A 55637-nucleotide genomic window follows, 5' to 3' on the forward strand; every position below is an offset into this window, starting at 1 on the left:
TCCAGCAGCTCTCCGTCGTCGGCTCGACGGGCTCGACGCGGTCCGAGTTCGAGGCGCTGATCAGGTTCCTCGGCGCCGCCGGCATTCGTCCCCACATCGACTCGGTGCTGCCCTTCGATGAGGTGCGCTCGGGATTCCAGCGGCTCATCGACGGCGACGTGCGCGGAAAGCTCGTCGTGTCGGCTCCCGACGCTCCGCGCTGATTGCACCGGCGGCGGCGCATCCATCGGTACCGTCTAGTCGATGGCGCTAGAGGTCACCGAAGTCGAATTGATGCTGAAGCGGAAGAACCGCCTCGCCGAAGAGCGCAAGGCGGTCGATTTCCGCGCCATCGAGTCCGACAAGCGGGCAGAAGCAGAGGCGATGCGGGAACGCGGGCGCGAAGCATCCGCTCGCTCGCCGCAGATCGCCAGAATGCGTGCGACGGATGCTCGCCGCCTCGACTCCGAGGCGGACCGGTGCGCCGCCGAGGCGGCCCGCGCCGACGAACGAGCCAAGCGTTTCGCGCTCGACGAGGAGCTCATCGCGGTGAGGCTCTCCCACGCCGCGCCGTCCGCTGCGCTCGCCGACGACAACTCCGACTGGCAGATCATTTAGCCGATCGTTCACCGACGGGCTCTTGCGCGGCCGCAAGCTGAAAGCCCGCCATGCGGTCGCCTGGCATCAACCCACAAAACTGTGATTACCGGCCAAGTTGAGCACTTTGTGAGCCGAGGAGTGGAACTCTTGGTTCAGAGGCCCCGCTCGTGGTCGGACGAGCGGGGCCGCTTCATGCCCCGATCGCGGCCCGACTCGAAGGCCGTCTTCACCACGGCCCACGCCGCCATTGCGAGCGCCGCGAGCGAGATCGCGGCCGCGATGTAGACGATGCCCATGCGCGCAGCATACGCGCGTACTGGCTTCTTATGCCGTCCATAGCTGCGCGATGACCTCGCCCAAATTCTTGGCCGCAGAGTTTCGCTCATGATGGCCTTCCTCTCGCGTCCACGCACGTGGATCATTACGGTCGTCGTCGTTGTCGTCCTCGCGGGAGCCGCCGTCTGGTGGTTCGGCTTCGCACGAAAATCCGACGCCAACGCGGCGACCCCCACCTCCACGACGCTGACCGTGTCGACCCGCACGCTCGAGCAGTCGGTCTCCGGGACCGGAACGCTCGCCCCGACCGTCGACCGCGACGTGAGCTTCGCCGCCTCCGGCACGGTGACGAGCGTCAAGGTGAAGGCCGGGCAGACCGTCAAGGCCGGCGACGTGCTCGGCACCGTCACCACCACCCAGGCGCAGGCCGACCTCGCGCAGGCGAACGCCACGCTCGCCACCGATCAGGCGCGGCTCTCGGCCGCCGAGTCCGCCAGCGACGGGTCGACCGAAGCCGAGGCGGAGATCACCGCCGATCAGGCGGCGGTCACCGTGGCGCAGGCATCCGTCACCTCCGCCGACGCCGAGGTCAGCGGCACCACGCTCAAGGCGCCCGTCTCGGGCATGCTCACGGCCGTGAACGTCGCCGTCGGCGACTCCGTGACCGGGTCGAGCGCATCGACCGCGGGCGCGTCGAGCAGTTCGGGCGGCGACTCTTCAGGCAGCGGATCCACAGGCACCGGCAGCGGCGCGGCGGCATCGAGCGGCTCGGCGTCCGCCTCGGGCACGAGCTCGTCGAGCGGGAGCTCGTCGTCGAGCACCGCGTTCGAGATCACCGGGACCGACTCGTGGACGACGCAGATCAGCGTCGCGGCCGCTCAGGTCAAGAACATCAAGACCGGCGACCAGGTGACCCTCTCCACCAGCGAGAACCCGTCGTTCTTCGGGACGGTGAGCTCCATCGGCCTGCTGCCGTCCACGACCTCGGGGGCGGCCACCTACCCCGTCGACGTCGCCGTGACGGGCAGCCCCAGCGAGCTGTACGACGGCGTCTCCGTCACCGCCGACGTGATCTACAAGAAGATCGCCAACGCGGTCGCCGTGCCGAGCCTCGCCGTCTCGCAGGTCAACGGCAAGTCGACCGTCACGAAGGTCGAGAACGGCAAGCAGGTGCAGCAGACCGTGACGACCGGACTGCAGCAGGGCCAGTACATCCAGATCACCGACGGTCTCAAGTCGGGCGACCAGGTCGTCCTCAAGATCGGCGTGCGACCGGGCGGCACGGGCACCGGCCGAACCGGTACGACCGGTCGCGGCACGGGCGGATTCGGCGCAGGATTCGGCGGCGGCGCCGGCGGCACGGGCACCGGAACCGGCTTCGGGGGCGGATTCGGCACCGGCACCGGCGGGGGCTTCGGCACCCGCGGCGGATTCGGCGGCAGCACGGGCACCAGCAGCACCGGCGGGTCGGGGAACTGATGGCAGACGCATCCGTCCTGTCGTTCCTCGGTGACGTCACCGAGCACGGACCGGTCATCAGCCTCGCGGGGGCGCGGAAGACGTATAAGACCGGATCGATCGAATACGAGGCGCTGCGCGGCATCGACTTGACGATCGACGCCGGCGAATACGTCGCTGTGATCGGACCGTCGGGAAGCGGCAAGTCGACGATCATGAACATCCTCGGCTGCCTCGACACGCTCACGAGCGGCTCGTACCTGCTCGCCGGCGACAACGTCGAGGACCTCGACGAGACCGAGCTCGCGATGGTGCGCAACCAGCGGATCGGATTCGTGTTCCAGCAGTTCCACCTGCTGCCGAGCCTTTCCGCATGGCGCAACGTCGAGCTGCCGCTCGTCTACGCGGGTGTTCACCGGGACGAGCGCCGAGGGCGCGCCGTCGCAGCACTCGAACGCGTCGGCCTCGGCGACCGGCTGGACAACAAACCGGGCCAGCTCTCCGGCGGCCAGCAGCAGCGCGTCGCGGTGGCCCGGGCTCTCGTCACGGAACCCACGCTGATCCTCGCGGACGAGCCGACCGGAAACCTCGACTCGCACTCCACGGAAGAGGTGCTGGGGCTGTTCGACGAGCTGCACGACACGGGCCGCACGATCGTGCTGATCACCCACGAGCACGACGTCGCCGCCCGTTCTCGCCGGATCGTCCAGGTGCGCGACGGGCTGATCACCGCTCAGGAGGTCGCCGCATGAACTGGACCGAGACGCTGCGGACCTCCTGGTCCGCGATCACGAGCCACAAGATGCGCTCGACGCTCACGGTGCTCGGCATTCTGATCGGCATCGCGGCGGTGATCCTCACCGTCGGCCTCGGCCTCGGCACCCAGAAGGACGTCTCGAGCCAGATCTCGTCACTCGGGTCGAACCTGCTGATCGTCTCGCCGGGCTCGTCGACGTCATCGACGGGCGTGCGCAGCGGATTCGGCACCGGCTCGACGCTCACGGAAGCCGACGCGACAGCACTCTCGTCGCGCGTCAACGCGCCCGACATCAAGGCCGTCGACGCCGAGAAGTCCACCTCGGAGGAGCTGACGGCGGGGTCCACCAACTGGACGACGACCGTCGTCGGCGCGACGCCGTCGTATCTCGGCGTCCGTGCGCGGACCGTGCAGACCGGCACGTTCCTCACCGCGCAGGACGAGACGGATGAAGCATCCGTCGTCGTGCTCGGGTCGGAGACGGCGCAGGAGCTGTTCGGCTTCACCGATGTCGTCGGGCAGAGCGTGACGATCGACTCTCAGTCGTTCCAGGTCGTCGGGGTGCTCGCCCCGTCCGGCTCGAACTCGACCAGCGACCTCGACGACACGGCCCTCGTGCCGCTGTCGACGATGGAGGCGAACCTCGTCGGCGGCTCGTCGGCGAACTCGGTCTCGACCGTGTATCTGCAGGCGACGTCGGCCAGCGCGCTGCCCGCCGCGTATCAGGAGGCGAAGTCGGTGCTGCTCACGCGGCACGACATCACGTCGACGTCCGACGCGGACTTCACGATCTCGAGCCAGGACGCCCTCGTGTCCACCGCGACCTCGGTGTCGAAGACGCTCACGATCCTGCTCACGGGCATCGCGGCGCTGTCGTTGCTGGTCGGCGGCATCGGCGTGATGAACATCATGCTCGTCTCCGTCACCGAGCGGACGCGCGAGATCGGCCTGCGCAAGGCGCTCGGCGCGCCGCCCGGAGCGATCCGGAACCAGTTCCTCGTCGAGGCGGCCACGCTCGGGCTCACGGGCGGCATCGTCGGCGCGGCGCTCGGCGTCGTCGCGGCGCTCACGCTGCCGGGAGTGATCGGCTCGTCGATCGAGATCTCCGGCACGGCGATCGGGCTCTCGCTGGTCGTCGCCATCGGCATCGGACTCATCTTCGGGGTCTACCCCGCGACACGCGCGGCACGCCTCGCACCCATCGACGCACTGCGCACCGAGTAGGCGCAGCGGAACCATGAGGAATCACACCATGTCCAGGAAACTCTCCTTCATCACTGCGGCCGGTGCGCTGGCCGTCGGCGCAGCGCTCGTGCTGAGCGGATGCTCGTCCCACGCATCCGCCAGCGCCTCCGGCACCACCAAGAGCAGCGCCCCGGCGCAGGGTCAGAGCGGCGGAGCCGGGGGCGCCCAGGGCGGCGCCGGCAACGGCACGATCGGCCAGATCGCGGCGATCAGCGGCAGCACGCTGCAGGTGCAGTCGAGCTCGGATCAGACCGCTGTCAACTACACCTCCTCCACTGCGCTCACCCAGACGGTGAGCGTCGCGCTGTCCGCCGTGAAGGTCGGCGAGTGCGTCACGGCGACGACGGCGTCGGCCGCCGGCTCGACCTCGAGCCCGTCGCCGTCGTCGTCGAGCGGCGCGGTCACGAGCGTCTCGATCACCCAGCCGAGCAACGGCAGTTGCACGGGGGGCTTCGGCGGCCGCGGCGGTGCGAGCGGCACGCGCCCGACGAACCGGCCGAGCTTCAACCCGAGCGACCGACCCTCCAACCGGCCCTCGGGCAGCCGGGGAGGTTTTGGCGGCGGCAACTTCGTCCTGCCGACCAGCGGCAAGGTGACGGCCGTCAGCGGCTCGACGATCACCGTCGACGCGCTCGACTTCCAGACGCAGAAGACCTCCGCCAAGACCGTGACCGTCGGCTCGTCGACGAAGTACACCGAGTCCGAATCGGCGACGTCGTCGGCCCTCACCGTCGGCAAGTGCGTCGTGGCACGCGGCTCGTCCGACGACTCCGGAAACGTCACCGCCACGTCGATCGCGATCTCGGCGCCTGTGAACGGCAGCTGCACCACCGGCTTCGGCGGCCGGGGCGGTTTCGGCGGCCGCAACGGCGGCGGCACGACCGGCGGGCAGAGCGGGACCAGCAATGGCTGATGTGAAGCGCAAGCGCGCCAGGCACCGCAACCGGGTGATCGTGGGCACGGCGATCGGCGTCGCCATCTGCGTGGCCGGCGGCGGTGTCGCGTGGGCGGCTCTGCGCCCGCAGGGTCCGAGCTACCGCACGGCGTCCGCCGTCAAGGCGAGCGTCACCGAGACGGCCGACCTCGCGGGCACCGTCGCGTCGGCGACGCGCGTCGACCAGGCGTTCCAGGTCTCGGGCACCGTCGCGTCGGTCGGCGTCAAGGTCGGCGACACGGTGACGGCCGGTCAGACCCTCGCGACGATCAGCACGACGAGTCTCGACGACGCGGTCACGAAGGCGCAGCAGTCGGTCACCACCGCGGAGCAGACGCTCGACGACGACCTCGACTCCGAGACGGCGAGCACGAGCAGCACGAGCGGCAGCAGCACGAGCGCGTCGACTGCGAGCGATGTGACGACGGATTCCGGCGCCAGCACCGGCTCCGACGGCCTCGCCTACGGCACCTTCGCCGCCGCCACGGTGGCCGAGACGGCCTCGGCAGCCGGCTCGACCACCGCAAGCACCATCGACTCCGACATCGCCGCGGTGAAGACCGCGCAGCAGAATCTCGTCGACCTCATCACGGACAGCAGCACGGGGATCAACGCGGTCACCTCGGACGTCCAGTCCGATCTGACCGCCGCACAGTCGACGCTCACGGGCCTCAGCGCGAGCGACGGTGCGTGTGCGACCTTCGCCGGGCTGCCCGCGACGACCGCGCAGGCGACGGCCCAGAGCGATCTGAGCGCGTGCCAGACCGCCGTCGCGGCGGCGCTCACCGGGGCGACGACGAGCAGCACCTCGTCCGTCGCCACGACGCTCAGCGACCTGGCGAGCGCACTCTCGACGCTCTCGTCGCTGCAGTCCCAGCTGAGCACTGACGAGAGCGCCCTCGACAATGCGGTCACGACGCTGCAGGGGGATGTCGCGAAACTGCCGGCCACCAGCCCCACCGCGACGCCCACTCCGACAGCGACGCCGACGGCGACCCCGCATCCGACGTCGACACCGCATCCATCGACGACCCCGCATCCGACGTCGAGCGGCACGCCGAAGCCCGGCAGCGGTTCGGGATCCGGCTCGGGCTCGACCGCGCCCGGCAGGTCCGGCAGCGGCACGCGCACGGGAAGCGGGACCGGCACCGGCACGACCGGCGGCAGCGGCTTCAGTGGGGGCACCCGCAGCACGGGCGGGACCGGTGGCTCGGGCGGAGCGGAATCCGGCACGGGAACCGGGACCGGCAGCGGGTCGAGCCGCACCGGCTCGGGCACCTCGGGACGCACCGGGTCGACCGCGTCCGGCTCCGGAACGGGCACCGCCGGAACGGGAACGGCGAGCGGACCCGCGAGCGCCGAGCAGATCGTCGCGGATCAGGCATCCGTCACCGCTGCGCAGGCGCAGCTCGCCGTCGCGCAGCAGAACACGAGCCTCGCAACGCTGACGACGCCCATCTCGGGCACCGTCGCGGCGGTCTCGATCACCGCGGGCGGATCGGTCGGCGCCAAATCCTCGAGCGATGTCATCTCGGTGATCGGCACCGACGGCTGGGTCGTCAACACCTCCGCCTCGGCCACGTCCGTCGGGCCGCTGAAGGTGGGCGAGAGCGCGACCGTCAACGTCTCGGGCGTGTCGGGTACGCAGAGCGGGAAGGTCACCTCGATCGGCTTCCTCAACACCGCGACGGGCTCGTCGACCCCCAGCTATGCCGTGGCCGTGGCGCTGAGCGGTGACGGATCGGGGCTGCTGAACGGCGCCTCCGCCCGCCTCGCGGTGAATGTCGACAAGGCGACGGGAGTGCTCACCGTGCCGAGCTCCGCAGTCCATCTCGGCACCGGCAGCACCTACACCGTCGACGTGCTGACCGACGGACGCGAGCAGGCGACCGAGGTCAAGGTCGGAGCGATCGGCACCTCGCGCACACAGATCACGAGCGGGCTCGCGGCCGGCGACAAGGTCGTGCTCGCGGATCTCTCATCGACGGTCTCGAGCGACAGCACCTCGACGACGACCGGCACCGGGCGCTTCGCCCGGGTGGGCGCCACGGGCGGCACCGGTCTCGGCGGCAGCCTCGGCGGCGGCACGACCAGCGGCTTCGGCGGCGGAACGGGCGGCTTCCGGGGAACCGGCGGCTTTAGCGGCTAGGTCACCCGGCCGTGACTACGAGGCGTCCCAGCCCTGCTGGGGCGCCTCGCACGTCTCGCGGAAGACGAACTGCGACGGCCGCTTCCGTTCGTGACTCGTCCAGTCGATCGTGGGACGGCGCGAGATCTCGGGCAGGTAACCGAGGCGGTACACGGCCATGAGCTCGAGCTCGTCGGGCACGCGCAGCAGCGACACGATGCGGTCCCACTGCCCGGGCACCTCCATGGGGAACGAGATGAACTGGATGCCCATGCCGAGTTCGACCGTCGTGAGCCACACGTTCTCCATCGCGGCACCCATGCTGAACACGGAGTAGAACGAGGACAGCTCGCCCTGCCGGTACTCGCCGCGATCGAGCATCACGCCGATGAGCAGCGGCGACCCGGCGACGAGCTTGCGATTCTGCTCGCCGAGGGTCTTGGGCACGTGCAGCAGGTTCATCAGCCTCTGCCCGTTGGGCGTGAACGCCTGCGAGGTGAACGGCCTGAGCGGCGCGGGCATCCGATCGAAGAGCATGCCGTCGCGCTTCTCCTCCATCTCGGCCTGCGAGAAGCGGAAGTACGGCTTGTATCGCTCGAAGAACGTGCCGTTCGACATCGCGGTCGTCATGCTCGTCCCGCTGATCTCGGCGATCTGCTCGATCGTCGCGCGGTCCTCGATCACCACGAAGCGCCACGGCTGGCTGTTCAGCTGGCTGGGCGCGCGGCTCGCGGCCTCGATGAGCAGCCGCTGGTGCTCATCACTGACGCGGTCGGGCAGGAACGGGCCGTTCGTCGTCTTGCGCCGACGCATCACATCAAGGAAGTCCATGGTCTCCTCCACACATCCGAGCGGCTCAGCTGAGCAGCGCGATGGCTGCCAGCACGTAGAAGGGCGCGGGCACGAGCCCGGCGATCGGATGCCTCGCCCCGCGCGTGCCGAGGAACGGGATCGACGCGAACGGCACGACCGCGGGCAGCAGCAGCCACCCGACGAGCGGATGCCGCCACCACGCCGCGACGATCGCCGCGGCGGCGAGCACGAAGGTGCTCACGTACAGCGCGTGATGGAGCCAGTGGAATCCGCTCGAATCCACGCGCCTGGTCGCGACGAGAATCCCGAGCGCGATGCTCGCCGCGTAGCTGACCGACGCAACGGCGAGCGCGACGGCGACGATCACCATGCCCGCATGCTCAAGGCAGCAGCACGATCTTCCCGCCGGGGTGGCCGGTCTCGATGAGGCGATGCGCCTCGGCGGCTTCGGCGAGCGGGAAGCTCGGCCCCAGCTCGACGGCGAAGCGCCCGTCAGCGATGAGCTGCGCGGTGATGGGGATCGACTCGTCGCGCACCGCGATGACCTCCGGTGTCATCGAGCCGGGCAGGCCCCCGCTGAAGACGGTGACGCCGTACTCGGCGGCCCAGTCTGGAACAACGAGCTCGACGACCCGCGCCGGGTCGACGACGAGCGCCAGTGACACCTCGATCGCCTCCTGCGTGCCGGCAGGGTCGAGCACTTTGTCGACGCCCTGCGGTGCGGCCTGGCGCACGCGGTCGAGCAGACCGTCGCCGTACGTCACCGGCACGGCACCGAGGGCGCGCAGCTTCGCGTGGTTCTTCTCGCTCGCCGTCGCGACGACCGTGGCGCCCCACAGCGTCGCGAACTGCACCGCCGCCTCCCCGACCGCACCCGCGCCCGCGTGGACGAGCAGCGTCTCGCCGTCGCCGAGCGCCAGGGATTTCAAGGACTGGTACGCCGTCGACGCCGGCACGCCGAGCGCGGCCCCCTGCTCGAAGGTCACGCCCGCGGGCTTGCGAGTCCAGCGGTTCGCCGGACCGGTGACGTAGTCGGCGTAGGTGCCGGGCTGGCCCCAGCCGATGACCTCGTCGCCGACGGCGAACGGAGCGCCCTCGCCGACGCCCACGACCTCGCCCGCCGCGTCGCTCCCGAGGCGGATCGGCGAGGCGATGTCACCGCGGGTGCCCTTGCGGATCTTCACGTCGACGGGGTTCACGCCCGCGGCGCGCACGCGCACGACGACCTCACCGGGCCCCGGGTCACCGACCGGCACATCGACGAGCTCGAGGGCCTCCGGACCCCCCGCCCGACTGACCAGGATTGCCTTAGCGACGGCGGGATAGCTCATGACCTCATCATTTCCCGCGCAGAGCCCCGCGAACAAGCCCGGTGCGCCGCGACGTGTCGAGGCGGCGAAGACCGCATGCGCGCCATGTGCAACCCCTGAACGAGTTACAGCCTGCGCCGGATTCATCGTATGGTCGAAGCGATGCGCTTTCTCAGTCGGTTCGGTGCGTTGATCGGGTTCATCGCGGCGGCGGCAGTGGCGGGAATCCTCGCAACGGCGACGATCGCTCCGCTCGCCGTCGTCGCCTCCGACACCGTCAACGGCACCGTCTCGACGTACTTCGCGCTGCCCGATTATCTGAAGATCGGCACGCCGCAGCAGATGAGCACGATGTACGCGCAAGACGGCCACGGCAACAACGTGGCGATCGCGAGCTTCTACTCGGAAGACCGCGTCGACGTCGCATCCGACAAGATCGCGCAGGACGTCAAGGACGCCGCGATCGACACCGAGGACCCCCGCTTCTATTCCGAAGGCGGCGTCGACCCGATCGGCACGGTGCGCGCGATGCTCGCGACCGCGGTCGGCCACGGCGGCAACGTGCAGGGCGGTTCCACGATCACGCAGCAGTACGTGAAGAACATCCTGGTGCAGCAGTGCGAGAACCTGTCGACGACCGCGAAGATCGACGCCTGCTACAAGCAGGTCGCCGGTGACACGCCGAAGCGCAAGGTGCAGGAGATCCGCTACGCCTCAGCGGTCGATCGCACCTATTCGAAGACGGAGGTGCTCACGGGCTACCTCAACATCGTCGGACTCGGCGGAACGGTGTACGGCGTGCAGGCCGGCGCGCGCTACTACTTCGATACGGATGCCGCGCACTTGACGATCCCCCAGGCGGCGACCCTCGTCGCCATCCTCAACAATCCGTCGAATCTGCGCATCGACCAGCCGAACGACACGGCGAACGGCGCGAAGAACCATTACGCGATGACCCTCGACCGGCGCAACTATGTGCTCGGCAAGATGAAGACGCACCACTCCATCTCCGAGACGCAGTACGAGCAGGCGATCAAGACGCCGATCACACCGCACATCACGCCGCAGGTCTCGGGCTGCTCGACCGCGTCCCACGACGCCGCCTACTACTGCTCGTACGTGCAGGACGAACTGCTGCAGGATCCCGCCTTCGGGAAGACCGCAGCTGAGCGCGCGACGAAGCTGGCGACCGGGGGTCTTCGGATCTACACGCCGTTGCGGCTCGACCTGCAGACCGCCGCGCAGTCGGCGCTCAGTTCCTACGTCCCCGCCAGCACGGCAGGCGCGGACATCGGCGGCTCCGACGTCACGGTGCAGCCGGGTACGGGGCACATCGAGACGATGGTGCAGAACACCAGATACAGCAACACGGCCGGCGCCGGCCAGACGAGCGTCAACTACAACGCCGACGAGAACTACGGCGGCGGCATCGGCTTCCAGACCGGGTCGACCTTCAAGGCGTTCAGCCTGGTCGAGTGGCTGCGCACGGGCCACACGCTCAATCAGTACGTCTCGACGACCGAGCACAGCTTCAACTTCTCCGAGTTCCACAACAGCTGCGAGAACATCGGCGACAAGGTCTGGAACGTCGGAAACTCGGTCGGCGACTTCCCGCCGCCGGAGATGACGGTGCAGGCTGCGACCGCCCAGTCGATCAACACGGCGTTCGCTCAGATGGGCAAGCAGCTCGACCTGTGCGCCATCGCCGGAGACGCGAAGGCGATGGGCATCCACGTCGGCCAGACGGGCGGCACCTTCTCCGAGTTCCCATCGATGATCCTCGGCGTGAACGACATCGCGCCCCTCACGATGGCGACCGCCTATGCGGGCTTCGCGGACAGCGGCAAGGTGTGCACCCCGGTCGCCATCACCGAGATCACGGATGTCTCGGGGCACAACATCCCGTTCACCGGCTCGACCTGCCACCAGGCGATCGCAGCCAACCTCGCCAACACCGTCGAATACGCGCTGCGCTCGGTGCTGCAGCCGGGCGGCACGGGGGCGACCGCCAACCCGAACGACGGCGTGCCGATGTTCGCGAAGACCGGCACGACCGACAGCGACGTCGAGAACTGGCTGGTCGGCGGAACGACGAACTACACCACCGCGATCTGGGAGGGCAACGAGAAGGGCCAGGTCGGCCTCCTGAACTTCCCGTTGCTGCAGGGCACAACCGGGTACACGGCGAAGTTCAGCATCGCCCACGCGCTGTTCTCCGCACTCAACCCGGCCCTGGGCGGTGCCGCACTACCGGGGCCCGACCAGACCATGGTCGGCAAGGTGCAGGCCCCCGCGCCGACGCATCCGGCCCCGCGCAAGACGACCATCAAGACCACGACCACGCACCCCGCCGGACCCACGGCACCCGCGCCGGCGCCTGCGCCTGCGCAGCCGAAGCAGCCGCCGGCGCCCAAGCCGCCTACGAAGCAGGGCGGCGGCAACGGGGGCGGCGGCCACCACTGATCGCCGGCCACGCCGCGGTGACCAGTGCAGCAGCGCCCGACTCGGCAGCGCCGGGCTACGCCACCGTGCCCGCATAGTCGAGCTCGCCGCGTGTCACGCGACGCACCGATGGCCAGATCTCGGCGATGAGCTCGATGCCGCGACGCAGAGCCACCGGATCTGCGGCGATCGGAATGCGCGCGTACCGCTCGAATGCCCCGTCGACGCCGAAGCGCGGTCCGGCGGCGATCAGCAGGCCGCGAGCGCGGGCCGCGAGCGCGAGCTGAGAGCTGACCGGCGCCCCGAGGTTCACCCACGCCGCCAGGCCTCCGTCGAGCCGCGCCGGAAAGGTCCAGTCCGGCAGCAGCTCCTCGATCGCGCTTCGTGCGACCTCGCGCCCCTCCCGCAGCTGGGCACGGCGCTCCTCGGCGACCTCATCGGATTTCGGCAGCAGGCGCGCCGCGACGAGCTGCTCGAAGATCGGCACGCCGAGGTCGGTCGCCCCGCGGCCGGCGGCGATGCGCCGCGCGAGCTGCGGCTCGGCGCGCACCCAGCCGATGCGCAGGCCGCCCCAGACCGACTTGCTCGCTGAGCCGATGTGGACGACGTCGGCGCCATGCCGCCCGGCGAGCGCCCCGAGCGGCGGGTGCCGGATGCCTCGATCGATGTCCAATTCGGCCGTCGCCTCGTCGGCGAGCACGGTCGTGCCCGCGCCCGCGGCGGCTTCGAGGAATCGCTCACGATCGCGGACGCTCATCGACCGGCCCGTCGGATTCTGGAAATCCGGGATGACATAGGCGACCGTCGGCGCCGATCGCCGGAATGTCGCCTCGAGCGTGTCGAGGTCCCAGCCGTCGTCGACCGTCACGGGCGTCGTGATGAGCCGCGCACCGACGTCACGCAGGCTGTCGAACGCGTTCGGGTATGAGGGGCTTTCGGCCCACACGCGGTCGCCGCGGGCGATAAGGGCCCGCGCGGCGAGGTGGATCGCGTTCTGGGAACCGGTCGTGATGACGATCTGCTCAGGATCGGTCGGCAGCCCGCGGCGCCCGTACCAGTCGGCGACGGCCGCGCGCAGCCCCGGCTGGCCTACGCCGTCGTAGCCGAGAGACCCGAAGTGACTGCGGTACTCATCGATGAGCCCGTCGTCGAGCACGCCGGTCAGCAGCCGCGTCGCGGGCAGCGACGCGTGGGTGAAGCTGATCGGCGCGTCGCCGGGAGCGGGTTCCTCCGAGCGGCCGTGCGGCAGCGCTGTCGTCGTGCCTGAACCCTGCAGGCTCGAGGCGTACCCGGCCTCGCGCAGCCGACGGTAGGCCGCGGCGACGGTCGTGCGACTCAGCTCGAGCGCAGCGGCGAGCTCGCGCTCGGCCGGCAGCCGGCTGCCGCTGGAGATGCGGCCGTCGAGCAGCAGCAGCGTCACGCGGTCAGCGAGCCCCTCGTAGGCGGGTGCTTCATTGCGCCAGTCGCCCAGCAGGTCGCGCAGCGCTCTCGCGCCAATTCGTGCAGATGCCATATAGCCAATTTATGCCATCTGGCCCTTGCCGTGCGCGCCAATTCTGAGATTGGCTACACAATGAACAGTCCCATTCCGGAAGGAGCCGCGATGAGCGTGTACTTTGGCTTGATCACCGCGGTGGTCTTCTCCATCATCTCGGCGATCGTCGTCGCCGCGCTCGGCTTCCGTGACGGCGACCGCGCGGGCGACGCGCGCGTGACGGTCCGCGCGGTGCACCCGGGCGGCGACGTGCCGGCGAGGTGCGCCGAGATCGAGGTCGACAATCGCCACGAGAGCCCCGTCGTGGTCTCCGCACGGTCGTGCCGGGCATCCGCTCTCATGCTGGTGTTCGCCTCGCCGAACTCGCGGCGCACGGCCATCACCCACCGTCGCGGTCTCGACGGCATCGAGCTGCTCGGGGCGGTCGAGGGGCACGGCATCCGCCGCTACGTGCTGCCCGTCGAGAACGCGCGCGGTGCGACCAGGGTGACCGTCTTCGTCGACCAGGTGGCGCGCCGCACGCGCGTCACCACGGCCACGCTTCGCCCGGCGCGCAGCGTCAGCGCATCAGCCGCATGGCCTCCGCACGCAGTCTCTCCTCGCGACGCTGCAGACGCCTGATGCGGCTGTCGTCGCGCGGGGGCAGCTGCAGGCGCTCGCTCGCGTCGACTCCCGACCGCAGCTCGCGAGCACGCTCGAGCTCGACGTCGTAGCCGGCCCCGAGCAGCAGCACGAGGTTCATCAACCACAGCCAGACGAGGAAGATGACGAGACCCGCCACCGAGCCGTATTCGCGGTGGAAGGTCTGGAAATGCGTGACGTACGCGACGAAGCCCAGCGACGCCAACGCCATGAGCACCAGGGCGGTCACGCCGCCGACGCTCAGCCACCTGAGTCGCGGCTGCTTGATGTTCGGCGTGCCCCAGTAGAGCAGCACGATGATGACGACGGCCGCTGCGGCGAGCAGAGGCCAGCGCAGCACCGCCCAGACGATGAGGCCCACCTGCCCCAGGGCCCACGGGGCGTGCGGCGCCTCGAGAAGCGGTCGCGAGAGCAGCAGCACGAACAGCACGATCGCGAGCAGTCCGACGATCGCGAGCGTGATGAGGAACTGGATCAGGCGCCGCGGCACGAAGCGCCGCCCTTCCTGAACCCCGTAGAGACGGTTGAGCGCGCCACTGAACGCCGTGACGTACCTCGACGCCGACCACAGCGCGCAGATCAGGCTCAGGATCGTGCCGACGCTCGCACCGCCCGTGCTCGCGAAGTGCTCGATTGTGCTGTCGAGCGGCTGGATCGTCTGCTTCGGCAGCACATCGCCCGCGAGCGAGATGAGGGACTGCGCGCTGCGCTGCCCCTGGCCGAGCACCCCGAACAGGCCGAAGATCGCGAGCAGCGCGGGGAACGCGGACAGGACGCTCCAGAACGTGAGGCTCGCCGCGATGTCCCAGCCGCGCTCGATCCCGAAGACGTGGATGGTTCGTTTCAGCGCATAGCGCCAGGCCGCAGGCTTCACCAGTCGGTCTCGAGTTCGATCGTCTCGCCCGGGTCGATCACCCGGAGCAGCTCGTCGAGACCGACCGCCTCGAACGCCTCGACCACCTCGGCGACGCCTTCGCTGAAGTGGCCCCACCCCTCCGTGTGCACTGGCACGATCCAATCCGCCTCAAGCAGTTCAGCCGCCTGCGCGGCACGCCGGCCGCTGAGGGTGAGGTTCGCGTCGAGGCGAGCCGTGCGCGCACGGCCGCAGAACAAGACCGCGCCGTCGATGGGACCGAAGCTGTCCGCGACCTCGTCGACGACGCGCAGCGATGCGTTGTCGCCCGAGACGTAGACGGTCGGCAGGTCCTCCCCCGTCAGCACGAAGCCGATCACGGGGCCCGACGACGCGTCGTAGCCTTCCGGGCCGTGCACCGCCGGCGTGCCGTAGATCGTGACGGTGGCCGCCCCGCCCGGCCGCTCGAGCTCGACGTGCTGCCATGGCTCGAGCGCACTCGTGTTGCCATTGATGCGCGCCGCCGCGGCGCTCGTCGTGATCACGAGCGGCACCTCCGCGAGCAGCGCGCGGCCCGCGTCGTCGAGGTTGTCGGGGTGCTGGTCGTGAGAGAGCAGCACGGCGTCGACGGGCGTGAGATCGGATGCCTCGATCGCCGGCCCCGTGAGCTTGTCGAGACTCCGCTGCCCGACCGGGTGCGGCCCCGGCGGATCGAAGGTCGGGTCGGTGAGCAGCCGCAGGCCGCCGTACTCGATCAGGGCCGTCGGACCGCCGACGAGCGTGATGCGCAGAGAATCCGTCACGCGCTCATCCTGGCGGCGCGAACTCGGAGTGCGCTACGGCTTGCGCTACTCCCGCGGGACTGCGCGCCACACCGCGGTGTGGCGCTGTCCCGCAGGAGTAGCGCACCGCCGCCGGGTCACTGGGTGCCCAGGGTGATCGTCGTCTGGTGCGTGGCGCCGTCGCGCACGTACTGCAGCGACACGCGGTCACCGGGGCTCTTCGTCGTCATGAGAGCCATCAGGGGATTGAGATCGTGCACGGGGTTCCCCTCGATGTGCGTGATCAGGTCACCGGTCCTGAGCCCTGCCGAGTCCGCCGGTCCGCCGGCTGTGACGGCCTGAACGAACAGCCCGACCGGCTCCCCCGCCTGCGACATGACGGGCGCGGCCTGGAAGCCGAGGTACGCGTAGCCGATCGGCTGGCCCGCGATGATCTGCCCCGCGACGTGGGCGGCCAGGTTGCTCGGCACGGCGAATCCGATGCCGACGCTGCCGCCGCCCGCCTGCCCGGCCGCGTTCGGCACGGTGGCGATCGCGGTGTTGACGCCGACCAGGTGGCCGTCGCAGTCCACGAGGGCGCCGCCCGAGTTGCCCGGGTTGATCGCCGCGTCGGTCTGAATGGCGCCGGCGAGCACGGTGCTCGACCCGGCGTCGCTCGGCACCGGCACGTTGCGGTCGAGGGCGCTCACGATGCCCGCGGTCACGGTGCTCGACAGCCCGAGCGGCGCGCCGAGCGCGACGACGGGCTGGCCGACGACGACCTTGTCGGAGTCCGCGAGCGAGATCACGGGCAGGTGCCGCGAGGTGCTCACCTTGAGCACCGCGAGGTCGGAGCGCGGGTCACGGCCCGTGAGCTCGGCGGGCAGCGTCGTGCCGTCCGAGAAGGTGACGCTGATCTGGCCGCCGCTCGCCGCGGACGAGATGACGTGGTTGTTGGTGACGATGTAGCCGTCGGCGCGGATGACTTCGCCGCTGCCGACCCCGCTCTCGCCGGCGGCGCTCACCGTCGAGACCGTCACGACGGAGGGCAGCACGCTCTGGGCGACCGACACGGCGTCGCAGCTCTTCGACGTCGCCGCCGCCGTGCCCGAGCCGCCGCCCGAGGTGGCGCCGGCGGCGTTGGTGCGGCCGCTGTGAAGCGAGAGGCCCGCGACCGCGCCGCCGGCTGCGCCGAGGACCAGCGCGGCGACGACCGTGAGACCGAGCAGCCAGCGCAGTCGCCTGCGGTCGGGCTGCAGCGGGCCCGACCCCGGTGCGGCGGCTGTTCCCGGTGTCTCGCTGGGCTCGCTCATGATCTCTCCCCAATCCCCCGCGTCAGTCTCTTATTCAGCTCCGCCAGCAGGAACACGGCGATGGCGAGCAGGGCGGCGAGCCCCCACTGATGCCAGCCGATTGCACCCGAGCTGAACCAATCGTGCATGAACGGCAGGTACACGAACGCCGCCTGCAAGACGATGAGCGTCGCCGCCGAGATGTAGATGACGCGGTTGCCGCGCAGCACATCGAGACTGAGGCTCGACTGATCGAGGAAGCGACAGCTGAACAGGTAGGCGAGCTGGCAGAGCGCGAGAGTCGTGACCGCGGTCGTCTGGGACTGGGCGACGGATTCGCCGTGCCCGTCCTCGAAGTAGAAGGTGAACATGGTCGCCGCGCCGATGAGCAGTGAGACGACACCGATGCGGACCGACATCCGCGCGTCGAGCAGCGGCGCGTTCTTGCCGCGCGGCGGCTGGTCCATGAGGCCCGGTTCGGCGCCCGCTCCGGCGAGGGCCAGCGACAGGGTGACCGAAGTCGCCATGTTGATCCACAGCACCTGCACCGGCTCGAGCGGCAGTGCGAGCCCTGCGAGCACGGCCACGAGGATCACGAGCGCCTGAGCGCCATTCGTCGGCAGCAGGAACAGGATCGATTTGCGGATGTTCGAGTAGATGCGCCGTCCCTCTTCGACGGCGCGCTCGATGGTCGCGAAGTTGTCGTCGGTGAGCACGAGGTCGGCGGCCTCTTTCGTCGCCTCGGTGCCCTTGAGGCCCATGGCGACGCCGACGTCGGCCTGGGTGAGCGCCGGCGCATCGTTGACGCCGTCGCCGGTCATCGCGACGACCTCTCTCTCGTACTGCAGGGCCGAGACGATGCGGATCTTGTGCTCGGGGCTCGTCCGGGCGTAGACGTCGACGTCGCCCGCGACGCTGCGAAGCTCCTCGTCGCTCATCGCCTCGAGCTCGGAACCCGTCAGCACTCGCGGCGCGGCACCCGCGATGCCCATCTCGCGCGCGATCGACAGGGCGGTGTCGGGGTGATCGCCGGTGATCATCTTGACGGCGATGCCCGCGCGGTGGCTCGTCTCGATCGCCACGATCGCCTCGGGCCGCGGTGGGTCGACGATCCCGATGACACCGATGAACTCGAAACCCGTGGCGACGTCGTCGTGCGACAGCTCGAGCTGCGCGGCATCCGCTCGCCGTCGTGCCGCCGCGAGCACGCGCAGGCCCTGCCGGCCGAGCTCGCTGATCTGCTCGTCCCAGTACGGCAGGTCGATGGGTGACGCCGAGCCGTCCGGGTTCGTCTGGGTGGTCGCGCGCGGGAGCACGCGGTCGGGCGCCCCCTTGAGGAAGACGAAGGCCTCGCCCGGTGCCTGCGGGGCGGCCCGGGCGGCGAGCACGGCCATGTACTTCGTCTCGGAGTCGAACGGCACCTCCGCGTCGCGGCGCCAGTCGCCCCCGTCGATGCCGCCCTTCAGGCCGAGCACCTTGAGCGCGCCCTCGGTCGGCGCGCCGATCAGGCGCCAGCCGGCCCCCGGCGCACCGTCGCCGCCGCTCTCGCTCACGACCCGAGCGTCGTTGCACACGGCCACCGTCTCGGCGAGCGCCCGCAGGTCGGCGTGTTCGGCAGTCGGCGCGGGCGCACCGTCGAGGGTGACCTGGCCGAGCGGCGCATATCCGGTGCCCTCGACCTCGTAGGCGCGGGCCGCGGTGCGCACCGATCGCGCCGTCATCTCGTTCTTGGTGAGCGTTCCCGTCTTGTCGGAGCAGATCACCGTCACCGAGCCGAGCGCCTCGACGGCCGGCAGGCGCCTCGTGATGGCGTGGCGCCTCGCCATCTGCTGCACACCGAGCGCGAGCGTGATCGTGACGAGGGCGGGCAGACCCTCGGGGATCGCGGCGACAGCGAAGCCGATGGCCGCTGAGACGATCTCGTCGAGGTCGAAATCGTGTACGAAGAGCCCGATCAGCGTCATGACGATCGTCATCGCGATGATCGTCCACGCGATCAGCCGGCCGAACCGGGCCAGCGCTCGCGCGAGCGGCGTCTCGACCGTCTCGACCTCGGACACGAGGGTCTGGATGTGCCCGATCTCGGTGTTCTGGCCGGTACTGACGACCACGCCCGAGCCCGTGCCGGCCGCGACAAGCGTGCCGGAGAACAGCATCGAGGTGCGGTCGCCCAGCTCGGCGGTGACCGCGACCGGGGCGGCGAACTTGTTCGACGGCTCGGCCTCACCCGTAAGCGCGGATTCGTCGACCTGAAGGTTCGCAGAATCGAGGAGCCTGAGGTCTGCAGGCACACGGTCGCCGGCACGCACGCGCACGACGTCGCCCGGGACGAGCTGTGCGGCATCCGCTTCGAGCCACTGACCATCTCGCATGAGGTGCGCCTGCGACGAGAGCATGCCGCGGATCGCATTAAGCGCCTGCTCGGCGCGCCCCTCCTGCACCAGCCCGATGACCGCGTTGATGACGGCGACGGCAAGGATGACGGCGAAGTCGACCCACTCACCGATGATCGCCTTGAGCAGTGCCGAGGCGAGCAGCACATAGATGAGCACGTCCTTGAACTGCAGCAGAACGCGCTTCCACCAGGGCGCCGGCCGCGGAGGCGTCAGCAGGTTGGGGCCGTACTCGGAGAGCCGGCGCGCCGCCTCCGCCGCGCTGAGACCCTGCTCGCTCGCACCCAGTTCTGCGAGGACGGCGTCACTGGGCGCCGCCCACGGTTCGATGGTCTGGATCGCGCGATCGACGTCCATGCGAACAGTATTGCCCGCGCCCTCGCCCCTCAGATAGAGCGTGCAACCTTCTGGTCGCGGCTGATCCGCTGTGGGATTTCTTACGGGGTGCCGGATATTGTCGACACCGATGGGGGATTTGGTCGAACGTATCTTCACCACGACCGATGTCGGTGAAGCCGAGGCACTCACACGGCGGATCTACCCGCGTACCGAGCTGCGGGAGTCCACGGGCGAATTCCACTATGAGCAGATCACCCGCGGTGCGGGCGGCGTGAACTTCACGCGCTTCAAGATCAACTCCCGAATGGACATCGCCGTCGACTTCGACGGCGTCGCGGCCTTCGGGCTGCGGCTCGCAGGCGGGTATGCGGCCGAGTCCAATCAGCGCCGCCTCGACTCCAGCCAGCCGTTCCTGTTCATCCCCGGCCCCGGATCGTCCATCTCGGAAGACCTCGACATCCTCATGGTGAACGTCGATCTCGACGTGCTCACCCGTGCGGCCGCGCAGCAGGCGGGAGCCGACTCCGCGAAGCTCGTGTTCCACTCGAACCATGCCGCGTCTCAGGCGCGACGGCAGCACTGGTTGCGCACGATCAACTACGCGTGGAACAACGTGATGAACGTGCCGGAGATCTTCCGCGACGCGGCGATCCGCGGCACGACGATCGACGTCGTGATCGCGGCCGCGCTCGCGGGCTTCGAGATCGAGACAGACCTCTCCCGGCCCGTCTCCGACTCGGCCGCCTCGACGGCCATCCGCCGCGCTGTCGCGTTCGTCGAGAGCAACGCGGACCAGCCGATCACCGTCGGCGACATCGCTGCGGCCGCCCGCCTGTCGGTGCGCGGGCTGCAGCTCGGGTTCCAGCGCTGCTTCGGCGTGACCCCGATGGCCTATCTGCGCATCGTGCGCCTCGAGGCGGCGCGCGCAGAGCTGCTGGCCGCCGACGGGTCGGACGACGGTGTCGCGACGATCGCGCGCCGCTGGGCGTTCGCCAACCCGGGTCGCTTCGCCGCGCTGTACCGGGCCAGGTTCGACGAGCGGCCCGCGGACACGCTGAGGCGCTGACCCCGGGCTGCGCATTCGGCACCCGCGCTGCGCGTAGCGGACACCAGATTTGGCCCCGGCCCCGCCGCACCGGACGCTGATCAGATGGCCAAGCTCATCTACGGGTCGTCGGCGAGCCACGAGTTCGACGAGCGCACCCTCGCGCACCTCAAGATCGCGATCACCGCGAAGCTTCGGGTACGCGAGTCCTTTCTCCTCAACTGGGTCGTGCCCAGTGATCGCGGGTCCGGTCGCATGAGCCTCTGGATCTCCCCCGACGTGCCCCTGGTCTTCGTCTTCAGCGACCCCAGGCCGCCGCAGCTCAACCGCGTGTGGCTCGACGCACTGTCTCGCTCGGCGCACGGCATCCGCGGCATGACGGTCATGGCGGAGGACGAGGCCGAGGCCTACCTGAAGGCCGCGGGCGCAGCTGCGGCGCCGTAGGCGGGAGAGAACGCACGATCGGGGAGACTGAATCCCCCAGAACGTCTCCCCGATCGTGCGTTCTCTCCCCCCGGCGCGCGCTCAGCCTGCGAGCTGCAGTGCCCCCGTGACGGCAGCGTCGGAGACGAGGTGGCTCGCGTACGCCCCGGTGGTCAGGAACGTCTGGAACACGTTGTCGTAGACGATCTCGCGCAGGATCTCTGCCGCGGCTTCGAAGCGATCGTCATCGGATGCCGGCAGCTCGGCCAGCAGATCCTCGAGCACCTCGTCGACGAGCTCGGCCGTGACCGGCGTGCCCTCGGCGGTGACGACTCCGTGCCGGATCCACTGCCACAGTTGCGAGCGGCTGATCTCGGCGGTCGCGGCGTCCTCCATCAGGTTGTCGATGGCCACGGCGCCGTTGCCGCGCAACCAGCTCTCGAGATAGCGCAGCCCGACCGAGACGTTGGTGCGCACACCGGTATCGGTGATCGTCGCCCCCGGGATGGGCAGTTCGATGAGTTCGCCGCCCTCGACGTGCACGTCCTCTCGCTGCCGGTCCACCTGGTTCGGGCGCTCCCCGAGCACACGATCGAACTCGGCCTGCGCGACGGGCACGAGGTCGGGATGGGCGACCCAGGAGCCGTCGAATCCGTCATCCGCCTCGCGCGCCTTGTCGGCGCCCACCTGCGCAAGCGCGCGTTCGTTCACCGCCGGGTCGCGCCGGCTGGGGATGAAGGCGCTCATGCCGCCGATCGCGAAGGCCCCGCGCCGGTGGCACGTGGCGACGAGCAGTTCGGTGTACGCCCGCATGAACGGCACCGTCATCGTCACCTGCGCGCGGTCGGGCAGCACGAAATCGGGCCCGCGATCGCGGAAGTTCTTGATGATGCTGAAGATGTAGTCCCAGCGGCCGGCGTTGAGACCGGCACAGTGCTCGCGCAGCTCGTACAGGATCTCCTCCATCTCGAACGCGGCCGTGATCGTCTCGATGAGCACCGTCGCACGGATCGTGCCGTGCGCGAGGCCCAGCGCGTTCTCAGTGAAGGTGAACACGTCGTCCCAGAGCCGCGCCTCGGTGCGATTCTCGATCTTCGGCAGGTAGAAGTAGGGTCCCGTGCCGCGTGCGATCAGCTCGCTCGCGTTGTGGAAGACGTACAGGCCGAAATCGACGAGACTGCCGGATGCTGGCACCCGCCGGCCGGGCCGCTCGACGTACTTGAGGTGTTTCTCGGGCAGGTGCCACCCGCGAGGGCGGAAGACGATCGTCGGGGTCGTGTCGCCCACGCGGTACTCCTTGCCCTCCGCGCTCGTGAAGTCGACGCGGCGACGGATCGCGTCGTACAGATTCGTCTGCACGGCGACCACGTTCGCCCACGTCGGCGACGAGGCGTCCTCGGCATCGGCGAGCCAGACCCGCGCCCCCGAATTGAGGGCGTTGACCGTCATCTTCCGGTCGCTCGCGGGGCCCGTGATCTCGACGCGGCGGTCCTCGAGGCCCGGCGCGCTTCCCGCAACCTGCCAGCTCGGATCCTCGCGCACGGCGCGGGTCTCGAACGGGAACTCGGGGTCGCGGCCCCGGGCGATGTCGTCGAGCCGGATCCGCCGTTCGGCGAGCCGCTCGATGCGCCGGCCGCCGAAGACGTCGTGCAGCCGGGTGATGAAGTCGAGCGCGGCCGGCGTCAGGATCTCGTCCTGGTGCGGGGCGGCCTCGCCGCAGAATTCGATGCGCGTGGTGGTCATCTCACTAGTCCTTCCGAGAGCGGTGCGTCAGTGGAATTGCGCGGATTCGGTCGAACCCACGAGCGCCAGCGTCGACGCGGTCGGGTTGAGGGCCGTCGCGACGCGGTCGAAGTACCCCGTGCCGACCTCCGCCTGGTGCTTGGTGGCGGTGTAGCCGCGTGCCTCTGAGGCGAACTCCGCCTCCTGCAGTTCCACGTAGGCGGACATCTGCCGCTCCTTGTAGCCGGCCGCAAGGTCGAACATCGAGTGGTTGAGCGCGTGGAAGCCGGCCAGGGTGATGAACTGGAACGCGTAGCCCATCGCCGACAGCTCGCGCTGGAAGCCCGCGATCTCGTCGTCGTCGAGGTGGCTCTTCCAGTTGAAGCTCGGCGAGCAGTTGTATGCGAGCTTCTGCTCGGGGTAGATGTCGTGGACCGCCTCGGCGAAGGTGCGCGCGAGCTCGAGGTCGGGCTTGGCCGACTCGACCCACAGCAGGTCGGCGTACGGCGCGTAGGCGAGACCGCGGCCGATGACGGGGCGGATGCCGTTCTCGACCTCGTAGAACCCCTCAGCCGTACGCTCGCCGGTGAGGAACTGGCGGTCCCGCTCATCGACGTCGCTCGTCAGGAGCGTCGCGGCCAGGGCATCCGTTCGCGCGATGACGATCGTCGACGTTCCGGCGACGTCCGCCGCGAGCCGCGCCGCGTTCAGCGTGCGCACGTGCTGCGAGGTCGGCACCAGGACCTTGCCGCCCATGTGGCCGCACTTCTTCTCGCTCGCGAGCTGGTCCTCCCAGTGCACGCCCGCAGCGCCCGCCTGGATCATCGACTGCATCAGCTCATAGGCGTTCAGCGGTCCGCCGAACCCGGCCTCCGCGTCCGCCACGATCGGCACGTTCCAGTCGCGGCTCGTCGTGCCGCTCTCGCTGAACTCGATCTGACCGGCACGAAGCAGCGCGTTGTTGATCCGGCGCACGACTGCCGGAACCGAGTTGGCCGGGTACAGGCTCTGGTCCGGGTAGGTCTGGCCCGCAAGGTTCGCGTCGGCCGCGACCTGCCACCCGGAGAGGTAGATCGCGTCGAGTCCGGCGCGAACCTGCTGCACGGCCTGGTTGCCGGTGAGCGCACCGAGCGCCGCCACCCAGTGCGTCGGGTCGTCATTGGCCTCGATGAGCTCCCACAGGCGCTCGGCGCCGCGGCGGGCGAGCGTGCTGTCCTCGCGGACCGGACCGCGCAGCGAGATGACGTCTTCCGCGGTGTAGTCGCGCTGCACGTTCGACCAGCGCGGGTCGGCCGCCCACTCGGCCTCGAGCTCGGCCGCGGTCTGGGTCTGGTCGCCGGGGCGGGTGTTCTCGAACATTCCGTACTCCTTCGTCGGTGGATCGGTGATGTCATCGAGCCTGACCCCCGGAAAGTGCCCGATGCGAGAATCCAATTGCAGAAATTCCGGCTTTTTTCTGCGCAGCAGAAGGGGTACGGATGCCTGGAGCCGCGCCATCATGTAACCCATGGATCCGCTCATCATCGGCCGACGCATCCGCCAACTGCGCGCAGAGCGCGGCCTGACGCTCGAGACGCTCGCCGCGGCGATCGACCGCGCTCCGAGCCAGCTCTCGGTGATCGAGAACGGCCGCCGCGAGCTGAAGCTCAGTGAGGTGCAGAAGCTCGCCGACGCCCTTGGAGTCGACCTCGACACGCTGCTCGACGCTGAGCCGCCGGCTGGTCGAGCGGCCCTTGAGATCGCGCTCGAACGTGCCCAGCGCGGCCCCCTGTTCGCGTCGCTCGGCCTCGCGCCGTTGCCCCTGCGAAAGACCCTCTCGGACGACGCGATCGCCACGATCCTCGCGCTGCACGGCGAGCTGGAACGCCTGCACACCGAGCGTGCGGCCACGCCGGAGGAGGCGCGGCGGGCGAACACCGAGCTGCGCAAAGAGCAGCGCGCGAAGAACAACTACTACCCCGAACTCGAGAGGGCGGCGCGCGAGCTGCTCACGGCCGTCGCGCACCGCGGCGGCCCGCTGTCGCAACGCACGTCAGCCGAGCTCGCCGCCCACCTCGGGTTCACGCTGCACTATGTGCACGACCTGCCCTCGTCCACGCGCAGCGTGACCGACCGCAAGAACGGGCGCATCTACTTGCCCGTGCGGCAGCCGGGCACCGACCCGCGCTCAGCGCTCCTGCAGGCGCTCGCAGCACACGTGCTCGGTCGCCCGGAGCCGCAGGACTACGGCGAACTCCTGCGGCAGCGCGTCGAGACGAACTACCTCGCGGGTGCCCTGATGGTGCCCGAGGCGAGCGCGGTGCGATTCCTCGACGAGGCGAAGCGCGCGCGCGAGCTGTCCGTCGAGGACCTGCGCGACGCCTTCGCCGTGTCGTATGAGACCGCCGCCCACCGCTTCACGAATCTCGCCACCGAGCACCTCGGCATTCCGGTGCACTTCCTCAAAGTGCACTCGTCCGGCGCGATCTCAAAGGCGTACGAGAACGACGACGTGCTCTTCCCGACCGACGCGCTCGGCTCGGTCGAGGGCCAGCAGGTGTGCCGCTTCTGGAGCGCGCGTCAGGTGTTCGAGCGGGACGACCGGCTGTCGCCGTACCAGCAGTACACCGACAAGCCGGTCGGCACCTATTGGTGCACCTCGAAGATCGAGTCGGGCTCGAACGGCGACTTCTCGGTGTCGGTCGGCACGAAGTTCGCGCACGTCAAGTGGTTCCGGGGCCGCGACACCGAGGTGCGGCTCACCTCCAAGTGCCCCGACCCGGCGTGCTGCCGGACGCCGTCCGAGCAGCTCGCCGAGGCCTGGGCGGCGGATGCCTGGCCCGCCGCGCGCCTCAACTCCTCACTGCTGGCGGCCATGCCGTCGGGCACGTTCACGGGCGTCGACCGGGTCGCCGTGTACGAATTCCTGGAGTCCCACACCCCTTCACTTGACCCGGTGTGAAGAATCGCCGTTCTTGCTCGACCTCACCGGGGCGCACGGAGCAGGCTCGTGCCTAGCGTCAAAGTATGACGACTCTTCTCGAGATCCTGGGCTTCGAAACTGCGGGCGCCGCCCCCCAGACCCCCGCCGACCCCACCGCAGGGGCGCTGCACGGCTCGGACTATCTGAGCCCTGACCGGAACCTCGGCATGGAGCTCGTGCGCGCAACCGAGGCCGCCGCCATCGCAGCCTCCGTCTGGGTGGGCCGGGGCCACAAGGAGGACGCCGACGGCGCCGCCGTCGACGCCATGCGCGCCTTCCTCGGCACGGTCGCCTTCGACGGCCGGGTCGTGATCGGCGAAGGCGAGAAGGACCACGCGCCGATGCTCTACAACGGCGAGCACGTCGGGCGCGGCGACGGCCCCGAGTGCGATATCGCCGTCGACCCGATCGATGGCACGACCCTCACTGCCACGGGTCGTCCCGGCGCGCTGAGCGTCATCGCGGTGAGCGACCGTGGCACCCTGTTCGACCCGTCGGGCGTGTTCTACATGGACAAGCTCGTGACGGGCGCCGACGGCGCCGGGGTCGTCAGCCTGGAGCAGCCGATCGCCGACAACATCCGCGAACTGGCGCGCTCCCTCCACAAGCACCCGCGCGATCTGCGGGTCGCCGTGCTCGACCGCCCGCGCCATGCCGAGCTCATCGAAGAGATCCGCTCCGCGGGCGCCGGCACCCGCCTGCTCTCGGACGGCGACGTCTACGGCGGCATCGAGGCGGCACGGCACGACTCGGCCGTCGACCTCTGCGTCGGCGTCGGCGGCACGCCGGAGGGCGTGATCACGGCGTGCGCCGTCAAGGCGCTCGGCGGCTTCATGCAGGGCCGGCTCGCGCCGCGCACCGCCGAGGAGGCACAGCGTGCGACGGATGCCGGGCGCGATGTTCGCCGCATCCTCGGGCTCGACGACCTCGCCTCGGGCGACAACACCTACTTCGTCGCGACCGGCGTGACCGGCGGGGACCTGCTGCACGGCGTCGAGCGTTCGCACCGGGTGATCCGCATCGAGTCGCTCGTGCTCCGGTCGGCGAGCGGAACGCTGCGCCGCATCCGCGCCGAGCACCTGGCCGAGAAGTGGTGACGGTCTAGTCGCGGGGGGTGTGGCGCTCGAGGAATCCGTACAGCTCCGCGTCGTCGACGCCCGGGAACGTGCCCGCCGGCAGCGGCGAGAGGATGTGCGCGTGCGCCCGAGCCGACGGCCACGCCGCTTCCTTCCACCGATCTTCGAGATCGGCGGGCGGGTTCTGGCAGCATCGCGGGTCGGGGCACATCGAGGTGCGCCGCACCGTCGTCTCGCGGCCGCGGAACCACTTCGCGTCATCGAACGGCACGCCGAAGGTGATCGAGAACCGGCCGTCGTCACCCGACCCGACCTGCGACTCGCACCAGAAGGTTCCGGCCGGGGTGTCGGTGTACTGCGCCATCGTCGTGGTGTGCTGGCTCGAGTCGAGCGCCGCTCGCGCACCGAAATGGCGGCACGCGAACTGCCCTTCGACGGCCCCGGTCGCATCGGCCGGCAGCGGGAGACCGTCGTTCTCGTACACGCGGTAGATCGCACCGTCGTAGCCGACGCGCAGGAAGTGCACACGCAGACCGAGGTGCACGGTCGCGAGATTCGTGAGTCGCTGCGCCGCCGACTCGTGCGTGACGCCGAAGGCGTCCCGGAAGTCGTCGACCGCGAGCTCGCGCCGCTTCTTGGCCGCCTGGAGATAGGGAACGGCCGCGTCGCGCGGCATCAGGCAGCATGCGGCGAAGTAGTTGATCTCGAGTCGCTGCCGCAGGAATGTCGCGTAGTCGCCGGGCGCCTCGTGCCCGAGCACGCGGTGCGCGATCGCCTGCAGCGCCATCGAGCGCAGCCCGTGGCCGCCCGGGATCGACGCCGGCGGCAGGTAGATGCGGCCGCCTGAGAGGTCGGTGATCGATCGCGTCGAACGGGGCAGGTCGTCGACGTAGAGCAGCTCGAAGCCGAGCTGCTTCGCCATCAGCGCGACCTCGCGGTGCGTCAGCGCCCCCTGACTGTGCCCGGTCTTGCGCACCCTGTCCTCAGCCTCGGCCTCGATGTCGGGCAGGTAGTTGTCGCGCTCCCGCATCCACGTGCGCAGCTCTGTGTTTGCGCGGCGTGCCTGCTCAGGGGTCGCGATCTGCTCTCGTGCGCGGCGTGCGAGCACCCGGTGCATGCCGACGAGCGCCTCGAGCACGGGGGTCGGCGTGCCGCGGGTGGGTCGCACGACCGGCAGACCGGTCGACGCGTACAGGGGTGAGGTCTGCGCCCGCGCCAGCTCGATCTCGAGCGCGCTGCGCGCGTCGGGGGCCTCGCCGCTCAGCAGCTCGCCCAGCTCGACGCCGAGGGCGTCGGCGAGAGAGCTCAGCAGGGAGAGCTTGGGCTCGCGGCGGCCGTTCTCGACGAGAGACAGCTGGCTCGGCGCCGCGTCGACCCGCTGACCGAGCTGATCGAGGGTGAGGCCGCGCGTCGTGCGGAAGTGACGGATGCGTCGCCCGATGGTGACGAGGTCACCGCTGCTGCCTGCCATGGCCTTCACGCTAGCGCAAGAATCGGACTTCTTTGCATGGCTTTTCGCGCCAATCATCCGTAATTGACGCCCAAGCTGACATCACGAGGCAAAATTCCCGCCCAGGTGAGAGGCAGAACATGACCATCATCCACGAGCGCCCACGCGCTGAGACGACCACATCGCAGGGCGACGACGCGGCCGGGGCGCTGCGCGCGTGGGTCGACCAGGTTGCCGCGCTGACGCAGCCCGATCACGTGGTCTGGTGCGACGGCACCGACCGCGAACGCCACGAGATCACGCAGACGCTGCTCGACGAGGGCAAGCTGATCCGCTTGAACGGCGAATACCGCCCGGGCAGCTACCTGGCCCGCAGCGACCCTGCCGACGTCGCGCGCGTCGAGAGCCGCACCTTCATCTGCTCGAAGCGGCGGGAGGACGCCGGTCCGACGAACAACTGGGTCGAGCCGGGCGAGATGAAGCGCGAGTTGATCGAGCACTTCGACGGCGCCATGCGCGGTCGCACGATGTACGTCGTGCCGTTCTCGATGGGCCCCGTGGGCGGACGGCTGTCGAAGCTCGGCGTCGAGCTGACCGACAGCGCCTATGTGGTGCTCAACATGCACATCATGACGCGGGTCGGGTCCGCCGCTCTCGCACAGATCGACGCGGGCGATGACTGGGTGAAGGCGCTGCACTCGGTCGGGGCCCCGCTCATCGACGAGGCCGGCGTGCGGCACGACGACGTGCTGTGGCCGAGCAGCCCCGACAAGTACATCTCGCACTTCCCGGAGGACCGGGAGATCTGGTCGTTCGGCTCGGGCTACGGCGGCAACGCGCTGCTCGGCAAGAAGTCCTTCGCACTGCGCATCGCGAGCGTGATCGCCCGCGACGAGGGCTGGCTCGCCGAGCACATGCTGCTCATCAAGCTGACGAACCCCGTAGGGCGCACCTTCCACATCGCCGCCGCGTTCCCGTCGGCGTGCGGCAAGACGAACCTCGCCATGCTGCGTTCGACGCTGCCCGGCTGGAGCGTCGAGACCCTCGGCGACGACATCGCATGGCTGCGCCAGGGCGAAGACGGGCGCCTGTGGGCGATCAACCCCGAGGCCGGATTCTTCGGCGTCGCGCCCGGAACCGCGGCGGCGACGAATCCGAACGCCATGGAGACGATCTGGGGCAACACCGTCTTCACGAACGCGGCTCTGACCGACGACGGCGACATCTGGTGGGAGGGGATGACGAAGCACGCCCCCGAGCACCTCACCGACTGGACCGGCGCCAGCTGGAAGCCCGGCCTCGGCCGGCCGGCTGCGCACCCGAATGCGCGCTTCACGGTGGCTGCCGCGCAGTGCCCCTCGATCGCCGACGACTGGGAGGCGCACGACGGCGTGCCCCTCGACGCGATCGTGTTCGGCGGCCGCCGCGCAAGCAACGTCCCGCTCGTCGTGGAGGCGCGCGACTGGGAGCACGGCGTGTTCATCGGGGCGACGGTCGCGAGCGAGCAGACCGCCGCGGCCGAGGGCGCCGTCGGCGAGCTGCGCCGCGATCCGTTCGCCATGCTGCCGTTCTGCGGCTACAACATGGCGGACTACTGGGGCCACTGGCTCGCCGTCGGCGAGCGTCTCGGCGACCGTGCGCCCGCGGTGTTCAACGTCAACTGGTTCCGCAAGGGCGAGGACGGACGCTTCCTGTGGCCGGGCTTCGGCGAGAACATCCGTGTGCTCAAGTGGATCGCGGAGCGTCTCGAGGGCGAGGGAGCCGCGAGCGAGAGCCCGCTCGGCCTCGTGCCGGCGGCCGGCGCCCTGGACCTCGACGGCACAGACGTGACGGATTCCGACCTCGACGCCCTCTTCGCCGTCGACCCCGCGGCATGGAACGCCGAGGCCGACCTCACCGAACAGTACTTCGCCACCTTCGGCGACCGCGTGCCCGCGCCGCTGCGACGCCAGCTTGCGCAGCTGCGGCGGCGCCTCGGGTAGTCGCGCCTGCCGCCCGCGGCAGTGTGCGGAGCGTGGGTTGCAGGGGACGGCGGCCGGACAACTGCTCGACGGCGGGAATCGGCAGAATTGTCGACGTGGTCGATTCTGCGAGGCGCCGACGCCTGCAGCAATGGGTGGACCCGTCGTTCGTCTATTCGCTGCTCTGTGAGGACCACACGGATCTCGTCTGGTCGGATCGCTCGGCGGCGTCGACCGACCGAGTCGATGTCATCGCTGTTCCCGACGGACCCGCTGACGTGGTGCTGTGCTCCGCCGATGGCGCGGTCAGTACGGGCGGCGTGATGCTGCCGGCCGGCGAGGATGCCTTTGCGTCGCTCGCCGCCGTGCTCCGGGGGCGACTGGATGGAGTCGACGACGCCTGTGCGGCCTCGAGGCACCTCGGCTGGTGGGGTTGGATCGGGTTCGAGCTCGGCGTCGAGATGCTCGGCGTGCGGCCGCACCCTGACGAGTCGCCGGCCGCCGCGTTCGTCTTCGCGTCCCGCGCGATCGAGTTCGACCATGACCTCCAGCAGGTGACGCTCGTGGCGCTGCCGGGGCAGAGAGACTGGCTCGATCGGATGACGCACCGCCTCGAGAGCGCTGCGGAAGAGGAGCCGCGTGCCCCGGCCCGCAGCGGCGCCGTGCTCATCGAGTCGCGATGGCGGCATGAGCACGAGGCCTACCTCGACCTCATCGCCGCGTGTCAGGCGAAGATCCGAGCGGGAAGCGCGTACCAGCTGTGCCTGACGAATCTGCTCACCGCCAGGTTCGACCGGCCGGTCGACCCCCTCGCTCTGTACCTCCGGCTCCGGGCGCACAACCCGGTCCGAAACGGCGGCATCGTACGCATCGCCGGATGGACGCTCGTGAGCGCGAGCCCGGAAGAGTTCCTCTCGATCGATGCGCGCGGCCATGCGATCACGCGGCCGATCAAGGGCACCCGCCCGCGCAGCGCCTCGCGAGCCGCCGATGCGGCGCTGGTGGCAGAGCTGCTCGCGAGCGACAAGGAACGCGCCGAGAACCTGATGATCGTCGACCTGATGCGCAACGATCTCTCGCGCGTGGCACGACTGGGCTCCGTGGAGGTCTCGCGGCTGTTCGAGATCGTCTCCTACCCGTCCGTGCATCAGCTCGTCTCGAGCATCGAGGCCGAGCTCACGGTGGACGCCATCGAGGCCGTGCGTTCGCTCTTTCCAGCAGGTTCCATGACGGGAGCGCCGAAGATCTCGGCCGTTGCAATCCTGCGAGACCTCGAGGGCGGCCCGCGCGGCATCTACTCCGGAGCCTGGGGCCGGCTCGGGGTCGACGGCTCAGCAGACCTCGCTGTCGTGATCCGGAGCATTGTGCTCCACGACGACGAGGCCAGAATCGGCGCCGGTGGCGGCATCACCGTACTGTCCGACCCCGCGTCGGAATGGCGCGAGGTCGAGCTCAAGGCACAGCCGCTGCTCACCGCTCTGCTCGGGTGACCGCAGCGACGAAACGCCCCGCCGGCGATTTCTGCAGGCGGGGCGTTCAGGTCTTCCGTTACGGAAGAAGGGGCGTTACAGCGGGCGGATGTTGGCCGCCTGCGGGCCCTTCTGACCGCGCTCGGTGTCGTATTCGACCTTCTGACCCTCTTCGAGGTTGCGGTACCCGTTGCCGGAGATCGCGGAGAAGTGGGCGAAGACGTCGGCACTGCCGTCGTCCGGGGCGATGAAGCCGTAGCCCTTTTCGGAGTTGAACCATTTGACGGTGCCGGTGGCCATATCGTCGTCTTTCCTTTGCTGATCCTGAATCGCGGCTGCGACCCGGCGCGCGGCGGCGAATCAGCCGCGCACGTCGTTCCAGCGTAGGGGATGCGGGCGGTCAATCGCAGGCGATCCATGCAAAATCCGTAGTATCGAATCGATACGAGTCGCGGCAAGCTGGTCATATGGACTACACCCACCTCGGACGATCAGGCCTCACCGTCTCCCGCATCGTGCTCGGCACGATGAATTTCGGCCCCCAGACGAGCGAAGCCGACTCGCACGCCATCATGGACAGCGCGCGCGAGCAGGGCATCAACTTCTTCGACACCGCGAACCGCTACGGCGGCCCCGATCACCCCGGCCACACCGAGGAGATCATCGGCAACTGGTTCGCACAGGGCGGCGACCGCCGCGAGCGCACCGTGCTGGCGAGCAAGCTGTACGGCGACATGTGGAACGGCTACCCCAACGGCGCCAAGCTCTCGGCGCTCAACATCCGCAACGCCATCGATGCGAGCCTCACCCGCCTCAAGACGGACCGCATCGACCTCATCCAGTTCCACCACGTCGACCGTGACACGCCGTGGGACGAGATCTGGCAGGCGCTCGAGACGGCCGTCGCTCAGGGCAAGGTGCTCTACGTCGGCAGCAGCAACTTCGCGGGCTGGCACATCGCCCAGGCGCAGGAAGCCGCCAAGTCGCGCCACTTCACCGGCCTTGTCAGCGAGCAGTCGATCTACAACCTGCTGCAGCGCGACATCGAGCGCGAGGTCATCCCGGCCGCGCAGCACTACGGGCTCGGAGTGATCCCGTGGTCGCCGCTGCACGGCGGCGCCCTGGCGGGCGTGATCGCGAAGCAGGCGGATGCCTCGCGCCGCGGCACCGGCCGCTCGGCGGAGGCCCTCGGCGCCAACCGCTCCCAGCTCGAGGCGTACGAGGACTTCGCACGCCAGCTGGGCGTCGAGCCGGCGCAGCTCGGTCTCGCGTGGCTGCTGCACCAGCCGGCCGTCACCGGGCCGATCGTCGGCCCGCGTACGGCCGCCCATCTGACGAGCGCGATCGCAGCGCTCGACGTGAAGCTCGACGATGCGGCACTCGCGCGCCTCGACGAGATCTTCCCCGGCTACAAGACCTCTCCTGAGGACTATGCCTGGTAGGTCGTCCCCGCAGGGCGGCCCAGTAGCTCGGCGATAGCCGAGTCCGCGGTCGCGTGGCGGAAGGCGAAGCCCTCCCGGGTGAGCACGGCGGGGCGCACGAGCTGATCGGCGAGCATCAGCTCGCGCGCCGCGTCGCCGAGCACGGTCGTCAGGGCGAACGCCGGAGCGGGCAGCCAGTACGGCCGGTGCACGGCACGCGCGACCGAGCGGATGAGCTCGGCCGCCGTCGCCGGCGTCGGCGCGACGAGGTTCACGGGACCCGCCAGTTCCGAGCGGATCGCGTGCAGGACCGCGCCGACCTCGTCGTGCAGGCTGATCCAGGGCCAATGCTGGCGCCCCGAGCCGAGGGGACCCGCAAGGCCGGCCTTCGCCAGTGCCAGGATCGGCCCGAGCGCACCCTCGCCGGCCAGGACGATGCCGGTGCGCAGGAAGACCACGCGGGTCGGTGCCGCTGCCGCCGCGTCCTCCCACCGGCGCACCAGCTCGGCAAGGAATCCCGTGCCGGTCGCGGAGAGCTCGTCGAGCTGCTCCCCCGGACGCGACCCGTAGAAGCCCACCGCAGAGGCGCTGATGAGCGCAGGCATCCGTTCGCCGCGCTCGTGCAGCTCACCGAGCGCGTGCACGATCGTGTTCGTCGCCGACAGCCGTGACTCGACGATGAGCCGGCGGTAGCCCGGGGTCCAGGGCAGCCGCGAGAGCGATGCGCCGGAGAGATTGACGACAGCGTCGGCGCCGGCGAGCGCCGCGGGGTCGAGCACGCCCGCCTCCGGCTGCCACGTCACCTGGCCGCGTCCGAGCGGCGCGTGCCTGACCAGCCGCACCACCTCGTCGCCCGCGTGCTCGAGGCGCCGCCCGAGCTCAGACCCGATCAGTCCGGACGCGCCGCCGATGACTACCCGCATACGCCCACGGTCTCACGAGACGAGCAGCTTTGGAGAAGCACCGCCGCAACGGTGTGCTCCATGATGGGCGCATGGCCGAAACCACGAAATCCACCGCCAAGTTCACCGCAGAGGAGCGCGCAGCGATGAAGCAGCGCGCGAAGGAGCTCAAGGCGCAGGAGACCGCCGCGCAGTCGCTGCAGGCGGTCCTCGACAAGATCGCGTCGCTCGACGAGCCCGACAGGACCAACGCCGAGCGCATCCACGACATCGTGACGCGCGTTGCGCCGTCACTCGTACCGCGCACCTTCTACGGCAGCCCCGCCTACGCGACCCCCGACGGCAAAGTCGTCCTGTTCTACCAGGAGCGCGCGAAGTTCAAGGTGCGCTACGGCAATCTCGCCTTTTTCGAGGCGGCACAGCTCGACGACGGCACGATGTGGCCGACCGCGTTCGCGGTCACCGAGATCTCGCCCGCCGACGAGGAGAAGATCGGCGAACTCGTGCGCAAGGCTGCCGGAGCCGCTTAGTCCAGAGCGAGCGCGAGGCGCCGCAGCTCGTCCGCCGCTGCCGTGTACTCGCGCTCGAACGCACCGCGCTCTCCGGCGAGTCCGGCGACCGACGTGGACAGCGTGCGCGTCACGACGACGACCTCGACGCGCATGCCGAGCGCCTCACCGAGCACGATCTGCAGCGGCGGCACCACGTGGTCCCACGTCGCGGTGGGGCTGCCCTCGTCATACGTCGCGCCGCGCGTCGTGACGATGACGGCGGTGCGGCCGCGCATCGGCTGCGTGTCGCCGTCGAACGGCGCTGTCACGCCGGGGACGTGCACGTGGTCGAGCCAGGTCTTGAGCGTCGAGGGCAGCGAGTAGTTGTACATCGGGGCGCCGATGAGCAGCACGTCGGCGGCGAGCAGCTGGTCGATCACCTCGCGCTGCGTGGCGTCGGCCTCGGGCAGCGCGGGGGCGTCTGCCGCCCGCAGCCGCGGCGGCCAGTGCAGCGATGCATCGGGCAGGTGCGGAACGGGGTCGGCGTGCAGGTCGCGCGCGACCACGACGTGGTCGGCGTCGCGTGCCTGCCACGCGTCGGCGAAGACGGTGGTCAGTCGCTTCGATACGGATGCTTCGCCGCTGGAGGACGAATCGAGACGCAGCAGCGTGGGCATGCCCCTACGCTAGCCCGCCCGAGCCGTCAGCGCGGGCGGTGCCGGCTCACGCGCTGCGGTACTGGGTGACGACCGGGCACAGGAACGGGTCGCGTGCCTGCAGCCCGACCTTGTTGAGGTAGGCGATCACGATCGCGTACGACTGGACGAGGGTCGCCTCGGTGTAGGGCACGCCCGTCTCGGCGCAGTGCTCGCGCACGATCGTGCGCGCCTGGGCCAGATGGGGGCGCGCCATGCTCGGGAAGAGGTGGTGCTCGACCTGGTAGTTGAGGCCGCCGAACAGGGTGGTCGCCCACCAGCCGCCGGTGACGTTGCGGGAGGTGCGCACCTGCTTGCTGAAGAAGTCGAGCTTCACGTTCGCCGGGATGATCGGCATGCCCTTGTGGTTCGGCGCGAACGAGGCGCCCATGTAGATGCCGAAGACAGCGAGCTGCACGCCGAGGAAGGCGCCCGCGATGCCGGGCGGAAGCAGCCAGAACAGCAGGCCGAGGTAGATCGCGAAGCGCGCGGCGACGAGCGTGATCTCGGTGCTGCGGTGCTTCACGTGATCGCGGCCGAAGAGCAGCTTGAACGATGTCCAGTGCAGGTTGACGCCCTCGAAGGTGAGCAGCGGGAAGAAGAGGTAGCCCTGGCGGCGGGTGATCCACGCCATCACGCCGGTCTGCTTCGACGCATCTTCTTCGGTGAAGGAGATCGTGTCGAACGCGATGTCGGGGTCGTCACCGATCTTGTTCGGGTTGGCGTGGTGCCTGGTGTGCTTGTTGACCCACCAGGCGTAGCTCATGCCGATCACGAAAGTGCCGAGGAAGCGGCCGAGGCGGTCGTTCGCCGGGCCGGAGGAGAGGACCTGGCGGTGCGCCGCCTCGTGCGAGAGGAAGGCGACCTGCGTCAGGATGAGGCCGAGCACGCCGGCGAGGATCAGCTGATACCAGCTGTGGCCGAGCAGCACCATGCCGACGATGTCGGCGGCCGTCGCGAGTGCGAGCCCGATGCCGACCAGCAGATAGAAGCCCGGAGCACGCGCCAGCAGCCCCTCGGCCTTCACGCGACGTGACACGACGGTGTACGACACGGGATCGCCCGGTCGCGTCGAACCGTCGGGGCGCGACGTAGTGCGGATTGCACCGAGACGACCCGAGAGCAGCTCAGTGCTGGAAATGGATGTGGCCACGCAGGCCCCCGTCCGTTCGCGGCCTCACGACCGTATGGGCACAAAAGGCAAGCCGCCGATCGCTTGCCCCCAAGGTATCCAGAATCGATGAATCGAAACCGTCAGACACCTGGCAATCAACCGGGCTCAGCGGTTTCACGGCCTGCGCTGCGGGCCGGCGCGGCACCAAGTCGCGCAGGAGGAAGCAAATTGGTCGCAGAACCGGAAGCAAGCTGGGAGGGGCAATGCAGCTCGATCTCACCGATCGTGTCGTCATCATCACCGGGGCCGCACGCGGAATCGGCCGCGGCATCGCAGAGGCCTTCATAGCCGAGGGCGCGCGCGTGGCGGCGCTCGACCGGTCGTTCGACGCGGACGCAGGGCTCGATGCATCCGATCGCCTGCTTCCGCTCGAATGCGACGTGACGGATGCTTCGTCCACCGCCGCCGTCATCGAGCAGATCGTCGCACGCTTCGGCCGGGTCGACGTGCTCGTGAACAACGCCGGCATCAACGTCGACGCACCGTTCGAGCAGATCTCGGCCGAGCGGTTCCGTGCGGTGATGGACGTGAACGTCACCGGCACCTTCCTCATGGCGCAGGCGGTCGCACCGATCATGAAGGCGCAGCGCTCGGGGCGCATCATCAACGCGGCGAGCTTCGCCGCGATCGTGCCCGCGTTCGGCGGCGCCGCCTATGCCGCGTCGAAGGCCGCCGTCGTGCAGCTCACCCGCGTGCTCGCCGGCGAGCTGGGGCCGTGGGGCGTGACGGTGAACTGCTACGCGCCCGGCATGGTGCCGACCGGCATCAACGGATTCGCCGACATGGCGCCCGCCGCGCAGGAGCGGCTGCTCGACACGCTCACGCTGCGCCGGTGGGAGGCGCCCGACGACGTCGCGAAGCTGCTCGTGTTCCTCGCCTCCGACGCGGCGGCGTACCTGACCGGCGCACTCATCGACATCAGCGGCGGAAAGCTCGCCACGCAGATCCCCGCGAAGGCGTACGAGGCCGCAGCACTGGGCTCCGCGGAATGATCGGCGTAGCGTCGGGATAGTGACGATCTCCCTCGGTTACCAGATCCCCAACTTCACCTACCCCGGTGGCGTCGAGACCCTCTTCGACACCGTTCAAGCCCAAGCGCGCGAGGCCGAGGCCAGCGGCTTCGACACCGTCCTCGTGATGGACCACTTCTACCAGCTGCCCGGTCTCGGCACCCCGGACCAGCCCATGATGGAGGCGTACTCCACTCTCGCCGCCCTCGCCGCGTCGACCAGCACGATCCAGCTGTCGACCCTCGTGACCGGCAACACCTACCGCAACCCCACGCTGCTCGCCAAGACGGTCAGCACGCTCGACGTGATCAGCCACGGCCGCGCGATCCTCGGCCTCGGCGCCGGCTGGTTCGAGCTCGAGCACGAGCAGCTCGGCTTCGATTTCGACACCTTCACCGAGCGCTTCGAGAAGCTCGACGAGGCGCTGCAGATCATCCACCCGATGCTGCGCGACGAGCGCCCCGAGTTCACCGGCAAGTGGTACCGGGCGCACGGCGCGATGAACGTGCCGCGCTTCCGCGACGCCGTCCCGATCATGCTCGGCGGTCAAGGCGAGCGGAAGACGTTCCGCCTCGCGGCCCGCTTCGCCGACCACATGAACATCATCGCCGCCATCGAGGACCTGCCGCACAAGGTTCAGGTGCTGCGTCAGCGGGCGGAGGAGATCGATCGCGACCCCGCCACCCTCAAGACGAGCTACCTCGCCAGCGTGGTGCTCACCGAGAACCGGGCCGAAACCGACGCCCTGCTCGCGGAACTGCCGGAGGACCGCCGCAACCGCGCCTTCATCGGCACGGCCGATGTGGTCGCCGAACGGATCGCCAACGATGTGCTGGGCGCGGGCGTCGAGGGCATCGTCGTCAACGCACCGTCCAACGGCCACGTGCCCGGTGTCGTGACCGCACTCGGCGAGGCTCTCTCGCCGCTCGTGCAGCGCTGAGACGGAGGGCTACAGGGCCCGCGCGGCCCTGTTGCCCGCCCGCTTCGCCGCCTTCTCGGCACGCCGCACGGCCTGCTTGCGCGCCTTCTTGACGCGTGGGTCGTTCCACAGCGCGTCCAGCCCGGCCTGAATCTCGCGGTAGCGACCGCGGCCGGCCTTGGCGCCGTACGTGTACGCGACGAAGGCGATGATCCCGAGCACAAGGAAGGTGAAGAACTTACGCATGGTCCTAGCTTCGGCGCTGAGGCTCCTGGCTTCCAGGGGCTTGACGCGCCGGGCTCGACCCGCGACCCTGCCGCTCAGTGCCTGCGCCGGGCGGCAGGTCCTGCGTCTCGCTACGCGGGGACCGCGTCGTTCAGGTGACGCTGCCACGCGTCCATGCCGCCCGCGAGTTCGATCGCGGGGACGCCGTGCCCGCGCAGCCACGATCCGGCGACCGATGACCGCCAGCCGCTCTGGCAGTACACGACGACGGGACGGTCGCCCGGCACTTCGCCGATCCGGCGCGCGAGCTGCGGAAGCGGAATGTTCATCGCACCCGGCACCGAGCCGCTCTCGTATTCGACGGCGCTGCGCACGTCGATGATGAACGGGGCCGGCGCACTGTCTCGCATCCGATCCACCTCGTCGGCGCTCGCGCGCAGCGACGGGACCAGCCGTCCGGCCGCTGCCAGCGCCCCGACGCCCACACCGTCGACGATGCCGACCACGCTGTCTGCGCCGATGCGGCCGAGGCGCGACACAGCCTCGACCTCGGTGCCCGGCTCGGACACCACGATCACGATCGGCGCCCCCAGGTCGAGGAACATTCCGGCCGTCTCGGCGAAGCGGCCAACGAGCGGCACTCCGAGCGAGCCGGGCAGGTGGCCGAGGGCGAACTCGTCCTGGTGCCGAGCGTCGAGCACGACTCCCCCGGCGGCGAGGTGGGCGTCGAGCTCGTCGAGCGAGAGCCGGCGGCGCGCCGCGGCGGCGGTGAAGAGCGGATGCCTGCGGCGGTTGAGCCCGGCGTCCTCCTCGAAATATGCCGGCGGAACAGCCTGCCCCGCGGTGAGATAGTCGACGAACTCGTCGACGGCCATCGGCCGGCAGGCCGGATTGTCGCGCCGCTCCGCGCCGATCGTCGACGACCGCTCGAGCCCGATGCTGCGTCCGCACGCGCTTCCCGCGCCATGCGCGGGCCACACCTCGACGTCGTCCGGCAGGCCCATCAGCTTGCGCTGGATCGTGTCGTGCTGCATCACCGCGAGCTGCGCCGGATCGGCACCGAAGCTCGCCTGAAGGTCGACACGGCCGACATCGCCGACGAAGAGGGCATCGCCGGTGAGGACACCCGCGGGCGCCGAGTCCGACCCGTGCTCGAAGACCAGCAGGCTGATCGACTCGGGCGTGTGACCTGGGGTCGTCATCACCTCGACGACGACGCCGTCGGCCCCGCCGGAGCTCGGGTCGCCCAGGACGATGCGCTCGCCGTCGCCGAGCAGCCGCGCATCGAACTCGGGGCGCGCGCGGTCCCCGAGCGCGATCCACGCGCCGGTCGCCGCCGCGAGCTCAAGGTGACCCGCCACGAAGTCGGCGTGGAAGTGAGTGAGGATGACGCCCACGATGGAGAGGCCGCGGTTCGCGGCATCCGTCACGTACTGCTCGATATCGCGCAGCGGATCGACGATCACCGCGCGGCGCGACTGCTCGTCGCCGATGAGGTACGCCGCCTGCGAGAGACAGCCTGTGTAGTACTGGGTCAGGATCATGGCGAGCCCCTCGAGCGCACAGACAAGTGTTCATTCGGACTCTACGCCGAAGTGCCGGGCGTCCCCATCGTCTGGGCGAGGCGTTTCTCAGCGTTCACCTGTCGAACGGCTCCCGGGGTGCTGTGGCGGCAGGCGAGTCACACATAGGATGTTTGCGACGCCTAGACCCCTGTGGGAGAGACAATGAAGTTTGCGCGCCTCGGTTCGCCCGAGCACGAGATGCCCGTTCTGATCGACAACGGAGTGAGCTACGACCTGAGGCCGGTGACCGGCGACATCGACGGTGCGTTCCTCGCCGGCGACGGTCCGGCACGCGCCGCCGCCGCGCTCGCCGCGGGCGAGCTCACGCCGGTCGACGGCGCCGACGGCCTGCGCGTCGGCGCACCGATCGCGCGCCCGGGCGCCGTCCTGTGCATCGGCATGAACTATGCGGCTCACGCTGCGGAATCGGGCTCGCAGCCGCCGAGCGTGCCGATCCTCTTCATGAAGACTCCGAACACGGTCGTCGGCCCGAACGACCCGGTCGAGATCCCGCGCGACAGCGAGAAAACCGATTGGGAGGTCGAGCTCGGGGTCGTCATCGGCAGCCGTGCGCTCTACCTCGACTCGCCGGAAGCGGCTCTCGACCACGTCGCGGGCTTCGTGCTCGCTAACGATCTCTCAGAGCGCACCTGGCAGCTCGAGGTGTCCGGCGGCCAGTGGTCGAAGGGCAAGTCGGCCCCGGGGTTCTGCCCGATCGGGCCGTGGCTGGTGACGCCGGACGAGGTCGATCACCAGCAGCTGCGGCTGCGCAGCTTCGTCAACGGCGAGCCCCGCCAGGACTCGAACACGTCGGACATGGTGTTCGACGTCGCCACGATCATCTGGCAGCTCAGCCAGTACCTGGCACTCGAGCCGGGCGACCTCATCCTCACCGGCACCCCCGAGGGCGTCGCGCTGTCCGGCCGGTTCCCGTTCCTGCGAGCAGGCGACACGGTCGAGCTGGACATCGCCGGACTCGGTGCGCAGCGCCAGGAGTTCGTGGCGGCGGCACGATGACGAGCAGCGGGTTCAGCGGCCTCAAGGCGATCGTCACGGGCGGCGGCTCCGGCATCGGCGCAGCGATCGCGCGCACGCTGCTCGAGCGCGGCGCCTCCGTCGCGGTGCTGGACCTCTCGCCCGATGGCGCGCCCGACGGAGCGGTCGCGATCGCGTGCGACGTGAGCGACGATGCGTCGGTGCGACAGGCGGTGACGGATGCCGCGACTCAGCTCGGCGGTATCGACATCGTGGTGAACAACGCCGGCATCGGCGCCCAGGGCACCATCGAGGCGAACGACGATGCCCAGTGGCACCATGTGTTCGACGTGAACGTGCTCGGCGCCGTGCGCGTCTCACGTGCGGCGCTGCCGCTGCTGCGGTCGTCCGATCACGCCGCGATCGTGAACACCTGCTCGAGCGCCGCCACCGCGGGCATGCCGGAGCGCGCCCTGTACTCGGCGACGAAGGGCGCGGTCGCTGCGCTCACCCGCGCCATGGCCGCCGACCACCTGCGCGAGGGCATCCGCGTCAATGCCGTCAACCCGGGCACCGCGGACACGCCGTGGATCGGGCGGCTGCTCGCATCGGCAGCCGACCCCGCCGCCGAGCGCGCGGCGCTCGAGGCACGCCAGCCGCATGGCCGCCTGGTCAGTCCTGACGAGATCGCCGAGGCGGTCGCGTACCTGGCGAGCCCGTTCGCCGGCTCGACGACGGGCATCGAGCTCGCCGTCGACGGCGGCATGCAGGCGCTGCGGCTGCGGCCGGCCGAAAAATAGGAGACGACACCCCATGACAACCATTACGGGCGTGCGCACGCATGACGTGCGCTTCCCGACGTCCCTCACCGCCGACGGCTCCGACGCCATGAACAAGGTCACCGACTACTCGGCCGCCTACGTCGTGCTCGAGACCGATGGCGAGCTCGCCGGCTACGGCTTCACCTTCACGATCGGCCGTGGCAACGACCTGTGCGCCGAAGCCGCCCGGCAGCGGGCGCTGCCGCTCATCGGCCGCGACACCGACGAGTTGCTCGACGACCTCGGCGCCACCTACCGGGAACTCGCCTCCGACTCCCAGTTGCGCTGGCTCGGCCCCGAGAAAGGCGTCGAGCACCTCGGCATGGCCGCCGTCATGAACGCCCTCTGGGACATGGCCGCCCGCCGCGCGGGCAAGCCCCTGTGGCGGCTGCTCGCGGACATGACCCCCGAAGAGCTCGTGGACGTGACCGACCTGCGCTATCTCAGCGACGTGCTCACCCGGCAGGAGGCGATCGACCTGCTCGCCGAGGGCTGGCCGACTCGCGCCGAGCGCATCGCCGAGCTCGAGACGAGCGGCGGCTACCCCTGCTACACGACCTCGGCCGGCTGGCTCGGCTACTCCGACGAGAAGCTGCGCCGCTTGCTCACCGAAGCCGTGGACCAGGGCTACCGCCACGTGAAGCTCAAGGTCGGAGCCGACCTCGACGACGACATCCGTCGCCTACGCATCGCCCGCGAGGTCATCGGCTGGGATGCGCAGCTCATGATCGACGCGAATCAGGTGTGGGACGTGCCCGAGGCGATCGAGTGGATGGCGCGACTCGCCGAGTTCAAGCCCCACTGGATCGAGGAGCCCACGAGCCCCGACGACATTCTCGGCCACGCGGCCATTCGCAAGGCCGTCGCCCCCATCGGCGTCGCGACCGGCGAGCACGGCATGAATCGCGTGCTGTTCAAGCAGCTGTTCCAGGCCGAGGCGATCGACTTCTGCCAGCTGGACTCCGCCCGCCTCGCCAGCATCAACGAGATCCTCGCCGTCTACCTGATGGCCAAGAAGTTCGGGGTGCCCGTCTGCCCGCACGCCGGCGGCGTCGGCCTGTGCGAACTCGTGCAGCACCTGTCGATCTTCGATTACGTCGCCGTGTCCGGCACGCTCGAGAACCGCGTGACCGAGTTCGTCGATCACCTGCACGAGCACTTCACCGATCCGTGCATCGTCGAGGGCGGTCGCTACACGCTGCCGACCGCTCCCGGCTACAGCGCGCGCATGCACGAGGAATCCGTGGCCACCTACGAATTCCCGGGCGGCGCCTACTGGGCGCAGCCCGTCGCGGGCTGAGCCGGCCGCCCCGGCATCCGTCTATTCGGCGCTCTGCTGGTCCACGCGCCGCACCCACTGCTCGACGCCGTCGATATGCGCGAGAACGCGCGCGTGGGCCAGCTGCGGGTCGCGCTGCCGGATCGCGTCGACGATCGCCGCATGCTCGTCGAGCGTGCGGCGCGCGGCGCCGTCCTGCGTCAGCGCGCGCCACACCCGCACCCGCACGGTCTTGCTCGACAGCGCCTCGATGAGCCCCAGCAGGTACTCGTTGCCGGCGAGTCGGGCGATCGCCGCGTGGAAGTCGAGGTCTGCGGCCACGAGGTCCTCGACGCCGGTCTGCTCGCTGGCCGCGCCCGCACGCGCCGCGAGCCCCTCGATCTCCGCATCGCTCGCCCGCGCCGTCGCGATCAGGGCGGAGGCCGGCTCGAGGATGCGTCGCACTTCGAGCAGCTCGTACAGCGAACGGTCGTGATGGAGATCGGTCACGAACGACACTGCCTCGAGCAGGAGGGCAGGCTCGAGACTCGTGACATACGTGCCGTCGCCGCGTCTGACGTCGAGGACTCGGATGAGCTCGAGTGCCTTCACCGCCTCGCGCAGGCTGTTGCGCGAGAGTCCCAGCGCCTCGCTCAGCGGCTTCTCCGGCGGAAGACGCTGACCGGGCTGGAGCTGGCCGGACAGGATCATCGCGCGGATCCGCGCGATGGCGTCATCGGTCAGTGAGGGCATCCATCCTCCTCGCAACGGCACAGGCCACCGACGCGGCGACCCGCAGACATCCTATGTCTGCGGGCACTGGCACGAGACACAAGGCGACGCGCCGCAGCTCTCGACCACGGCTTCGCCCTATCGTTGGGGAAGTGACCGATCTTGATCTGATCGGCGACCCCTCACTGCATCTGCCCGCCGACTGGGACGACTGGCTGCGCACCGCCGATGAGGTCGCCGAGATCCTGCGCTCCGATGCGGTGGAGCGAGACGCCGCCAACGACTTCCCGAGCAGGGAGATCGAGCTGCTGCGATCGCGCGGACTGCTCGGCGTCGCGCTGCCGGCCGCGGCGGGCGGCGCCGGGCTGCCCTTCGCCCTCGCCGCCCAGGTGACGCGCCGCATCGCCCGCGTGGACTCGGGCATCGCGCACATCCTCGGCTACCACTACGGGTGGACACGCATTCTCGCCCATTACGACAGTGCGACGACACGGCGCCTGCTCGCCTCGACCGCCGAGCAGAACTGGCTGTGGGCGAGCCCCGGCAGCCCCCGCGTCGGCGGCGCGATCCAGCTGCGACGCGACGGGTCGAATCTCATCCTCAATGGCACCGTCGGCTTCGCCACCGGCTCCCCCGTCGCTCAGCGCCTCTTCACCCAGGTCATCGAGACGTCCACGGGCCGGCTCAATGTTGTCGCCGTCGATCCCCACGCCCCCGGTCTCACGATCGGCAGCGAGTGGGACATGCTCGGTCAGCGCCTCTCGGCGAGCCCGACGCTCAGCTTCGTCGATGTGACCGTGCCAGAGACCGATCTCATCGCCGAGCTCGGCCCCGTCACCGAGCTGCAGGAGCCGTTCGCGTCGGTCGGCGTGCTGAACTTCCAGTTCCTGTTCGGCGTCATCCACCTCGGCATCACCGAGGGCGCGCTCATCGAGGCCCGCGACTTCACCCGGGAACGCTCGGTCCCCTGGTCGCACTCGACTGTCTCGGAGATCGGCGAGGAGCCCTTCATCCTGAACGGCTACGGCGAGTACGTCGCCGCCGCACAATCCGTCTCCGCCCTCGTCGAGCGCAGCGAACAGCGCCTCCAGTGGCTGCACGATCGCGGAACCTCCGTCACCGCGGACGAGCGCGCGCAGGTCGCCGAGACCATCGCGAGCGCCAAGATCATCGCCACGAAGACCGCGCTCACGGTCACGACCGGCATCTACGACCTGACGGGGGCGCGCTCGGCAGCCAGTAAATACGGACTCGACCGCTTCTGGCGCAACGCCCGCACCCTCAGCCTGCACGACCCCATCGCCTACAAGCTCAACGAGGTCGGGCGCTACTACCTCAACGGTGAGAATCCGCGACCGAGCAACTACCGCTAGCGAGTGCGCCGAACGCGCTCGCAATGAGCGCGTCGATCATTGCCTTCCTTTCCCAAGGTAAGTAAGTTGGCGACATGAGCACCACCACAGACTCCAGTCGACTCAGCGCCTTCGATCAGGACGGCGATGTCGGTGAGCCGCAGCTTCCGGGATCCGCCCACACCGATGCGGGCGATCTCGTCATCACCGGCGCGGGCCACAACATGTGGCTCGACCGCGACGAGTTCCACTTCGTATGGAAGGAAGTCGACGGCGACTGGAGCCTCGACGCCACCGCGCACTTCGACGGCGAGGGCGTGAACGCACACCGCAAGGCCGTTCTGCTCGTCCGTCAGGACCTCGGCGCCGAGGCAGTGTACGCCGGAATCGCACTGCACGGCGACGGCCTCACGAGCCTGCAGTACCGGAGCGAGTCCGGCGCGATGACCGAGGAGATCCGCTTCTCCGTGAACGCGCCGACGCGCCTCACTCTGCGCAAGGTCGGCGACCGGGTCGAGACCGCGGCCGGCGACGAGAGCCACGCGGTGCAGCTGCCGCTGAGCGGGACCTACTACCTCGGTCTCGCCGTGTGCTCCCACGTCGACGACGTCATCGAGACCGCACGATTCAGCGACATCGAACTCGACGCCCTCAGCTGACGGCGGGCAGGCGGCAGAAGATGACGACGACGCTCTTCGACGGCGCCACCCTGACCGGCTGGCACGCCACGCCGCGTCTGCCCGTTCCCGTCGCTCCCGGGCGCCCGGGGCCTGACACCTCGAGCGACTCGTACCGTCGCGCCGCCGCATCGCACGGCCGCTGGTACATCGAAGACGACGCCATCGTCGGTGGCCAGGAGCCGCCGGGGAGCGGCCTCGGCGCGTACCTCGTCACCGACGCGAGCTATGGCGATTTCGAACTGAGCTTCGAGGTGAAGCCCGACTGGCCAGCGGATACGGGCATCCTCGTTCGCACCACGGACGACGGCCTGCGCGGGTTCCAGATCCTCATCGACCACCGTCGCTCCGGCGGCATCGGCGGCTTCTACGGCAACGGCATCGGCGGCTTCCATGCGCTCGCCCACAACGTCGATGTCGAGCGCGACGCGCAGGGTGCACCCGTCGGGCTCATCGCTGAGGACCCTGCGACGACCCTCGAACCCGTCACCGCCGAGAAGACGGCGCTTCTCAGCTACGCGGCGTCCGCCGACGAGTTCCAGCGCGCCTGGCGCTGGAACGACTTCAACGAATTCCGCGTCCGCTGCGTCGGGAAGTACCCGGTGCTCACGACGTGGGTCAACGGTGTCAAGCTCTACGAGCTCGACACCGCGGCGATCAGGCATCCGAACTACGACCGCGAGGCCGTCGCCGAACTGCTCGGTCGCGAGGGCCACATCGCGCTCGAGGTGCACGACAACGACCCGCGCATGGGACGCGACCGATGGGGCACGGACGCAGTCGTGCGCTGGCGCAACTTCCAGCTCACGCCGGTCACGGAAGACTGACGATGCGCGCCATCACCCGAGCCCTCACCCCTGCCGCCGCCACCAGCAAGCGGCCGGCGGCGGCCGAGGCCGCGCGCTTCGCGGTCATCGGCACCGGGTGGCGCGCCGACATCTTCATCCGTCTCGCCTATCTGCTGCCCGATCGACTGACACTCACCGGGGTGCTCGCCCATAGCGACGCCTCGGCCGAGCGAGTGGCTCGCGATTGGGACGCGCCAGTCGCGCGAACGCTGGAGGAGCTCCTCAGCCGCGAGCGGCCGGACTTCGTCGTGATCGCCGTACCGTGGGCCGTGACGCCCGGGCTCGTCCGGGAACTGGTGGAGCGAGGCATCCGTGTCGTCGCCGAGACGCCGCCCGCACCCGACCTCGACGGCCTCCACTCGCTGTGGGCCGACGTGGGGGCACGTCACCTCGTGCAGGTCGCCGAGCAGTACCCGCTGTTCCCGCTGCACGCGGCGCGGCTCGGGCTCGTGCGCGACGGGGTGATCGGAACGCCGACGTCGGTGCACGTGAGCTCGACGCATCAGTACCACGCCGTCGCTCTGATCCGCGCGTTCCTCGACGTCGGCATCGGTCGCGCGACAGTGCAGTCGTTCGCGGCCACCGCGCCGCTGATCGACCCGATCACCCCGTCGGGGTGGACGCACGACCTCACCCCCAAACCGGCCACGACGACACTCGCGACGATCGACTTCGGCGACCGCCTCTTCGGGGTGTACGACTTCACCAGCAACCAGTGGTGGAACCCGGTGCGCCCCGATCACCTCACCGTCCGCGGCAGCGCGGGCGAGATCCACGACGACATCGTCGTACGGATGTCTGACGCGGTCACCCCGACCGTGTCGCACCTCGACCGCGGCGTGTCTGGCCTCGGCATGAACTTCGAGGGGTTCGACACGACACAGGTGAGCCTCGACGGCAAGCTCCCTTACCGCAACGAGTTCGAAGGTGCGCGGCTTTCGGACGACGAAATCGCCGTCGCCGCGCTCCTGGTCGGGGCCGGTGACTGGGCCCACGACCGCGGCCCCGAGCCCTACCCGCTCGCGGCGGCCGCGCACGACCGTCACCTCGGGCTGGCGATCGGCGAGTCGGCCCGAACGGGGCGCCCGGCCGCCGTGGGAGACGAGCCGTGGGGCGCGTGAACTAGGTTCGAAGCGGGCGGACGCGCTCTCGCACTCATTCCACTCATCGACTCGGAGGTGGCACAACTGAAAGGCCGTTCATCAGCCGAGACGCGCAGCGCGGTCCTGGACCTGATCCGATCCAGCGGCACGGTGAGCCGCAGCGAGCTCGCGGTGCTGTCGGGACTCACCGAGGCGACGATCTCGAAGATCGTGAAGGCGCTTCTCGACGCCCAACTCGTGGTCGAGGCGGGGTTCGCCGACTCGACGGGCGGAAAGCGGCCGATTCTGCTGTCGCTCAACATCTCGGCCAGGTACGCCATCGGGGTCCTGCTCGACGCGCGGACGATCGTCTACGTCATCGCCGACATGAGCGGCACCGCGGTGCATCACATGACGGCAGAGGGCTACGGGAAGACTCCCCCGCCGCTCGTGATCAAGCGCATCGCGAGCGACATCCAGAAGCTCATGCGGCGCGCGAAGCTCGCGCCGTCCGACGTGCTGGGAATCGGGGTCGCGGCGGCCGGTCGGCTCGATGCCGACGGCGGCGTGCTGCGCCGCTCTCGCGTAGCTGAGGACTGGGAGGACTTCGCCATCGACGCGGCGCTCCATGACGCGACCGGAATGCGTGTGCTGCTCGAGAACGACGCCAACAGTGCGGCGCTCGGCGAGTTCTGGTCGAGCCGGATGCCGGCGACCCAGGACTTCGCCGTGCTCTACATGGCCAACGGCATCGGCTGCGGAATCGTCATCGACGGAGCACTGTACCGCGGGGCCTCCGGCAACGTCGGCGAGCTGGGTCACATGACCGTCGATATCAACGGCCCCGTGTGCTTCTGCGGGCGCCGAGGGTGCCTCGAGCCCCTCGCGGCGCCTCTCGCGGTCGTGCGGCGGGCTCGCGCCGACCCCGAGCTGATCCGCGACATCGGCGTCCGCGAGACGCTCGACGACGAGACGAACGTCCGCGAGGACTTCGCGGCGATCGCGCGAGGCGCGGTCGCGGGCGACGAGCGCTGCCGCACGCTGATCCTCGATTCGGCCCGCGCACTGGCGGCAGCCCTCGTCTCGATGGTCAACCTGCTCGACCTCGATGCCGTGTACCTCGGCGGCCCGGGTTTCGCCGACGCCGCCGAGCTCTACCTCGACGTCCTGCGGGAGGCCCTCGGCCACGCCTTCGCTCGCGAGGTCCACCCGGTCGAGACACGCCTGTCGGCGGTCGGCATCGAGGCCGCCGCGCTGGGGGCGGCGAGCGTCGTGCTGCATCGCCAGCTGACGCCCTTCCGAGCGCGCAAGAGCAGCCGCCCCGCGGGCGCCCGCGTGGCCGTCATCTCGCAGCCGTCGGCGATCTGACCGCGCCTAGGGCTCGGAGCGCATGTGGGCCAGTGCGGCCTTCATGGCGCGGATGCGCTCGACCTGCGACTGCGGCCGGGCGAGCAGCACGCTCGTGGCCAGCACATCGACCACGACGAGACCCGCCAGTCTGCTCACCGTCGGCGTATAGAAGTCGGTGTCCTCGAAGGTCGCGATCCGCAGTTCGACGTCGGCGACCGCTGACAGCGGACCCTCGTCGCCCGTGAGCGCGATCACCTTGCCGCCGGCGGCCCGCGCGGCCTGCGCGACGCGCACCGTCTCGTGCGTTCCGGCGGTGTTCGAGATCGCGACGGTGACGGTGTGGGGCGTGCTCATGGACGCCGCGATGAACTGCTGGTGGTAGTCGGCCGGCGCCTCGCACGGCACGCCGAACAGCGGGAATTTCTGCTGCGCGTCCTGCGCGATGATGCCGCTCGCGCCGAATCCGACGAAGAGCAGGGAGCTCGCATCGACGATCAGCTCGGTCGCGGCGCGAACCGCGTCGAGATCGAGATGCCGGCGCGCGCGGTCGATGCTGCTGATCGTGTGGGTGAACACCTTGTCGACGACCGTCGCCGTGTCGTCGCCGTGCCCGATCGCCGAATACGCGACAGGGATGCCGATGGCGACGGCCTGCGCGAGGGCGATCTTGAAGGCACGGAAGCCGTCGAATCCGATGCCGCTGCAGAAGCGCATCACGGTCGGCTCGCTCACTCCCGCGGCTTCCGCCAGCCCCGCCATGTTGAAGTCGACCGCACCCACAGGGTCGCTCAGAATCACATCGGCGACCTTGCGCTCGGAAGCCCGCAGGGTGTCGAGGTGGCCCGCGATGGTCTCGAGCAGCGTGCCCTGCGTCTCGAGAAGCTCTGCCTCAGTCACCTCGCCTCCTGCGCAAGCCGCGAGAGCGTCTCGAAATCGGGCCCCGCTGAAGGCAGCTCCACGTCGAACACCTCGGCGATGACGGCCGTCCAGCCGTGCAGGAAGTACGTCCAGCCGTCCTCGACGGCGAGACCGGGCTGCCGACGTGCCTGATCGAGGAAGACGAGGTCGCCCCGATAGTTGAGGTCCCAGGCGAGGCCCCCCTGCGGCCACGACGCCGCGTCAGTGACGGGCGAGCCGGGCGCGTCCTTCCCGAGCCCGGTCGCGTTGACGACGAGCGAGCCGGGAGGGGCAGCGGCGATCACCTCGTCATTGTCGCGAGCGTCCGGGGCGAGGACGAAATCGAAGGGGGTGTCGGTCGCGAATCGGGCGGTGACGGATGCTGCGTGCTCCAGCCGCGGCTGCGAGCGGTTCGTGATCACAATGCGTCGCGGCCGATCGGCGCCGCGCTCCGGCCGCGACAGGTACCAGCTGATCGCCAGCGTCGACCCCCCGGCACCCATGCTGACCACGTCCGCGCCGGTCCGCGCCCAATGGCCGGCGGGCACGAACGCATCGAGGGCGCGGCCGCTCGAGATGGGGTCCTTCGCGTGGCTGATGAGCCGGCCGCCGCGCTTGGAGATGCAGCTCGTCTCCCCCATCAGCTGCGCGAGCTCGTCGATCACGTCGAAGCGGTCGCGAGCGGCGCGAAACAGGTCGATCTTGTGAGTGGTGACGAGGCCACCGAGGCTCAGCTCGTCCTGCGCGATGAAGTCGACGACCCGCCGGTAGTCGTCGGCCGCCGCATGAAGGGGCAGGTCGATCCCCTGCAGGCGAGCGTCCAGACCGAGCTCGTGCGCCCAGGCGGGGAAGACCCGCTGGATCGACGAGCTGCCGGTCGTGACTCCGATGAAGTAGAAGGTCGGCTCGTCGGCCGGTCGCAGGGTCGCGGCGGTGAAGCTCGGCGCCGGCCGGCGAGCGGTCTCGGTCACAGCACCGCTCCCGCGCGGTAGCCGCGATGGTCCGGGTTCGGAACAGTCGTCCAGCCGCCGTCCTCGCGGGCGACGACGAGCGTCGCCATGCCACCCGCCTCGGCGATGAGCTGATAGTCCTGCCCGGCGTCCGTTCCGTAGCAGAAGAGGGTCGCGAGACGCTCTGCGCCGACGTTCACGCTGCGATGCACCCAGTGGCCCGGCACGTGCACCGCGACACCGGGGGTGATCTCGATCGCGCGCGATTCGCCGTCGAGGGAGTCCATCAGGATGACTCCGGTGCCGGCGAGTCCGTAGTACAGCTCCGCGTGCTCGGCCTTTCCGTGCAGGTGCCCCCGCGTCATCGCATACTCGCGCCCGACCCGGCCGGGCTCGAGCGTGCTCACGCCCACGGTGAGTGCACCGGGTCCGCGGTCGACGGTGCTGCTCTCGACCCAGTAGACCGGTGCCCCGTCGTCGGATGCGAGCGCGCGCTCGAATGCCGCGTCATCACGATACAGGCCGGCGAGTTCCCGCAGCGTCTTCTCGTAGCGCTCCGAACCGCCGTCGAGCGCGCCGGAACCCGCATCGGGTCGCAGCTGCACCGGCTGTGCGATTGCTGCCATCTTGTCCTCCTCAGCCGAACACACGCGTGTAGTAACACTACATGCAATCAGGGAAGCCGATCGAACCACGGCTCGAGCCGGCGGTAGGCGTCGAGAAAGAGCTCGTGCGCCGCGACGTACCGCGCGTGATTCGCGGCGTCCGGCGCCTGCTCCTCGCGACGCCGTACGCGCGCCGCCGCGAGCCCGAAGCCGTCGAAGAGCCCGACGCCCACCCCTCCGGTCACCGCGGCGCCGACCGAGGTCGCCTCATCCGCGAGCTCGAGGCGCGAGACCGGAACGCCCCACACGTCCGACAGCACGGCCAGCGCGACGGACGATGCCGCGACGCCCCCGATCGCGTCGATCCGCGCGACGCTCACACCGTTGGTCCGGAACGCCTGCAGCGACGTAAGCAGATTGAACGCGACCCCCTCGAGCACCGCGCGCGCCAGGTGCTCGCGGCCGTGATGACGCGCGAGCCCGGCGAACACCGCGCGTGCCCGCGGATTCCAGTACGGCGAGCGCTCGCCCAGCAGATGCGGAAGGAAGAACAGGCCGTCGGCGGATGCCTGCACCCGCCCCGCGTCGGCGAGCAGCTCGGCGTAGCGGTCGGACGCCGCGCCACGCTCCGGCTCCAGGACATCGACGATCCACTGCAGCGACGCGCCACCCGCCTGCATCGTCGCGGTCGGCACGAAGGCGCCGGGGACGACGTGTGTGAACGTCATGGTGCGGAACTCGTCGTCGTACAGCGGCTCCTTCGTAGCGACCGAGACCCACGATGAGGATCCGAGGTAGGCGTACGCACCGCTCTCGGGTATCACGATGCCGGCTCCGACGGCGGCCATCGGCCCGTCGCCGCCGCCCATGACGACCGGAGTGCCCTGGGGGATCCCCGTCGCCCGAGCCGCCTGCGCCGTCACGGCGCCGATGACTGTGGTCGACGGCACCACCTGCGGCCACAGCCCCGACGGGATCGCGGCGGCGGCGAGGATGTCGTCGGACCAGCAGCCCGCGACCTGGTCGAAGGCGTTCGTGCTGCTCGCATCCGACGGGTCGGAGGCGAGCTCGCCGGTCAGCCGGAACGCGATGTAGTCCTTCGCGAGCACGATGTGCCGCACCTGCGCGAACACCTCGGGCTCGTCGTCGCGCACGCGCATCACCTTGGGCAGCGAATACGTCGCATTCGGCCGGTGCCCCGTGATCCGGTAGAAGCGCTCGAGGCCGAGCTCCCGCTCGAGGTGCGCAGCCTGCGCGACCGCGCGCGTGTCTGCCCAGATCACGGCCGGTCGCAGCGGCTCCCCCGCGGAATCGAGGAACACCGCGCCCATCATCTGCCCGGAGAATGACACTCCGGCAACGTCGGCCGCCGACCCGGGCACCCGGTCGAGCAGCGCGGCGCTCGCGGTGCACACAGCGCCCCACCAGGCGAGCGGATCCTGCTCGGCCAGGCCGCCGGGACCGAAGTCGGTCGGGTAGGCGGCAGTGATCGACGCGACGGGTTCGCCGGTCTCGTCGACGAGCGTCGCCTTGTCGCCCGTGGTGCCGAGATCGTGGGCGAGGATCAGCCCGCTCATCGCAGCGAATACCCGCCGTCCATCAGCAGCTCGGCTCCGTGGAAGTACCCCGCCTCGTCGCCGAGCAGGTACGCGACGGCACCGGCCACCTCGTCGACCGTCGCGAAGCGACCGGCCACGGTTCCGTCGCGCCAGCCCGCGTGCATGTGCTGCTTGAGGGCGTTGAGCGGGGTGTCCACGTAACCGGGCGAGAGGGCGTTGACGCGCACGCCGCGGGGGCCCCATTCCACGGCGAGCGAGCGCGTCAGAGCGCTGACCCCCGCCTTGGACGTGTTGTAGACGCTCTGCCGCTGCGGCGCGTTGACGACCGCGTTCCCGGACATGGAGGCGATGTTGACGATCGCGCCGCCGCCTGCGTCGAGCAGCCGCCGCCCGAAGGCCTGACACGTGAGGAACACGCCGCGCAGGTTGACCGCCATGACGCTGTCGTAGAGGGCGATCGGCAGCTCCTCAGCGGCGACATCGTTCTCCACGATGCCCGCGCTGTTGACGAGGTCGATGGGCGAGGGGTCGTCGGCGTAGAGCTCGGCGACGGTGCGCTCGACGGACTCCGCGCTCGTCACGTCGAGCGTTCGCGCGTCGACGCGCTCAGGCAGCGGCTCTCCGAGATCTTCGCCCGGCATCCGCTTGTCGAGGGCGACAACCAGCGCCCCGTCGGCGGCCAGGCGCGCGGCGATCGCGTGCCCGATCCCGCCGGCTGCGCCGACCACGGCGATGCGCCGGCCCGCGAAAGCTGTCACCACTGCTCAACTCCCTCGTCGATACAGCCGCCGGGTACGAGTCACTCGGCCACTCGCTCTCACCATACACGCACGGTGTAGTGTTACTACATCAATCCGCAGGCGGGGCCGTTCCCGCATTCGACGAGACGACGAGGTTTCCCGCATGGCACTGGTGACAGCGCGCCGGATCCTGGTGACGCCGCGCTCACTGACCAAAGCGGGTCTCGAGACCGTCCCTGAGCTGGCCGTACTTCGCGACGCGGGTTTCGAGCTGATCGGCTCCACACCCGGGGCGACACCGAGCGCGACCGAGCTCACAGAGCTGCTGCCGGGGGCGGAAGGCTGGCTGGCAGGTGTCGAGCCCATCACCGCCGAGGTGCTGGCGCATGCCGACGGGCTTCGTGCCATCAGCCGGAACGGGGCCGGCATCGACAACATCGATCTGGCCGCGGCCGATGCGCGCGGCATCCGAGTCCTCCGTGCGCCCGGCGCCAACGCGCGCGGCGTCGCCGAGCTGGCGCTCGCGCTCGGGATCGGCGCGCTGCGCGGCCTCGGCCGCTCATCACAGGCTCTCGCGGCCGGGCGGTGGCAGCGCGAGCTGGGCGCCGAGGTGCCGGGCACCGCCGTCGGCATCATCGGGCTCGGCGCGGTCGGGCGCCTCACCGCCGCACTTTTCGCCGGACTGGACGCGCACGTGCTCGGCCACGATCCGTTCGTGCGCGATCCGCCCGCGGGTGTGACCGAGCTCGTGCCACTCGACGAGCTCGCGTCGCGCTGCCGGCTCATCACGCTGCACTGCCCGCCGCTTCCTGACGGCAGCCCACTCGTCGACGCGCGGCTGATCGATCGGATGCCTCGCGGCACGGCCCTCGTCAACACCGCCCGCTCGTCCCTCGTCGACGATGCCGCCGTTCTCGCCGCCCTCGAGTCCGGCGCTCTGTCGAGCTACTCGGTCGACGCTTTCGACACGGAACCGCCTGCGCTCTCACCGCTCCTTGCTCACGAGCGCGTCGTCGCCACGCCTCACCTCGGCGGCTACACCGCCGCCAGCGTGAGCCGCGCCGCCCGGGACGCCGCCCAGAACCTCCTCGACGCGCTCACCGCTACGGCAGCGGCGGCGGTGCGCTGAGGCATCCGTATCGATCACGAGGAGCGGCGATGGCACTCACGAAAGACGCGCGGCGGACCATTCACGAGGTCGGAGTGGTCGCGGTGATCCGCGCCGCCGACTGGCGGACTGCGGTCGACGTCGTCGAGCCGCTGCTCGCAGGCGGGGTGCGGGGCATCGAGATCACGTACACCACGCCCGACGCGGCGCGCGCGATCGCCGCGATCGCCGACCGCCACGGTGACGACCTCGCGCTCGGCGCCGGCACGATCCGGGAGGCGGGACAGGCGACGGCAGCCGTCGACGCAGGCGCCGACTTCCTCGTCTCGCCCGGAACCGACGAGCACCTCGCTGCCGAGATGAAGGCGACCGGTGCGCTCACCGTGCTCGGAGCGCTCACCCCGACCGAGGTGATGCACGCGACCCGCCTCGGCGCGGACATCATCAAGGTCTTCC

53 protein-coding genes (2 of these 53 running past the window's edge) are annotated in these 55637 nt (G+C 69.9%); 29 read left to right on the forward strand and 24 right to left on the reverse strand.

The annotated features are described in order from the left end of the window. A protein-coding gene (locus tag ACFOYW_RS01785; RefSeq protein WP_390226872.1) for a zinc-binding dehydrogenase crosses the window boundary here: on the forward strand, nucleotides 1–203 show its 3' end. Its footprint begins 781 nt before the window's first position; only the last 203 of its 984 coding nucleotides appear in the window; its start codon lies off the left edge, out of view; it ends in the stop codon at nucleotides 201–203. A gap of 40 nt (nucleotides 204–243) precedes the next feature. Then, complete coding sequence (locus ACFOYW_RS01790) at nucleotides 244–597, forward strand: hypothetical protein (RefSeq protein WP_390226873.1); 354 nt, start codon at nucleotides 244–246, stop codon at nucleotides 595–597. A gap of 134 nt (nucleotides 598–731) precedes the next feature. On the opposite strand, the gene ACFOYW_RS01795 is transcribed toward ACFOYW_RS01790, so the two are convergent. Next, complete coding sequence (locus tag ACFOYW_RS01795) at nucleotides 732–875, reverse strand: hypothetical protein (RefSeq protein ID WP_390226874.1); 144 nt, start codon at nucleotides 873–875, stop codon at nucleotides 732–734. A gap of 88 nt (nucleotides 876–963) precedes the next feature. Here ACFOYW_RS01795 and ACFOYW_RS01800 point away from each other — a divergent pair, with 88 nt between their 5' ends. From ACFOYW_RS01800 to ACFOYW_RS01820, 5 genes are read left to right on the forward strand one after another with little or no spacing between them, the layout of a single operon-like run. Continuing rightward, nucleotides 964–2334: an efflux RND transporter periplasmic adaptor subunit gene (locus ACFOYW_RS01800; RefSeq protein WP_390226875.1), complete on the forward strand. Its 1371-nt coding sequence runs from the start codon at nucleotides 964–966 to the stop codon at nucleotides 2332–2334. Beyond that, nucleotides 2334–3065: an ABC transporter ATP-binding protein gene (locus ACFOYW_RS01805; protein ID WP_390226876.1), complete on the forward strand. Its 732-nt coding sequence runs from the start codon at nucleotides 2334–2336 to the stop codon at nucleotides 3063–3065. Before ACFOYW_RS01800 ends, ACFOYW_RS01805 begins: the two co-directional genes overlap by 1 nt. Beyond that, nucleotides 3062–4294, forward strand: a complete 1233-nt coding sequence (locus tag ACFOYW_RS01810; protein WP_390226877.1) for an ABC transporter permease — start codon at nucleotides 3062–3064, stop codon at nucleotides 4292–4294. The genes ACFOYW_RS01805 and ACFOYW_RS01810 overlap by 4 nt, the downstream gene beginning before the upstream one ends. Nucleotides 4295–4322: 28 nt before the next feature. Continuing rightward, nucleotides 4323–5228 carry a DUF5666 domain-containing protein gene (locus ACFOYW_RS01815; protein WP_390226878.1) on the forward strand — a complete coding sequence of 302 codons (906 nt, stop codon included), beginning with the start codon at nucleotides 4323–4325 and terminating at the stop codon, nucleotides 5226–5228. After that, nucleotides 5221–7398, forward strand: coding sequence for an HlyD family efflux transporter periplasmic adaptor subunit (locus ACFOYW_RS01820; RefSeq protein ID WP_390226879.1), 2178 nt, complete (start codon nucleotides 5221–5223; stop codon nucleotides 7396–7398). Before ACFOYW_RS01815 ends, ACFOYW_RS01820 begins: the two co-directional genes overlap by 8 nt. Before the next feature lie 15 nt (nucleotides 7399–7413). On the opposite strand, the gene ACFOYW_RS01825 is transcribed toward ACFOYW_RS01820, so the two are convergent. Genes ACFOYW_RS01825 through ACFOYW_RS01835 form a run of 3 tightly spaced genes read right to left on the reverse strand, consistent with a single transcriptional unit; the run spans nucleotide 7414 to nucleotide 9521 of the window. After that, nucleotides 7414–8208 carry a nitroreductase family protein gene (locus ACFOYW_RS01825; protein ID WP_390226880.1) on the reverse strand — a complete coding sequence of 265 codons (795 nt, stop codon included), beginning with the start codon at nucleotides 8206–8208 and terminating at the stop codon, nucleotides 7414–7416. A 25-nt stretch (nucleotides 8209–8233) separates the two neighbouring features. Continuing rightward, the gene (locus tag ACFOYW_RS01830; protein ID WP_390226882.1) at nucleotides 8234–8560 is read right to left on the reverse strand and encodes a hypothetical protein; all 327 of its coding nucleotides are present in this window, start codon (nucleotides 8558–8560) and stop codon (nucleotides 8234–8236) included. A 10-nt stretch (nucleotides 8561–8570) separates the two neighbouring features. Further along, nucleotides 8571–9521 (reverse strand): NADP-dependent oxidoreductase, encoded by a 951-nt coding sequence (locus ACFOYW_RS01835; RefSeq protein ID WP_390226883.1) that lies wholly within the window; start codon nucleotides 9519–9521, stop codon nucleotides 8571–8573. Between the two features lie 141 nt (nucleotides 9522–9662). Between ACFOYW_RS01835 and ACFOYW_RS01840 the strand changes: the two genes are divergently transcribed. Continuing rightward, nucleotides 9663–11963, forward strand: a complete 2301-nt coding sequence (locus tag ACFOYW_RS01840) for a transglycosylase domain-containing protein (protein WP_390226884.1) — start codon at nucleotides 9663–9665, stop codon at nucleotides 11961–11963. Between the two features lie 55 nt (nucleotides 11964–12018). Here the strand turns inward: ACFOYW_RS01840 and yczR are convergent, their stop codons facing one another. Further along, entirely contained in the window at nucleotides 12019–13455 is a 1437-nt protein-coding gene (gene yczR / locus ACFOYW_RS01845) for a MocR-like transcription factor YczR (protein ID WP_390226885.1), read from the reverse strand. A 90-nt stretch (nucleotides 13456–13545) separates the two neighbouring features. Between yczR and ACFOYW_RS01850 the strand changes: the two genes are divergently transcribed. Continuing rightward, nucleotides 13546–14058, forward strand: a complete 513-nt coding sequence (locus ACFOYW_RS01850) for a hypothetical protein (RefSeq protein WP_390226887.1) — start codon at nucleotides 13546–13548, stop codon at nucleotides 14056–14058. Here the strand turns inward: ACFOYW_RS01850 and ACFOYW_RS01855 are convergent. From ACFOYW_RS01855 to ACFOYW_RS01870, 4 genes are all read right to left on the reverse strand, one after another. Continuing rightward, nucleotides 13997–14953, reverse strand: a complete 957-nt coding sequence (locus tag ACFOYW_RS01855; RefSeq protein ID WP_390226889.1) for a YihY/virulence factor BrkB family protein — start codon at nucleotides 14951–14953, stop codon at nucleotides 13997–13999. The two genes, ACFOYW_RS01850 and ACFOYW_RS01855, sit on opposite strands and share 62 nt — an antisense overlap. Then, a complete protein-coding gene (locus ACFOYW_RS01860; protein ID WP_390226890.1) occupies nucleotides 14950–15735 on the reverse strand; it encodes an MBL fold metallo-hydrolase in 786 nt (261 codons plus the stop codon). The genes ACFOYW_RS01855 and ACFOYW_RS01860 overlap by 4 nt, the downstream gene beginning before the upstream one ends. A 116-nt stretch (nucleotides 15736–15851) precedes the next feature. Further along, nucleotides 15852–17006 (reverse strand): S1C family serine protease, encoded by a 1155-nt coding sequence (locus tag ACFOYW_RS01865; RefSeq protein ID WP_390226892.1) that lies wholly within the window; start codon nucleotides 17004–17006, stop codon nucleotides 15852–15854. Continuing rightward, nucleotides 17003–19735, reverse strand: a complete 2733-nt coding sequence (locus ACFOYW_RS01870; RefSeq protein WP_390226894.1) for a cation-translocating P-type ATPase — start codon at nucleotides 19733–19735, stop codon at nucleotides 17003–17005. Before ACFOYW_RS01870 ends, ACFOYW_RS01865 begins: the two co-directional genes overlap by 4 nt. A gap of 109 nt (nucleotides 19736–19844) precedes the next feature. Here ACFOYW_RS01870 and ACFOYW_RS01875 point away from each other — a divergent pair, with 109 nt between their 5' ends. Together ACFOYW_RS01875 and ACFOYW_RS01880 are read left to right on the forward strand one after the other, a co-directional pair. Then, nucleotides 19845–20783 (forward strand): AraC family transcriptional regulator, encoded by a 939-nt coding sequence (locus ACFOYW_RS01875; protein ID WP_390226895.1) that lies wholly within the window; start codon nucleotides 19845–19847, stop codon nucleotides 20781–20783. 84 nt (nucleotides 20784–20867) lie between these two features. After that, entirely contained in the window at nucleotides 20868–21206 is a 339-nt protein-coding gene (locus tag ACFOYW_RS01880) for a DUF7882 family protein (protein WP_390226897.1), read from the forward strand. An 81-nt stretch (nucleotides 21207–21287) separates the two neighbouring features. Here the strand turns inward: ACFOYW_RS01880 and aceB are convergent, their stop codons facing one another. Both aceB and aceA read right to left on the reverse strand, forming a co-directional pair. Further along, nucleotides 21288–22928 (reverse strand): malate synthase A, encoded by a 1641-nt coding sequence (gene aceB, locus ACFOYW_RS01885; RefSeq protein ID WP_390226898.1) that lies wholly within the window; start codon nucleotides 22926–22928, stop codon nucleotides 21288–21290. 27 nt (nucleotides 22929–22955) lie between these two features. Then, nucleotides 22956–24266, reverse strand: coding sequence for an isocitrate lyase (gene aceA, locus ACFOYW_RS01890; protein ID WP_390226899.1), 1311 nt, complete (start codon nucleotides 24264–24266; stop codon nucleotides 22956–22958). A gap of 148 nt (nucleotides 24267–24414) precedes the next feature. On the opposite strand from aceA, the gene ACFOYW_RS01895 reads away from it, so the two are divergent. Continuing rightward, nucleotides 24415–25848, forward strand: a complete 1434-nt coding sequence (locus ACFOYW_RS01895; RefSeq protein WP_390226900.1) for a helix-turn-helix domain-containing protein — start codon at nucleotides 24415–24417, stop codon at nucleotides 25846–25848. Between the two features lie 188 nt (nucleotides 25849–26036). Further along, on the forward strand, nucleotides 26037–26966 hold the full coding sequence (gene glpX / locus ACFOYW_RS01900; protein WP_390227356.1) for a class II fructose-bisphosphatase: 930 nt from the start codon (nucleotides 26037–26039) through the stop codon (nucleotides 26964–26966). A 4-nt stretch (nucleotides 26967–26970) separates the two neighbouring features. Here glpX and ACFOYW_RS01905 read toward each other — a convergent pair whose 3' ends face one another. Then, nucleotides 26971–28416: a helix-turn-helix domain-containing protein gene (locus ACFOYW_RS01905; protein WP_390226902.1), complete on the reverse strand. Its 1446-nt coding sequence runs from the start codon at nucleotides 28414–28416 to the stop codon at nucleotides 26971–26973. A gap of 119 nt (nucleotides 28417–28535) precedes the next feature. Between ACFOYW_RS01905 and ACFOYW_RS01910 the strand changes: the two genes are divergently transcribed. Both ACFOYW_RS01910 and ACFOYW_RS01915 read left to right on the forward strand, forming a co-directional pair. Further along, a complete protein-coding gene (locus tag ACFOYW_RS01910; RefSeq protein ID WP_390226903.1) occupies nucleotides 28536–30377 on the forward strand; it encodes a phosphoenolpyruvate carboxykinase (GTP) in 1842 nt (613 codons plus the stop codon). A gap of 95 nt (nucleotides 30378–30472) precedes the next feature. Further along, nucleotides 30473–31846 carry an anthranilate synthase component I family protein gene (locus ACFOYW_RS01915; RefSeq protein WP_390226904.1) on the forward strand — a complete coding sequence of 458 codons (1374 nt, stop codon included), beginning with the start codon at nucleotides 30473–30475 and terminating at the stop codon, nucleotides 31844–31846. 75 nt (nucleotides 31847–31921) lie between these two features. Here ACFOYW_RS01915 and ACFOYW_RS01920 read toward each other — a convergent pair whose 3' ends face one another. After that, nucleotides 31922–32125 carry a cold-shock protein gene (locus ACFOYW_RS01920; RefSeq protein WP_390226906.1) on the reverse strand — a complete coding sequence of 68 codons (204 nt, stop codon included), beginning with the start codon at nucleotides 32123–32125 and terminating at the stop codon, nucleotides 31922–31924. 167 nt (nucleotides 32126–32292) lie between these two features. Between ACFOYW_RS01920 and ACFOYW_RS01925 the strand changes: the two genes are divergently transcribed. Beyond that, nucleotides 32293–33267 carry an aldo/keto reductase gene (locus tag ACFOYW_RS01925; RefSeq protein WP_390226907.1) on the forward strand — a complete coding sequence of 325 codons (975 nt, stop codon included), beginning with the start codon at nucleotides 32293–32295 and terminating at the stop codon, nucleotides 33265–33267. Here the strand turns inward: ACFOYW_RS01925 and ACFOYW_RS01930 are convergent. Further along, on the reverse strand, nucleotides 33255–34169 hold the full coding sequence (locus tag ACFOYW_RS01930) for a TIGR01777 family oxidoreductase (protein WP_390226908.1): 915 nt from the start codon (nucleotides 34167–34169) through the stop codon (nucleotides 33255–33257). The genes ACFOYW_RS01925 and ACFOYW_RS01930 overlap by 13 nt on opposite strands. Before the next feature lie 71 nt (nucleotides 34170–34240). Between ACFOYW_RS01930 and ACFOYW_RS01935 the strand changes: the two genes are divergently transcribed. Further along, the gene (locus tag ACFOYW_RS01935) at nucleotides 34241–34678 is read left to right on the forward strand and encodes a hypothetical protein (RefSeq protein WP_390226910.1); all 438 of its coding nucleotides are present in this window, start codon (nucleotides 34241–34243) and stop codon (nucleotides 34676–34678) included. On the opposite strand, the gene ACFOYW_RS01940 is transcribed toward ACFOYW_RS01935, so the two are convergent. Together ACFOYW_RS01940 and ACFOYW_RS01945 are read right to left on the reverse strand one after the other, a co-directional pair. Continuing rightward, complete coding sequence (locus ACFOYW_RS01940; protein WP_390226911.1) at nucleotides 34675–35316, reverse strand: FMN-dependent NADH-azoreductase; 642 nt, start codon at nucleotides 35314–35316, stop codon at nucleotides 34675–34677. The two genes, ACFOYW_RS01935 and ACFOYW_RS01940, sit on opposite strands and share 4 nt — an antisense overlap. A gap of 46 nt (nucleotides 35317–35362) precedes the next feature. Continuing rightward, nucleotides 35363–36487, reverse strand: coding sequence for a fatty acid desaturase family protein (locus tag ACFOYW_RS01945; RefSeq protein WP_390226912.1), 1125 nt, complete (start codon nucleotides 36485–36487; stop codon nucleotides 35363–35365). Between the two features lie 224 nt (nucleotides 36488–36711). Between ACFOYW_RS01945 and ACFOYW_RS01950 the strand changes: the two genes are divergently transcribed. Together ACFOYW_RS01950 and ACFOYW_RS01955 are read left to right on the forward strand one after the other, a co-directional pair. Further along, entirely contained in the window at nucleotides 36712–37500 is a 789-nt protein-coding gene (locus ACFOYW_RS01950) for an SDR family NAD(P)-dependent oxidoreductase (RefSeq protein ID WP_390226913.1), read from the forward strand. A 19-nt stretch (nucleotides 37501–37519) separates the two neighbouring features. Continuing rightward, a complete protein-coding gene (locus ACFOYW_RS01955) occupies nucleotides 37520–38458 on the forward strand; it encodes an LLM class F420-dependent oxidoreductase (protein ID WP_390226914.1) in 939 nt (312 codons plus the stop codon). 9 nt (nucleotides 38459–38467) lie between these two features. On the opposite strand, the gene ACFOYW_RS01960 is transcribed toward ACFOYW_RS01955, so the two are convergent. Continuing rightward, on the reverse strand, nucleotides 38468–38683 hold the full coding sequence (locus ACFOYW_RS01960; RefSeq protein WP_390226915.1) for a hypothetical protein: 216 nt from the start codon (nucleotides 38681–38683) through the stop codon (nucleotides 38468–38470). 110 nt (nucleotides 38684–38793) lie between these two features. Beyond that, the gene (locus tag ACFOYW_RS01965) at nucleotides 38794–40206 is read right to left on the reverse strand and encodes an MBL fold metallo-hydrolase (protein ID WP_390226916.1); all 1413 of its coding nucleotides are present in this window, start codon (nucleotides 40204–40206) and stop codon (nucleotides 38794–38796) included. A gap of 183 nt (nucleotides 40207–40389) precedes the next feature. Between ACFOYW_RS01965 and ACFOYW_RS01970 the strand changes: the two genes are divergently transcribed. The 3 genes from ACFOYW_RS01970 to ACFOYW_RS01980 are packed head-to-tail and all read left to right on the forward strand — an operon-like array spanning nucleotide 40390 to nucleotide 43323. After that, nucleotides 40390–41244 (forward strand): fumarylacetoacetate hydrolase family protein, encoded by an 855-nt coding sequence (locus ACFOYW_RS01970; RefSeq protein ID WP_390226918.1) that lies wholly within the window; start codon nucleotides 40390–40392, stop codon nucleotides 41242–41244. Continuing rightward, nucleotides 41241–42002: an SDR family NAD(P)-dependent oxidoreductase gene (locus tag ACFOYW_RS01975; RefSeq protein ID WP_390226919.1), complete on the forward strand. Its 762-nt coding sequence runs from the start codon at nucleotides 41241–41243 to the stop codon at nucleotides 42000–42002. Before ACFOYW_RS01970 ends, ACFOYW_RS01975 begins: the two co-directional genes overlap by 4 nt. A gap of 13 nt (nucleotides 42003–42015) precedes the next feature. Next, on the forward strand, nucleotides 42016–43323 hold the full coding sequence (locus ACFOYW_RS01980; RefSeq protein ID WP_390226921.1) for an L-fuconate dehydratase: 1308 nt from the start codon (nucleotides 42016–42018) through the stop codon (nucleotides 43321–43323). A gap of 21 nt (nucleotides 43324–43344) precedes the next feature. Here ACFOYW_RS01980 and ACFOYW_RS01985 read toward each other — a convergent pair whose 3' ends face one another. After that, a complete protein-coding gene (locus tag ACFOYW_RS01985) occupies nucleotides 43345–44034 on the reverse strand; it encodes a FadR/GntR family transcriptional regulator (RefSeq protein WP_390226922.1) in 690 nt (229 codons plus the stop codon). A gap of 131 nt (nucleotides 44035–44165) precedes the next feature. Here ACFOYW_RS01985 and ACFOYW_RS01990 point away from each other — a divergent pair, with 131 nt between their 5' ends. The 5 genes from ACFOYW_RS01990 (at nucleotide 44166) to ACFOYW_RS02010 (ending at nucleotide 49340) form a co-directional block, all read left to right on the forward strand. Next, the gene (locus tag ACFOYW_RS01990) at nucleotides 44166–45386 is read left to right on the forward strand and encodes an acyl-CoA dehydrogenase family protein (protein ID WP_390226923.1); all 1221 of its coding nucleotides are present in this window, start codon (nucleotides 44166–44168) and stop codon (nucleotides 45384–45386) included. Nucleotides 45387–45460: 74 nt separating this feature from the next. Beyond that, nucleotides 45461–46024 carry a hypothetical protein gene (locus tag ACFOYW_RS01995; RefSeq protein WP_390226924.1) on the forward strand — a complete coding sequence of 188 codons (564 nt, stop codon included), beginning with the start codon at nucleotides 45461–45463 and terminating at the stop codon, nucleotides 46022–46024. A gap of 20 nt (nucleotides 46025–46044) precedes the next feature. Beyond that, nucleotides 46045–46869: a 3-keto-disaccharide hydrolase gene (locus tag ACFOYW_RS02000; RefSeq protein WP_390226925.1), complete on the forward strand. Its 825-nt coding sequence runs from the start codon at nucleotides 46045–46047 to the stop codon at nucleotides 46867–46869. A gap of 2 nt (nucleotides 46870–46871) precedes the next feature. Then, nucleotides 46872–48011: a Gfo/Idh/MocA family protein gene (locus tag ACFOYW_RS02005; RefSeq protein ID WP_390226926.1), complete on the forward strand. Its 1140-nt coding sequence runs from the start codon at nucleotides 46872–46874 to the stop codon at nucleotides 48009–48011. Between the two features lie 57 nt (nucleotides 48012–48068). Continuing rightward, complete coding sequence (locus tag ACFOYW_RS02010) at nucleotides 48069–49340, forward strand: ROK family transcriptional regulator (RefSeq protein WP_390226928.1); 1272 nt, start codon at nucleotides 48069–48071, stop codon at nucleotides 49338–49340. A 6-nt stretch (nucleotides 49341–49346) separates the two neighbouring features. Here ACFOYW_RS02010 and ACFOYW_RS02015 read toward each other — a convergent pair whose 3' ends face one another. Genes ACFOYW_RS02015 through ACFOYW_RS02035 form a run of 5 tightly spaced genes read right to left on the reverse strand, consistent with a single transcriptional unit; the run spans nucleotide 49347 to nucleotide 54091 of the window. Further along, nucleotides 49347–50219 carry a MurR/RpiR family transcriptional regulator gene (locus ACFOYW_RS02015; RefSeq protein ID WP_390226929.1) on the reverse strand — a complete coding sequence of 291 codons (873 nt, stop codon included), beginning with the start codon at nucleotides 50217–50219 and terminating at the stop codon, nucleotides 49347–49349. Further along, entirely contained in the window at nucleotides 50216–51190 is a 975-nt protein-coding gene (locus ACFOYW_RS02020; RefSeq protein WP_390226930.1) for a shikimate dehydrogenase family protein, read from the reverse strand. Before ACFOYW_RS02020 ends, ACFOYW_RS02015 begins: the two co-directional genes overlap by 4 nt. Continuing rightward, nucleotides 51187–51795 (reverse strand): glucose-6-phosphate isomerase family protein, encoded by a 609-nt coding sequence (locus ACFOYW_RS02025; protein WP_390226932.1) that lies wholly within the window; start codon nucleotides 51793–51795, stop codon nucleotides 51187–51189. The genes ACFOYW_RS02020 and ACFOYW_RS02025 overlap by 4 nt, the downstream gene beginning before the upstream one ends. Nucleotides 51796–51842: 47 nt before the next feature. Beyond that, nucleotides 51843–53351 carry a xylulokinase gene (xylB, locus tag ACFOYW_RS02030; RefSeq protein ID WP_390226933.1) on the reverse strand — a complete coding sequence of 503 codons (1509 nt, stop codon included), beginning with the start codon at nucleotides 53349–53351 and terminating at the stop codon, nucleotides 51843–51845. Next, entirely contained in the window at nucleotides 53348–54091 is a 744-nt protein-coding gene (locus tag ACFOYW_RS02035; RefSeq protein WP_390226934.1) for an SDR family NAD(P)-dependent oxidoreductase, read from the reverse strand. The genes xylB and ACFOYW_RS02035 overlap by 4 nt, the downstream gene beginning before the upstream one ends. Nucleotides 54092–54236: 145 nt before the next feature. On the opposite strand from ACFOYW_RS02035, the gene ACFOYW_RS02040 reads away from it, so the two are divergent. Next, the gene (locus tag ACFOYW_RS02040) at nucleotides 54237–55202 is read left to right on the forward strand and encodes an NAD(P)-dependent oxidoreductase (RefSeq protein WP_390226935.1); all 966 of its coding nucleotides are present in this window, start codon (nucleotides 54237–54239) and stop codon (nucleotides 55200–55202) included. 29 nt (nucleotides 55203–55231) lie between these two features. Beyond that, on the forward strand, nucleotides 55232–55637 hold the 5' portion of the coding sequence (locus tag ACFOYW_RS02045) for a bifunctional 4-hydroxy-2-oxoglutarate aldolase/2-dehydro-3-deoxy-phosphogluconate aldolase (protein ID WP_390226936.1). Its footprint extends 239 nt past the window's final position; 406 of the gene's 645 nt are visible here — the first part of the coding sequence; its start codon is at nucleotides 55232–55234; its stop codon lies off the right edge, out of view.

Source organism: Gryllotalpicola reticulitermitis (genome assembly GCF_042651345.1).
GTDB lineage: Bacteria > Actinomycetota > Actinomycetes > Actinomycetales > Microbacteriaceae > Gryllotalpicola > Gryllotalpicola reticulitermitis.

Excerpts from the sequence above, each read along its gene's own strand:
- ACFOYW_RS01895 (WP_390226900.1), top strand. The coding sequence starts at position 24,415 with ATGGATCCGCTCATCATCGGCCGACGCATCCGCCAACTGCGCGCAGAG.
- ACFOYW_RS01865 (WP_390226892.1), bottom strand. The coding sequence starts at position 17,006 with ATGAGCGAGCCCAGCGAGACACCGGGAACAGCCGCCGCACCGGGGTCG.
- ACFOYW_RS01795 (WP_390226874.1), bottom strand. The coding sequence starts at position 875 with ATGGGCATCGTCTACATCGCGGCCGCGATCTCGCTCGCGGCGCTCGCA.
- glpX (WP_390227356.1), top strand. The coding sequence starts at position 26,037 with ATGGAGCTCGTGCGCGCAACCGAGGCCGCCGCCATCGCAGCCTCCGTC.
- ACFOYW_RS01995 (WP_390226924.1), top strand. The coding sequence starts at position 45,461 with ATGAGCACCACCACAGACTCCAGTCGACTCAGCGCCTTCGATCAGGAC.
- ACFOYW_RS01970 (WP_390226918.1), top strand. The coding sequence starts at position 40,390 with ATGAAGTTTGCGCGCCTCGGTTCGCCCGAGCACGAGATGCCCGTTCTG.
- ACFOYW_RS01920 (WP_390226906.1), bottom strand. The coding sequence starts at position 32,125 with ATGGCCACCGGCACCGTCAAATGGTTCAACTCCGAAAAGGGCTACGGC.
- ACFOYW_RS02000 (WP_390226925.1), top strand. The coding sequence starts at position 46,045 with ATGACGACGACGCTCTTCGACGGCGCCACCCTGACCGGCTGGCACGCC.
- ACFOYW_RS01840 (WP_390226884.1), top strand. The coding sequence starts at position 9,663 with ATGCGCTTTCTCAGTCGGTTCGGTGCGTTGATCGGGTTCATCGCGGCG.
- ACFOYW_RS01820 (WP_390226879.1), top strand. The coding sequence starts at position 5,221 with ATGGCTGATGTGAAGCGCAAGCGCGCCAGGCACCGCAACCGGGTGATC.
- ACFOYW_RS01980 (WP_390226921.1), top strand. The coding sequence starts at position 42,016 with ATGACAACCATTACGGGCGTGCGCACGCATGACGTGCGCTTCCCGACG.
- ACFOYW_RS02025 (WP_390226932.1), bottom strand. The coding sequence starts at position 51,795 with ATGGCAGCAATCGCACAGCCGGTGCAGCTGCGACCCGATGCGGGTTCC.
- ACFOYW_RS01930 (WP_390226908.1), bottom strand. The coding sequence starts at position 34,169 with ATGCGGGTAGTCATCGGCGGCGCGTCCGGACTGATCGGGTCTGAGCTC.
- ACFOYW_RS01880 (WP_390226897.1), top strand. The coding sequence starts at position 20,868 with ATGGCCAAGCTCATCTACGGGTCGTCGGCGAGCCACGAGTTCGACGAG.
- ACFOYW_RS01925 (WP_390226907.1), top strand. The coding sequence starts at position 32,293 with ATGGACTACACCCACCTCGGACGATCAGGCCTCACCGTCTCCCGCATC.
- ACFOYW_RS01835 (WP_390226883.1), bottom strand. The coding sequence starts at position 9,521 with ATGAGCTATCCCGCCGTCGCTAAGGCAATCCTGGTCAGTCGGGCGGGG.
- ACFOYW_RS01950 (WP_390226913.1), top strand. The coding sequence starts at position 36,712 with ATGCAGCTCGATCTCACCGATCGTGTCGTCATCATCACCGGGGCCGCA.
- ACFOYW_RS01965 (WP_390226916.1), bottom strand. The coding sequence starts at position 40,206 with ATGATCCTGACCCAGTACTACACAGGCTGTCTCTCGCAGGCGGCGTAC.
- ACFOYW_RS01960 (WP_390226915.1), bottom strand. The coding sequence starts at position 38,683 with ATGCGTAAGTTCTTCACCTTCCTTGTGCTCGGGATCATCGCCTTCGTC.
- ACFOYW_RS02040 (WP_390226935.1), top strand. The coding sequence starts at position 54,237 with ATGGCACTGGTGACAGCGCGCCGGATCCTGGTGACGCCGCGCTCACTG.
- yczR (WP_390226885.1), bottom strand. The coding sequence starts at position 13,455 with ATGGCATCTGCACGAATTGGCGCGAGAGCGCTGCGCGACCTGCTGGGC.
- ACFOYW_RS01975 (WP_390226919.1), top strand. The coding sequence starts at position 41,241 with ATGACGAGCAGCGGGTTCAGCGGCCTCAAGGCGATCGTCACGGGCGGC.
- ACFOYW_RS01810 (WP_390226877.1), top strand. The coding sequence starts at position 3,062 with ATGAACTGGACCGAGACGCTGCGGACCTCCTGGTCCGCGATCACGAGC.
- ACFOYW_RS01905 (WP_390226902.1), bottom strand. The coding sequence starts at position 28,416 with ATGGCAGGCAGCAGCGGTGACCTCGTCACCATCGGGCGACGCATCCGT.
- aceA (WP_390226899.1), bottom strand. The coding sequence starts at position 24,266 with ATGTTCGAGAACACCCGCCCCGGCGACCAGACCCAGACCGCGGCCGAG.
- ACFOYW_RS01910 (WP_390226903.1), top strand. The coding sequence starts at position 28,536 with ATGACCATCATCCACGAGCGCCCACGCGCTGAGACGACCACATCGCAG.
- ACFOYW_RS01800 (WP_390226875.1), top strand. The coding sequence starts at position 964 with ATGATGGCCTTCCTCTCGCGTCCACGCACGTGGATCATTACGGTCGTC.
- ACFOYW_RS01825 (WP_390226880.1), bottom strand. The coding sequence starts at position 8,208 with ATGGACTTCCTTGATGTGATGCGTCGGCGCAAGACGACGAACGGCCCG.
- ACFOYW_RS01790 (WP_390226873.1), top strand. The coding sequence starts at position 244 with ATGGCGCTAGAGGTCACCGAAGTCGAATTGATGCTGAAGCGGAAGAAC.
- xylB (WP_390226933.1), bottom strand. The coding sequence starts at position 53,351 with ATGAGCGGGCTGATCCTCGCCCACGATCTCGGCACCACGGGCGACAAG.
- ACFOYW_RS01805 (WP_390226876.1), top strand. The coding sequence starts at position 2,334 with ATGGCAGACGCATCCGTCCTGTCGTTCCTCGGTGACGTCACCGAGCAC.
- ACFOYW_RS01830 (WP_390226882.1), bottom strand. The coding sequence starts at position 8,560 with ATGGTGATCGTCGCCGTCGCGCTCGCCGTTGCGTCGGTCAGCTACGCG.
- aceB (WP_390226898.1), bottom strand. The coding sequence starts at position 22,928 with ATGACCACCACGCGCATCGAATTCTGCGGCGAGGCCGCCCCGCACCAG.
- ACFOYW_RS01875 (WP_390226895.1), top strand. The coding sequence starts at position 19,845 with ATGGGGGATTTGGTCGAACGTATCTTCACCACGACCGATGTCGGTGAA.
- ACFOYW_RS01935 (WP_390226910.1), top strand. The coding sequence starts at position 34,241 with ATGGCCGAAACCACGAAATCCACCGCCAAGTTCACCGCAGAGGAGCGC.
- ACFOYW_RS01815 (WP_390226878.1), top strand. The coding sequence starts at position 4,323 with ATGTCCAGGAAACTCTCCTTCATCACTGCGGCCGGTGCGCTGGCCGTC.
- ACFOYW_RS01985 (WP_390226922.1), bottom strand. The coding sequence starts at position 44,034 with ATGCCCTCACTGACCGATGACGCCATCGCGCGGATCCGCGCGATGATC.
- ACFOYW_RS02005 (WP_390226926.1), top strand. The coding sequence starts at position 46,872 with ATGCGCGCCATCACCCGAGCCCTCACCCCTGCCGCCGCCACCAGCAAG.
- ACFOYW_RS01940 (WP_390226911.1), bottom strand. The coding sequence starts at position 35,316 with ATGCCCACGCTGCTGCGTCTCGATTCGTCCTCCAGCGGCGAAGCATCC.
- ACFOYW_RS01850 (WP_390226887.1), top strand. The coding sequence starts at position 13,546 with ATGAGCGTGTACTTTGGCTTGATCACCGCGGTGGTCTTCTCCATCATC.
- ACFOYW_RS01870 (WP_390226894.1), bottom strand. The coding sequence starts at position 19,735 with ATGGACGTCGATCGCGCGATCCAGACCATCGAACCGTGGGCGGCGCCC.